We start from the raw sequence: 56823 nt of genomic DNA on the forward strand, positions 1-56823 counted from the left end.
GTGGGGGCGAAGCGGGTGGGGGAGTGACTGTGGGGGCGAAGCGGGTGGGGGAGTGACTGTGGGGGCGAAGCGGGTGGGGGAGTGACTGTGGGGGCGAAGCGGGTGGGGGAGTGACTGTGGGGGCAACTGCGCGAATCAGTCTGAATTTTTGAGCAATTCGAGCGCCGCGTCCCGGCCGGCGCCGAAGGGGTCGGTGCCGATACCGATCCCGTCTGCGACGAGGGCACCTTCGTGAAGCAGCATGATTGCCTCGACGAGACGTTCGTCGGCTAGTCCGTCCGTCGCCAGAATGCGCCGGAAAAGGTCTGACATCTCCCGCTTTTGTTCGGCGATGACAGCGAACACCGGATGTGAGTGATCGCTGAACTCGGCGTGCGCGTTGATCATGCTGCACCCTTTGCCTCCGCTCGCCTTGGACCAGGAGGCGGAAGCGTCGAATACCGCACTCAACTGTTCGGCGCGGCTAGCTCCGGCTGATGCGAGCTTCTCGTCGCGAAAGATTCGCCACCGCCGATCTCGAGCCCTCAGGTATTCAACGACGAGACCGTCTTTCGAGCCGAACCGTTCGTACAAAGTCTTCTTCGTGACCCCGGCGTCCAGTGCGACGGTATCCACGCCTACGGCATGAATCCCCTTTTCGTAGAACAGCTTCGACGCAGACTCCAGAATGCGACGCGCTTTCGGAGTCAATTCGGGTGTGGATTCCTCTGCCATGGACAAAAGTATACCGATCTGTATAGTCGGGCTCATGAGTAAACAGATCGGTATACCTCGGATCGTGACCTCGAGATCTGCCGTGACGGCTACCTTGTCGGTCCTGTTCGTCGCGTGCTGGAGTTCGGGATTCATCGGGGCCAAACTCGGCGCTGGCAGTGCCGAGGTCCCCACGCTGCTGATGTGGCGTTTTCTCCCGCTCGCGGTGGTACTGCTCCCGATTGTCTGGTTCTCCGCCCGGCGCCAGAACACGATGCCGACACCACGGGCTCTCGGCAGGCAGGTGGTGATCGGGATGCTCTCCCAGAGTGGCTACCTGTTGTCGGTGTACTGGGCAGTCGATCTCGGCGTGAACACCGGAACAACCGCACTGATCGACGGTATTCAGCCGCTGGTGGCTGCCGCGCTGCTCGGTCCGGTCCTCGGTGTCGCAGTCCCGCGTATGCAGTGGGTCGGGTTGGCGATCGGAATGGGCGGCGTCGTGATGGTCACGGCAGCCGATGCCGGGGCCGGTACATCGGCGCCGTGGTGGGCGTACGCGATTCCGTTCCTGGGGATGCTCAGCCTGGTTGCATCCACCTTCGTCCAGCAAGGCGCTCCCACGTCCACACCGCCACTGCAGGCTTTGGTCATCCACTGCTCAACCAGCGCAATAGTTTTCACAACTCTGGCGATCGTCTCGGATGCTGCCGTACCGCCGAGTGTCAGCACATTCTGGATCGCGTTGCTCTGGTTGATCGTGTTGTCCACCTTCGGTGGTTACGGGCTGTACTGGCTGTTGCTCCTCCGCATCGGCATTACGTCCGTCAACACCCTGATGTTCTTGATCGCCCCCGTCACCGCGGTCTGGGGCGCACTGATGTTCGGAGAATCCTTCACTCCGTTCACCGCGCTCGGCTTGGCGGTGGGCATCGTCGCCGTCGTCGTGGTCACCCGGGTCGGCAATCGCCCGAAGAAGCAGGACGAGGGCACGGATTCCTGCCCGCCGAGAGCTTCGATCACGTCGCGCTGATGAAGGCCGATCGGGATGTGAACCGCTCGCGGAGCGCGGTGAGTTGCTCTGCGGTGAGCTTCAGTCCGTTGATTGCGTAGTCCTCGACGGTGCCGAAGTGCGTGCGCATTTCGTCGAGAGCTGCGTCGAAATAGCTGTCACGGACTCCGAGGAGGGGTCGTAGCACTTCTGCGTCAACGCCTTTGCTCGCGGCGAAGTCGAGGATCGGTTCTGTCATGGGAGCCAGATCGGTGTTCGTCTCCAGGTAGTCGGCGCGTACATCGGCTTCGTCGGCCCCGAGGAGGAGTAGGAAAGAGGTCGCGGCCCACCCGGTTCGATCCTTGCCGGTGGTGCAGTGGAAAAGTGCTGCCCCGGTGCGTTTTTCGTCGATGAGGTCGAGGTAGAACGTGCGATAGGCGTCGAGAGCGGACGGCAGGCTGACGAAGTTGCGGTTGGCTTCCTCCATCTGTGCGATCCCACGTCCATCGCTGATGGTCTCGGCGTATGCGACCGGGTCCGTCATGAGTAGTCCAGTGGCCGCGGCGTTTTGGGCATTGTCGGCAAGTACGTCGAGCCAGACTGTGCGCGTCGAGTCAGGGAGATTGTCGAGTGCGCCGTCGCGCTCGGCGGCGGTCCTCAGGTCGTATACCGTCCGGACGTCCAAGTCGGCGACCGCGGCAAGGTCGTCGCCGTCGAGTTTCGCCAGAGTCGCCGAACGATAGAGCGCGCCCGCGCGGACGGTGCCGTCCGCAACAGGAATGCCACCGAGGTCCCGGAAGTTCGGAGCGGACTTCAGGAGAACGCGGCGATCGAGCGGGTGAGTTGGCATGGCTGACTCCTTGTGGGTTCCGTTTCCGAACTGATCATTCATGCCTTCTGCACACTGCGCACGAGCTTTTCGGCATTGCGTCTCTTGATCCACTTGTCGATGACGAGAGCCATGAAGATCCACCCGCCCAATGCCGTGATCACCCACACGATGATCGGGGCGAGGATCCAGGACCCGACGCCGCTGATCTCGATACCGTCGGGGACCAGGGTCGCAACCCAGAGCGCGAGCAGTGTGGCGACCAAGCCGACACCACCCGCGAGCGGAGCCGCGTAGTGCAGTGCCACGCTGAGCACGAATGGGCCGAGGATCATGTGTGCGAGGGTGAATACACCGATAGCGGCCAAGAAGCCGTTCACGCTCAGGCTGACCCCGGGAAGAGCAAAATGCACGACGATCAGCGCGATCGCGCCGAGAACACATTGCGAAATGAGCTGAAATAACAGACGCATGGCTTGTACCTCCGTGATCAGGTCGAGTCACCCGAGAGTGGTGTGTGCGTGGGGAACGCTTTGCTGCAGGGCTTCGGGACGAGGCGCCGTCCAGGTGCCGTCGAGCACGGAGGGACGGGGGCGGTACAGGCGCAGTACGTAGTTCCACCCGGGCATGATGGGCAGTGCGTTCGCGACGCCGTCGAGATGGACCCCGAAGCGAATGGTGGTGCTGCCGTCGGAGTCTGGGGTGGCCGTGAGGCTGTTGATGCTGTTGACGCCCAGAGCGTTCTCTTCGAAGTATCCGGCCGCGTTGTACAGCGAGACCGACCAGAACGCATCCACGGGAACATCGTTCAGGCGGAGACGGTATTCCCCGACCGGGAGACGTTCGTCGAAGTTGACGTAGGTGGCCTCGTACTCGGGAAGGCCACCCCAGCCGGATGCGGTACCGAGCAGGTGCCTGATCGGATCGACTTCCGCAGCGGTACCGAATGAATGGTCGTACGTGGTGATGCCACGCGCGAGTGCGAGGAGTGCGTCGCGGGTCTCGGTCTGCGATTGCTCGTCGTAGTCGGGCAACGGGAACTCTCCCGTTCCGCCGCCGTCGATGTTGAGGGCGTCTTGCAACCGGTTCACCTCGGCGACGTCTTCGGGGCTGTTCGGATCGACGAGGATGCGCACGATCAGTGCGGCGTAGTCGGTCCCGACCAATTCACGCGTGAGCAGGTGCTCTCCCGGGTCGCGCAGGATGACGGGACCGAAGTGATCTTGACTGACCACCCACACGGAGATGTAGCGCTTGCCGGTATCGGGCACCGTGATCGTGACGTTCTCGCGCACGTCGATGATCGCGCTGCTGTACAGAGTGTCGCGGTTCTGGCGGATGATCGGCTGGTTGTCGAGTGACCCGAGATCACGAGTGTGGTTCCACGTGCCCAGGCCGACGCCCGCGGCCAGGCGAGCGAACATGAGATCGGATTCTGCCCGATTGAAGTTCAGGACGTTGACGGCGATCGTGGACATAGCGGGTTCCATTCGGTGTCGGGTATGGAAGCGAGAGCGGGAATCCCTCGCCTCTGTCGGGGTGAATCAGCCGAGCAGTCGCGCTTTGGCGGCTTGGAACTCGGCCTCACTCAGCAGGCCTTGTGATTTGAGGTCGCCGAGTTTCTGCAACTCGGTGACGAGATCGACCGGGGCCGCGGGTGCGGGTGTGGGCATCGGGAGTGCGGCATGCTGCTGGGCGAATTCGTACTGCGCCTGCTCGTAGTCGGCCTGAGCTCTCCTTTGCCGGCGGGTGGCCATACCGTCGCTGACGGCGGTCGCGGTACCGGTGACGACCGCGGTGCGGGCGGCGAGGCCCAGTAGTCCGGGGCGGCCTCGTCTCGGGATGTACGGCATGTCAGACCTCCAATTCCGGGATGATCGTGTCCATGAGGGCATTGACGACGGGTGCGGGTATCCGCTCATAACCCAGTAGCACCGCGCCTGACGCCGCGGTGCGGGCGGCGAGCTCACGCTGATAGACCAGCTCGAGCGCGACCAGCAGCGCTGCAGCGCCGGTGGGAATGGCTGCCGCGAGTTCGGTGATGTCCTCATGCCCGAGCAGACCGGACGCGCCGAGCATCTCGACGTTGATCTCGAAGCCGTTCGGCAACTCCTCGACTTCGATGAGGGTGAGTTCACCGTCCTCGGACTTGGAGATGACGATCAGATCGAGCAGCCGCACCAGGCCGGTATCCGTAAGGTCGGTCAAGGCGGAGAGCGCGGCCGGGTCGAGGCTCTGCCCAGGCAGGCCGAGAAGGTAGAAGTCGACGGGGCCGAAACGCGCGGCACTCACGAGAGGACCTTCAGCTTGAGTGCGGCGAACTCGTCCTCGCTGATCGCTCCGGCTTCGAGCAGTGCTGCGGCTGCGGCGATCTCCTCGCTGGGGCTCTTCCCCGCGACCTCGCGGATATACGATTCGGCGGCCTTCTCGGCGTCGCGTGCGGCCTTGTTGCTGCGTTCCGTCATCCCTTCGCCGCGGGCGACGAGATAGACGAGGGCGGTCAGGATCGGTAGGAAGAGCAGGAAGAACACCCAAACGGCCTTCAACCAGCCGTTCAGCTTGTGGTCGCGGAACAGGTCGGCGATGATCGCGAACAGCGCGAAGAGATATCCGATGAAGACGGTCGCCCACAGCATCCAGCCGAGGCTTTCCCAGAAGCTCATGTGTCTTATCCGTTTCGTGTAAGGCCTGCGCACACGGTATTCCGCTGACTCACGCATTTCGGTTGATTCCGGCAATTCTCACCGGTATCGGCGGGCTTCGATCGCGGCCTAATCCGAAGCGGATGAGACCGGATTTCCACGGACATCGAACGTCTCGAGTATCTTCGACACATGATCGAAGCCGTGCGTGACGCACTCGCCTCTGGTGAGGCGGAGCAGGCTCGACGAGTCCTGCGGAAAAACTGGCTTCGTTTGATTCTCGAATCTCACACCAGGGAACTCGAGCAGCTCTGCCTTGCTCATCCCGATCCCCACGATCCGCACATCCTGCTGATACGGGCGTGCTGCCGCGATCTCAGCGGTGATCCGTACGGCGCTGAGTTTCTCCGCGGGCAGGGTCTGCGGGTGGCGTCCGACGATTTTGTCGTCTGCTTCACCGACCTGCTGCTCGCTCCGGACACCTCGACCAAGGCCGTCATCGCCGATCGCGCTCGCCACGCGCTCGCCCAGTGTGAGCCCGAGGATGATTACCCGTCCGCGCTCTTCCTCCTCGGGTGGACCGAGATCAGGCTTCGTCGTGACCTTCCTCGTGCCATCGCGCTACTTCGCTCGGCCGGCGACGAGGCGCAGTTGCAGTCGCGTACGGAGACGTTGCGTCTCGCACAATCCAATTTGGCTTTCGCGCTCACCCACGCAGGGATATTCACCGAAGCCGAACAGATCCTCGACGGCCTTCCTGCTCGAGAGGTGGCGTCCGACTGGGAACGCTTCGAAGGCGGTCTCCCACAGTCGAATCGAGGGTGCATCGCCTACTGGCGTGGTGACTTCGAGGAGGCGATCGCTCAGTTCGACTCGATCATCGAGGAGGGCAGTCCCGGAACCAACTTCGAGGAGCTCGCCCGTCTGTACCTGGTAATGAGCCTGATCGCTCTGAACCGGGAAGACCGGTACCACAACGCCGCTCGTCTGCTGCGAGGCGTGAGCACTGCGGACAAGCACGGCATTCCTTGGGATACGCTGCGGCGCGTCACCACGGCCTGGCTCGCCCACGCTCAAGGACAGGACGAGCAAGCTCGCCGCATCGCAATGCCCACGCTGACCAGAACAGGTGCTGCGGTCGCTCACGCGCTTCTCGCGGAGCTCTACCGAGTCATGGGGGATCCGGAACCGTCGGCTCAAGCGCTTCGCTTGGCAACCTCGGCCGCGCTGCCGCGATATGCGCTGGTGAGCACCCTTGTCACGTCTGCCGCCCTGAGCTCCGTCGCCGGGCGTGGACCGCAGGCGCACGAGCAGTTGGATCGTGCGCTGGCGGAAGCAATCCCCGAGCGGATTCTCGCCCCATTTCTGAGCGGCGATCCGGTAATCGTCGATCTGTTGAACGCGCACGCAACACAGGGGTCGAGACACCAGGAGCTCCTGCGCACGATTCTGGAAAAACGGGGCCAGCTCTCTGCCAAACTCGCCGGAGTCCTGACGGAACGTGAGAAAGAGATCCTCACTTTTCTGCGAACTACGATGACTGCAGACGAGATCGCTGCGCACCTCGGCATCGCCTATCCCACTGTGAAGACTCACATTCGCTCGATCTACCGCAAACTAGGCGTGACCAAACGGCGTGCCGCTGTTCAAGCAGCCGACAACCTAGACCGCGGGATCGGGGGCGATTCCGCGGCGGAGGCTGCGAACCGTCAGGTCCAAGGCTTGTAGGCGCGTCCCGGAACCACGGTTCACGTAGTCCATCGACGTGTAGAGCAGTGACCACAGCAGGTTCTGCACCCAGTCCGAACCCATGTCGGGGTCGATGGAACCGTCGGAGTGTCCGCGCTCGATGGCATCGGTGACTGAGTCGTCGTTCGACGCGGACTCGGCAAACGAATCTTCTTGATACACACCGGGAGTGAAGAACAGGACCGTCAAGAGGTCGGCCAGTTCGAAGTATTCATGGCACAGGCGAACCAGCGCTTCGGCTCCCGTACCCTCGCCGAGTCGAGCTGCTGCTGCTGCCTCTCCGACGGCGCGGGTGGCCTCGGCCGCGACTGCGTCGACCAGGTCTGACCGTTCGGGAAAGTAGCGGTGCAAAGTGGTCCGGCCGACCTTTGCGGCCGAAGCGATCTCGCTGAGGGTCGCAGCAGGCTTGGATGCGAACACCGAAACGGCAGCATCGAGGATGGCCTTCCGTGTGCGCTCGCGGGTCGCGCTTTGTTCTGGTGCGCTGTGGATCGTTGTCACGAATCCGAAGCGTAGCCGTGTCCGGTTTCGGTATCCAGTGTTTCCGAATCGGAATTTCTCTTGCCCTTTATGGAACATTCGTGTTCCATAAATTCATGCTTGAATCCGACGCTTCTCAGCCCGCACCGAAATGGAGCAATCTCCGCGTCCTCTCGGAGTTCGCTCGACCGCATCTGCCGTCGCTCCTTCTCGGATTGGTACTGGCGCTGTGCGGCTCGGCGGCGACGCTGGCAACGCCGATGGTCACCAAGTGGGTTCTCGACACCCTCGATACCGGTGCGTCGCTGAAAGGACCTATCCTCACGCTCGTCGTCCTTCTGATCGTCGGTGCAGTGCTCGGTTGTGCTCAGTGGATCGTTCTCGGAACCGCCGCCGAGAAAGTTGTCTTCGACGCCAGGTCGTCGCTGGTGAGGCGATTCCTCGCTGCGACGGTGCCGGCGCTGCAATCGCGATCCGTGGGTGAATTGGTCACCCGGGTCACGTCTGACACCTTGTTGCTGCGGGAGGCTGCGTCGTCGGCCGCGGTGAATATTCTGAACGCAGCCGCGTTGACCATCGGAACGATTGTTCTGATGGGCGTACTGGATCTGCCGTTGTTGGGCGTCACCATGGTGGCAATCGTGTTCGCCTCCATACTCTTTGCCGTTCTGATGCCTCGGATTTCCGCAGCGGAAGCGCGAACCCAGGAATCGCTCGGTCAGCTCGGCGGCGTTCTCGAGGGTGGCTTGCGTGCGATCCGGACGGTCAAGGTTTCCCTCGCCGAGGATCGCGTCGGGGCTCTGGTGACGAACAATGCGTCCGATGCGAAAAAGCATGCGATCACGGCGGTGCGAGTGTCGGCAACCGCGTGGACTGTCGCGTGGACCGCCATTCAAGGATCGATCATTGCCATCCTGGGCTTCGGTGCCTGGCGAGTCGCCGACGGCGAAATGGCAGTCTCGACGCTCATCGCGTTTTTGCTCTACGCCTTCACCCTGATGGGGCCGGTGTCGGAGCTTGCGCAGAACGTGACCTCCGTTCAGTCGGGAATCGCGGCAGCTATCCGGATTCGCGAGATGCAGTCGTTGCCCACCGAGCAGTACGACGAGGTCGTGGACGTGGTCGCGAAAACGAGCGCTGCCGCGCCGCTGATCGAGTTGCGCGACGTCACCGTGAGCTACCACGGATCGAACCAGCCGGCGTTGCGCGATGTCTCGCTGGTCATTCCGACGCGTGGGCACATGGCCATCGTCGGCCCGTCGGGCGCAGGAAAGACGACCTTGCTCTCGACCGTGCTGCGATTTGTCGAACCGCGATCGGGTGAGGTTCTCCTGCATGGAGTCGGTTACGACGCGCTCGATCACCGCGCTGTGCGCGAGAGTCTCGCATACGTGGAGCAGGAGACACCGGTGGTGCCCGGAACGATTCGGGAGAACGTCGTCTTCAGCCATCCCGATGCGACGGACGAAGAAGTCCAGGCCGTTCTGCGCTTGCTCCGGCTCGACGACGCGATCGAGGCCCTGCCCAACGGACTCGACACCGCTCTGACGGCCACTTCGCTGTCGGGCGGCCAACGTCAGCGGATCGCGATGGCGCGCGCAGTTCTGCGGCCGAGTGCTTTGCTTCTGCTCGACGAAGCCACTGCCCAGGTCGACACGCTCACCGAAGCCGCGATTGTCGACGCGATCAACGAACGTGCGCGCACCGGGGCCGTGGTGACTATCGCTCACCGGCTCTCGACGGTGCGTGACGCCGACTGGATCGTGGTCATGGAAGACGGTCGGATCCGGAACATCGGCAACCATGACGAGCTCATGGACAAGGACGATCTGTACCGCGACATGGTGGTTGCCGGCCGGCTCGATCAGGGCGAGGCAATGCTCGAGGATTGTTGACCCGACGCGTCGGCGTGTGCGAGAGTGCTGATACCGAGCGATCGCTCGGTCGGGATGTTCTTTCGGAGGTGGCTGGTGGCAATCGATCTGACGTACGCGCCCGAGGTGGTGGCGCTGATCGAGAAGACGCGCGACTTCACGCGCAACGTAGTGCTCCCCATCGAAGACGAACACGCCGGTGACATCGCCGTCGCGGGTGGCGATGCCATCCGCATCGAGATGCAGGCGGCAGCAAAAGAAGCCGGTGTCTTCGCCCCGCATGCACCGATCGAGTACGGCGGACACGGACTCAACATGAGTGATCGCGCGCCGGTCTTCGAGGAAGCCGGCTACTCCCTCTTCGGGCCGACGGCGCTCAACATCGCGGCGCCGGACGAGGGCAACGTTCACATGCTGGCCCACGTGGCGAACGAAGCACAGAAGCAGCAGTTCCTCGCGCCGCTCGCAAGCGGGGACATGCGGTCGGCATTCGCCATGACCGAACCCGCGCCCGGAGCGGGATCCGATCCCTCGGCTTTGAACACCCGCGCCGAAAAAGTCCCCGGTGGCTGGAAGATCAACGGTAAGAAATGGTTCATCACCGGCGCCGACGGCGCCGGGTTCTTCATCATCATGGCGCGCACGTCCGGCGAGCCCGGGCAGCGCGGCGGAGCGACCATGTTCCTGGCGCCGACGGACACTCCCGGCCTGGTAGTGGGTCGACACATCGACACCCTCGACAAGGCCATGATCGGTGGGCACTGCGAGGTCACGTTCGAGGATCTCTTCGTACCCGACGAGGCCGTTCTCGGTGAGGTCGATCAAGGTTTCGCCTACGCGCAGGTTCGCCTCGGTCCCGCCCGCATGACGCACGTGATGCGCTGGCTCGGTGCAGCGCGCCGCGGCCACGACGTCGCCGTGGCCAGAGTTGCCGAACGAGAAGGCTTCGGCTCGAAACTCGGTGATCTCGGAATGATCCAGAAGATGGTCGCCGACAACGAGATCGACATCGCAGCCAGCCGCGCACTTCTGGTGCAGGCCTGCTTCGAACTCGATCAGGGCGGGCACGCGAGCAACGCGACGTCCATCGCCAAGACCTACGCTGCCGAGGCGATCTTCCGGATCGTGGACCGCTCCATTCAGATGTGTGGCGGAATGGGCGTGTCCGGCGATCTGCCGCTGGCACGCTTGTCCCGCGAAGTGCGTCCCTTCCGCGTCTACGACGGCCCGTCCGAGGTTCATCGCTGGGCAATTGCGAAACGTGTTGTCGGAGCTGCGAAGCGCGCTGCTCGGGAGGAGTCGAAGTGACGGACTTTCCAGGACTCGATCTCGCGGCGCTCCACAAGTATCTGCAAGCCGCAGGCGTCGAGGTGAGCGGTGAGTTGCGAGCCGAACTGATTTCAGGCGGCAAATCCAATCTCACCTACGGAATCTTCGACGACAACTCGAAGTGGATTCTCCGTCGTCCACCCACGGCCGGCCTCACGCCGTCGGCGCACGACGTTGCGCGTGAGTTCCGAATCACCTCGGCGTTGCAGAACACCGCCGTGCCGGTCGCGCCGACCGTCGTGCTGTGCGAGGACGCCTCGGTGATGGGTGCGTCGTTCACGGTGGTCGAGTTCGTCACCGGTCAAGTGATCCGGACCAAAACCGAGTTGGAAGCTGTTCCGGCAGAGCTGGTCACGCAGTGCACCGACGAGTTGGTGCGTGTTCTCGCTGCCCTGCACGACGTCGACTACAACGCAGTGGGTCTCGGCGAACTCGGCCGACCCGACGGTTACGTAGCCCGCCAGGTGAAGTTGTGGGCCGGTCAATGGTCACGCGTCAAGACCGAGGACTCGGCCGATGTGGACAGGTTGGCGTCGAGCCTCGCGGAATTGATTCCGGCGGAATCGGCTTCGTCGATCGTGCACGGCGACTACCGGATCGACAACACGATTCTCGCGGCGAACGACGTCACCAAGGTTGCCGCAGTGGTGGACTGGGAACTGTCGACGCTGGGAGATCCGCTGGCGGACATCGCGATGATGTGCGTCTATCGGCATCCCGCGCTGGATCTGGTTCTGGGTGAGCCTGCCGCGTGGACGAGCCCGTCGCTACCGTCCGTTGTCGATCTGGCGCAACGGTATTCGTCCGTTTCGGGTCGAGAGCTGGCGCACTGGAACTTCTACATGGCGCTCGGGTTCTTCAAACTCGCAGTCGTGGCGCAGGGCATCGATCACCGATACCGAGCAGGCGCCACCGTCGGTGGGGGATTCGACAAGGCTGGATCTTCTGTGCCGGAACTGATCTCGGCCGGACTCAATGCACTGCAAGGGAAATTCGAATGACTCGATCAGCACTGGTCACCGGCGCCTCCAAGGGAATCGGGCTCGGCATCGCAACACGCTTGGCTTCGCAGGGGTACGGGCTGACCATCACGGCGCGTGATGCCGAACGGCTCGCCGTTGTCGCCGAAGAACTTACGCGCGCCGGATCGCCGGACGTCGTCGTCTCGGCCGGCGACATGGCGGACGAGAACTTCGCCGCAGCACTCGTCGCCACGCACGGCGAGCGGTTCGGCTCCATGCGAGCCCTCGTCCTCAACGCCGGAGTGGGAACCAGTGGGCGAGTGGCTGACTACCCCATGCGACGTTTCGACAAGACCGTTGCCGTCAATCTCCGGACACCGTTCGCACTATTGCAAGCGTCGCTGCCGCTCCTGCGTACAGCGGCGGACGCGGACCTCGCCGGCGGAGCAAAGGTGATCGCTCTCGCCTCGATGGCCGGTGTGTATGCCGAGAGCGGTCTGGCCGTCTACGGAGCCACCAAAGCTGCACTCATTTCGATGGTCGAAGCACTCAACGCCGAGGAATCCGGAAACGGCGTCAGTGCGACGGCCATCGCTCCCGGTTACGTCGATACCGACATGTCGGCGTGGACGCACGATCGGATCACACCGGACACCATGATCAAGGTCGACGACATCGTGGAGTTGGTGGACGGTCTGCTCAAGCTCTCGTCTCGAGCGGTAGTTCCGAAGGTCGTCATGACGCGTGCTGGGACCAACGGCTACTCCGCCTGAAATTTCAATCCAGCTTGGCTTCGCCCCGCTTGCGAAAGAAGTGAAAGCCGGGCACTCCGACGATCGCCTGCCGCAGGTCCTTGACCACTCCGAGGAGTTCGTGGATCTCGGGCGAGACGGAGTCCAAGGTTCCGAGGATGGGCAACACCGCGGCCACCCGGTCGGTGAGCTCCGGTAGTTGGTCGATCAGCTTGATCGCGGCGCTGACCTCTGCCTCGGAAAGGTCGTCGGCGAACCTGGCAGCCAGCGGCGCGAGCTGTAGGGCGATGGGCTCGTAGATCTCGAGGAGTTGTCCCGCGATGTCCGAGGTCTGCTCGACGGCCTCGACCAGCGTCTCAGCGCGAACGGTCACGGCGGCGGCTCCGATGACGACGCGGTCGGCGTTGTCGGCGATCTGGTTGATGCGTGCCACCAACCTCTCGACCGAGAAGAGGAGCGCCTCGAGTCGAGTGGGCAGGGTGACCGCAAAAGCGACCGTGGACAGGGACCAGTGCACCACGTCGCCGACGGAGCGGACGACGGTGGAGCTGCCGGGCAAAACTAGAGCCATCCCTCGATACTGCCTGATGTGACGTCAAAGTACAGGTAAATCTCACATTCACGAGGCCAGCGGCGTCTTCGAGGTGTCGGTGCCGGCGCGGACAATCAATTCACCCGCTGCCTGCCGCACCGCGCAACCTGGAAGGATCGAGACATGACGGCTATCCGTACGCACACTGTGATCGACTCGCCGATCGGAGCGTTGACGCTGGTAGCAGCAGGTGACGACCTCTGCGGTCTGTACATGGCGGAGCATCGCCACAAGCCGGACGAGTCCACGTTCGGTGATCGTTCCTCGGCGGTCTTCGGTGAAGTCGAATCGCAGCTCACCGAGTACTTCGAGGGTGATCGCACGGAGTTCTCCGTGCCGCTGGCGCCCGTGGGTACCGAGTTCCAGAAGCGGGTGTGGGATACCTTGCGAACGATCCCGTACGGCGAAACCTGGACCTACATGGAGCTCGCGCAAACTTTGGGTAACCCGCTTGCGATCCGTGCTGCCGCCGCGGCAAACGGCAAGAATCCGATCAGCATCATCGTTCCCTGTCATCGCGTGGTCGGTAGCGACGGAAGTCTGACCGGTTTCGCCGGCGGCCTCGAACGCAAGCGGTTCCTACTCGACCGCGAGCACGGCGGCGAATCGGATGTCCTCTTCTGATGCGCTCGGCTCACAATTCGGTGATCGGGAACGTCTACCGATCGTGAGACTCAAACCGTTCGAAGACGTCGTGACCGAATACGGTGCAGTGGTCCTCCGTGTCTGCCGCGCGGTGGTCGGTCCCGTCGACGCCGAGGACGCGTGGTCCGAGACGTTCATCGCAGCGATGCGGGCATATCCGGATCTGAATCCGGACGCGAACATCGAAGCCTGGCTGGTGACCATCGCGCACCGCAAGGCAATCGACATCACCCGAGTGCGCGCCCGCGTGGCCGTGCCGACAGACGAGGTTCCGGAGTTGCCGACGCGAATCGGCGTACCCGGAACGTGGGATCACGAACTCTGGGACGCACTCGAACAGCTACCGCTCAAACAACGTGCGGCAGTCGCCTATCACTTTCTGGGTGGGCTGCCGTACGCAGAGATCGCGGACATCCTCGGCAACACCCCGGCGGCCGCCAGACGCGCGGGTGCCGACGGTATCGCCACACTACGAAGAACCTACTTGTCCGCTACCGCTGCGGAAGGGAGTCACTCATGAGTAACGATGTGTTCGAGGCGCTTCCAGCCGTTGACGCCGACGCCATGATCCGCCTACGGGCGCGCCTGGCTGCTCAGGCGTCCGAAGCTGAATTGATCGACGTGGCATATCGAACCGTCGATTCGCCGGTCGGAAAGCTGCTCCTGGCGGCGACCGATGTCGGCCTGGTGCGGGTTGCCTTTGCCGTCGAAGGGCACGACCTCGTTCTGGAACGTTTGGCGGACACCGTCAGCCCCCGTGTGCTTCATTACCCGCGCAGGCTGGACACTGTCGCTCGCGAGTTGGACGAGTACTTTGCCGGTGCGCGTCGAGAATTCGATCTGCGCTTGGACTTCCAACTCGCGAAGGGGTTCCGACGCGAAGTGTTGCGTCATCTCCCCGAGATCGAATACGGCCACACTGCAAGCTATTCGGTGGTCGCAGCAGCGTCGGGAAGCCCGCGTGCGGTGCGTGCCGTCGGGACCGCATGTGCAAAGAATCCGCTGCCGTTGGTGGTCCCGTGTCACCGCGTGGTGCGCAGCGACGGCAGCCTCGGGCAGTACGCCGGCGGCCCCGAACTGAAAGCGATTCTGCTGGATCTGGAAGCCGGCCGGTGAGCGCAGTGACGCTGCGCTTTCAGGCGCCCTATGCAGTCGAACCGCTCACCGGTGCCTTGCGGGCTCACTGCGTCGCAGGCCTCGAGCGTCACGACGACGGTGTTCACACCAGAGTCATACCGTTGCCTTCCGGCCCGGTAGTTGTGTCGGTGTCGTGGACAGACGACGGTGTCGTCGTGGATTCCGATGTGCCAGCGGGGGATTCCGCAGTGCTGGAGGTGATCGTGCGTCGTTGGCTCGACCTCGACGCCGATCACACTGCTGTCGAAGCAGCGTTCGGTAGCGATGAGTTGTTGGCCCCACTCGTTGCCGCCCGTCCAGGATTGCGGGTGCTCGGCTCGGTGGACGGTTTCGAGACCGCAGTGCTCACCGTTCTGGGGCAACAGGTTTCGCTCGCCGCAGCGAGGACGTTCGGTGGTCGTTTTGTCAGCGCATTCGGAGCGCCGGTGGAAGGGGAGTTTCTTGCCTTCCCTGATCCGGACGCGGTTGCAGCGCAATCGCCGGAGGACATACAGAGAGCCGTCGGATTGACCACAATGCGCGCAAGAACAGTGCACACGTTGGCAACTGCGGCAGCGAACGGTCTCGATCTCTCCTGGGATGCGGATCCTGTCCAATTTCGGCGAGAGTTGTTGGCGCTACCGGGAATCGGACCGTGGACCGCTGACTATCTCACTGTTCGAATTCTCGGTGATCGCGACGCCTTCGTGCCCGATGATCTGGTGTTGAAGCGAGCGTTGGGGGTTTCGTCGGGCAAAGAAGCCTCAGCGTTGTCCGAGCGCTGGCGACCCTGGCGAGCGTACGCACTCTTTCATCTGTGGACAAAGGAAGCGTTTCTGTAGTCGGTCAGTCTTTCGCGCGGGCCAGTTCGGACGGCCACCAAATACGTTTCCCGATGTCGTGAGAGAGTGCCGGCACCAGGACGCTGCGCACGATGATCGTATCGAGCAGCACGCCGAAGGCCACGGCAAATCCGATCTCGGCGAGGAAGACCAGTGGCAGGATGCCCAGTACGGCAAATGTTGCGGCCAAGACGATTCCGGCTGACGTGATCACACCGCCCGTCACCGCAAGACCGCGCAGTACACCTGCACGGGTGCCGAATTCTCCGGTCTCCTCCCGGACTCTGGTCATCAGGAAGATGTTGTAGTCGATACCCAGTGCGACGAGGAAGACGAAGGCGAACAGCGGGAACGATTGATCCGCCCCGGCGAACCCGAATACGTGTGTGAAGAAGAATCCGCTCACACCGAGGGTCGCCGCGAAGGAAAGCACCACGGTGACAATGAGAATCACCGGGATAAGCAGAGCGCGGAGCAAAGCGGCCAGAACCAGGAAGATCACCACCAACACGATCGGGATGATCAGGTTTCTGTCGCGGACCGAGGCGGCCTGGACATCAAGGGTGGTGGCCGTGCTGCCCCCGACGAGCGCGTCGGCGCCGGGCACGTCGTGGACGGCAGTCCGCAGTCGCTTGACAGTTTCGAGTGCCTGCGGCGAATCGTAGGAGTCGGCGAGGGTTGCATTGATCATGGTTCGGCCGTCGATCGGTGCAACGGTGAAAGCCGCAGGGGCGCAACCCGCAGCGGCGGCTTGTGCGACGGCAGCGGGGTTGGTCTTGATCAAATCGCTGACCTTTGCGACGTCCACCTGGGTGCAGACGGCGCCGGGATCCTGCGAGATACCTTCGACGCCGCTGGCTGCTTTGATGACGGCGTCGGCCTGGTCGGCGTTTGCGGTGATCACGGCCGGTGCGCCCGCTCCGGGATCGAACTTCGAGTCGTAGAGTTCCTGTCCGACAACGGCGTCGGGACGATTGGTGAAGCTTTCGGTAGACGTCAGGCCATCGGTTTTGAGACTGCCGATCCCGGCCGCGAACAGGATGATCAACAACACTGTGGCGCCGATCCACAGTGGGCGGTCCTTGCTACCGACGGCCTCGGCGATCTTGCCCCACATCCCGTGCGTCGTAAGGTCTGCGGCGTGATCGACCTTGGGCTTGCGCGGCCAGAAGACCCACCGTCCGGTGGCGGCCAGAGCGACCGGCATGAACGTCATCATCACCAGATAGGTGCAGGCGATCCCGATGGCGGCGACGGGTCCGAGGCTCTTGTTGGAGTTGAGTTGAGAGAACGTCAGGCAAAGCAGACCGAGAATCACGGTGACAGCCGAAGCGGTGATGGCCGGCGCAGACTCGCGCCAGGCCTTGATCATCGCGTCGAAGCGGTTGGGATACGTGTGCAGTTCTTCGCGATAGCGAGAGATCAAGAGTAGGGCGTAGTCGGTACCGGCACCGATCACCAACACGAAAAGGATGCCTTGAGATTGTCCGGTCAGAGTGAGTAATTCGGCTTTCGCGAGAAAATAGATCACCATCGACGACAAGCCGATGGCGAGGAGCGCGGAGAACAGCGGGAAGAACCACAACACCGGCGATCGGTACACGACAAGCAGGATGAGGATCACGACCAGGAGTGCCGCGCCAAGGAGCGCTCCGTCCAGACCGGCAAAGGCGTCGATGAACGCAACGAGTAGCCCACCTGGCCCGGCTGGGAGTACCTCGACATCACCAGCTGCTTGTTTTGCTGCGTCGATGACGTTCTGCTCGGTGGTCGCCAGGACATCACCTGCCACGGATGTGTCTCCGTCCTTGGCGACGAGTGGCACGAAGATCGACGCAGTTGTGCCGTCGGCGGAGTACTGAGTGGGCTGCATACCGTCGGCGTCTACTCCGGAGATGCCGGCAATGGCGCCGTAGGCCGAGTTGATTGCAGATTTGTCCGCCTCGGTGAGGGCCGAATCTCTATGGAACAGAACAAATCCAGGGATCGTCTCGACTGCGAGGAAGTTCGCGGATTGGTTGCTGACGATTGTCGATTCGGCGGAACTCGGGAGGTACGAGGCGTTGTCGTTCTTTTGAACCTCGGCGAGTTTGCCCTGGAAAGAACCGCCGAATCCGCCTGCGACGAAGGCAAAGATTGCAAGCGCGATCACGGTGAAGATCGGCACGCGAAGGCGTTTGACCGTTCCGCGCTCGTTCCGTTCTGCATCAGTTGTATCCAGCTTGGTCATGGTTCTCCTCGAACACAGTCGACCAGCACCAACAAAGCAACGTTTTCCAGTAGAACACGCAATACGGGCGTGGTGGAACCACTTGGAGTGGAATTGACGACGCTACGAAGTGCCTTTGCCGTAAGTCTCGCGGGCTGCGACGTCCATAGGAAAACGAACGACTGTGTCGCCGAACAACAATCGAGTTGCCGAAGCCGCGGCGGCCAGCACGTGGGCGGCACCTGACTCGGGGTTTCGGGTATGCACGACCACTTCGTCGTGCTGGAAGAAGACCAACTCGCCGTCCGGATCTTCGGCGAGGCGGCGCCTGAGGTCGGCGAGCAGGCACAACGCCCACTCGGACGCAGTGGCCTGAACGACGAAGTTTCGCGTGAAACGACCGCGGGCATGAGCGTCGCCGTGGGAGTAGAAGTCGGGAGACGGTGGGGGACAGGCCCGGCCGAGCAGTGACTTCACCACCTCGCCGCGCTCACCTGCCTTGGCAGCTTGCTCGACGTACTCGACGGCGACCGGGAATCGCTTCCGCAACAAGACGAGCAGTGCTTTGGCTTCACCCGCCGTCGCCCCGTACAGGACTCCGAGGATTGCGACCTTGGCTTTTGCGCGATCCCCGCCGAAGGCTTCTGCACCGACAAGTGCGTACAGATCGTCGTCGCCGGCGGCGGCCATCATGCGGCGGTCGCCGGACATGGCGGCCAGAATTCGGGGCTCGAGCTGACCGGCGTCGGCGACGACGAACACGTGGCCCGGATCGGCGACGACGCTCGAGCGCATGGTCTTCGGAATCTGGAGGGCCCCGCCGCCTCGACTCGCCCACCTGCCGGACACGACACCACCAGGAACGTAGATCGGACGGAATCGATCTCCCCGCACCCAACTGTCCATCCACTGCCACCCGTTGGTGCTGTACAGCTTGGCGAGTTCGCGATGACGAAGGAGTAGCGGCACAGCCGGATGATCGATCTCCTGCAGAAACCACTTGCGCGTCGACGGAAGTTCGATGCCCTGACGACCGAACGCCTCGGTGATCTCCACCGAAGACGAAGGATTGACGGTGCGCCCGAAGACCTCACTGATCTGTGCGGCAAGTTCCTGCATACGAGCGGGGAGGTCGTATCCCGTCGGCCGCGGCCCCAGCCGTTCTTCGAGGAGTTCGCGATGCTTCTGCGTCGAGAACGGAAGGCCCGTGTGCGTCATCTCGGCGGCGCTGAGAGCGCCGGCCGATTCTGCTGCGATCAACAAGTCCAGTCGAGCGTCCGCGCCGATGGTTGCGCGCTGCTCGGCGAATTCGGTGACGACGGCGAGGGGATCGAGAACGGGTGCAGTGTCGAAGAGTCCGAGTCGATCGTCGTCGAACTCCTCGGCGGGCGGTGACGGTTTGCCGGCGCGCATTCCGAGTATCGCGCGGGTCAGGGAGATGTCGTGGCACCGCTGAACCCGTACGCCTGCCCGCAGTAGAGGTGGGTACACGGTCGCCGTACTCGGCCACACCCACCGCGGGTGCTCGGCTTCCTCGATGGTGCGTACCGCTGCGATCAGGTCGGGGTATTCGACGGGATCGGCGAGCGGCGTTCCAGCGGGATCGGTCCGTAGGACAGTTGCCGTCACAGCTCCCGTGGACGTCGTACTACCGGGGACCAGGACAACTCGCACGACATCAGTGTGACGGCTGGGTCCGACACGCTATCGCTCGGCGTGCTCAGGCCCTGACGAACCGGATGTGTTGACCCGGGCGGGCTTGGCCGAGTCGGTCGATATCTGCGTCCGCGACCACTCCCACCACCGGATAGCCGCCGGTGATGGGGTGATCGGCGAGGAACACGACAGGTTGGCCGCTGGGTGGGACCTGGATCGATCCGAGTGCCACGCCTTCGGTGGGCAGTTCGGTGTCGTCTGTTCTTCGAAGTAGTTCGTCGGCGCCGACGCGATCGACGCGTGCGCCGATTCGGTCCGAGTCGGTCGAGATCGCCCATCGGCCCTGGAGGAGTGTTTCGGGGTTGGTGAATCGATCTGCGCGAGGACCGAACACCACTCGAATGGCGAGAGTCTCGTTTGCCATCGGCGGCACCGGTGCGAGGTCGACGGCTGAGAACGTGGTCGGCGATGGCCCGATCGGGAGAAAAACACCAGGCTCGAGAGGCGCCGGACCGATCCCGGACATCGTGTCGGTGCTGCGCGATCCCAGGATCTCGGGAACCACAATGCCGCCTCGGACGGTCAGATACGTCCGCAGTCCACTCGGTGCGTAGTCCAGGCGGACGGTCTGCCCAGCCCGCAGATCGATCACGCTCGAATGCCCGACCGGAATGCCGTCGCGGTAGGCCTGTGCAGGCGCACCGGTGAACGCGATCGTTGTCGGTTGCTGCGCCCGAAGACTCAGCCCACCCAGGAGGACCTCGACACCGGCTGCGCCCTCGTTGTTGCCGACGAGCCGATTGCCAAGCCTGAGAGATCGACTGTCTGCCGCACCGGAAACCCCGACACCCGAGCGAAGATGACCTATCCGTCCGAGGTCCTGGATCAGGCTCAGCGGCCCGGTGTCGAGTATCTCCAGACCGTTCATCGTTGTTCCTCGTTCACGAAGCGCACGCGTCTGCCGGGCTGAACGGTGGCCGGTGGTGTGGCGTTCAGATCCCACATCACGGCATCGGTGCTCCCGATGATCTGCCAGCCACCCGGTGATGCACGCGGGTAGACCGCGCTGTATCCAGCGGCCAGGGCGACGGAACCGGCAGGCACAGCGGTTCGTGATTGCGTTCGACGCGGAACGTCGAGCCGAGTGTCGCCTGAAGTCAGGTAGGCGAAGCCGGGTGCGAATCCGATGAAGGCGCAACGCCACATTGCCCCGGTGTGGGCCGCAACCACCTCGGATCGGCTCATACCAAGTGACTGTGCGACGTCGTCGAGGTCGGGCCCGTCGTACCTGACGGCGATGGTGAGTGCATCCGTCTCGAAATGCTCGTCTGTGGTCGCGGCAGAATCGGTCTGCTCGAGATCGTTCAAGCGCTTCCGGACGTACGTGAGATCTGCCGCCGGGGTGCACGTGACCAGGACCGTGCGAGCTGCGGGGAGGAAGTCTTCGACCCCGACCGGGGTGTTACGCGTCAGTGCTTCGGTGAACGCTAGAACGCCAGCTTCGGAATCGAAGTCCACGAGCAATGCGCGTTCTCCCGCGGGAAGTATGCGAGTCACCGGGAGGGCTCCCTATCGACTCGAGTCCGCTCCACGTCCGCTCGCATCGCGGCGATGAAACTCGCGATGGTGGCTCGCTCTGTGGCGGTAAAATTGCCGAGGGTGCTCACCGCCCGTGAAATGAGTGGGCCGAAGTAACTCTCGCCCAGAGTGACCGCCGATGGTGTGACCTGCAAGAGCACCCGCCTGCGGTCTGCTGAGTCTCGCTCCCGAGCTACGTGGCCCGCTTTGACCATCCGGTCGACGAGCGCGGTCACCGACGCCGAGTTGATACCCAGCTGTGCGCCGAGCCAGCCTGGTGTCGCCGGTGCGTCCGAGCGCTCGGCATCGAGAAGGCAGATCAACGCGCGCACGTCGGTGGAGTGCATTTTGTACTTGTTCGCAAAGCCGGAAACCGCCACGTTCAAGTCGACGGTAAGTGCGCGAAGCGAGTGGACGATCGCCATCGCTTCGTCTTCTGCATCGCCGACGCTCAAGGATGCCTCCAGCCCTGGTGTGTTGTCTCTTGATTGTCTACTATCTCGATAACCGAGAGAAATGGGGGTGGGGGATGGACTTCAATCGCGCATACGACGCTGTACTGACCAAATGGCCGCAGAAACCGCTGGGTGTGGATCTCGCGGGGCGGTTCGGTAGCACTCACGTGAACGTCTGTGGACCTGCAGACTCGCGGCCGTTGCTCCTTCTGCCCGGGGGAGGTGCCACTTCGACGGTGTGGTTCGACAACGTTGGGGCGCTGTCGAAATCCCGGCGTGTTTTTGCCGTCGACACGCTGGGTGATGCCGGACTCAGCATTCCGAATGGTGATCGGATGAAGTCCGTCGACGATCTGATCGAGTGGATGGACTCGATAGTCGATTGCACCGGGGTCGACACCGTCGATGTGATCGGACATTCCTACGGCGCGATGATTGCGTTGGCCTTTGCGCTGCATCGACCTGATCGTCTCGGCAAACTTGTTCTGCTCGACCCTAATTCGAGTTTCTCCGGCATGAAGGCGGGCTACCTTCTGCGTGCGCTTCCGCTGTTGCTCTCCCCGTCGCGAGCACGCCGACGGCGACTGTTGGAATGGGAGACAGGCGAGTTGAGTATCGACTCCGACTGGCTGTCTCTTGTGGAAGTGGGCACTTCGGATCTACCGCGACCCGATCTCGTAGTGCCTCGACGTCCGTCGACGGAGGCCTTGAGCGCACTGGATGTCGAGTTGCTGGTGGTCCTCGCACAAGACGGACGGGTGCATGATGCGGAAATCGTGTCGAAGTCAGTGCGGGAGAGGGTTCCCGCAGCGCGTGTCGAGGTGCTGAAAGCTTCTTCGCATCACAGCATTCCGATGGTTCCCGCCGATGAAGTCAACCGGGTGCTCGTCGACTTCTTGGAGGGCTAGCGGATCAGGGTGCGACGACGCACCCCGGACCGATCGGTGTCGCCGGATTGACATCGACCGTTGTGACCGGCCCGCCCGCGGACGTCTGGTAGGCCATCAGAGAGTGTTCGCCCGGTGCAGTCGGAGTCCACAGCGTGACGGCGTGGCCGAGTACGACCGGCAAGGTGAAGTAGGGATTGACGGTGTCCCAGATCAGTTCCTGCGGGAACATGGTCGACGCTCGGTTCATGTCGACAATCGAGACGTTCGGCTCGTTCAACGCTGCTGTCCTGGCAACCACCAGATACGTGCAGCCCGCTCCGTACGGCGTCGTCGACCCGCTGCTGAGACCCGGAAGGATCGTGACGTCGACTACGTCCGCGGACGCTGAAGTCGCGGAACAGATGGCTGCACTCGCGCAGAGGGCAGCGGCGATTACGGTAGTTCGAGCGATTCGTGAAAGTGTCATACCAGCAGGTCGGTTTTATCTGGGTGGGTGTTACAGGCAGACTGACCGGATGCGCGCACTTCACGTTCTGCTGGCCGGCTTCGGCTTCCTGCTGGGGTTCCTGATTATTGTTGTCTCCGGCCTGATCGAGTGGGCCTCCTTCGCCTCCCGAACCGATTTCGCCTTCGTCGGTGACTCCGCCGTGTCGGTTGGTGTTTCCAACGAGGCGATCTACACCGCCGTCGCTGCTCCACTGGTGGGTGCGCTGATGGGCTGGCTGTCAGCTGTCATCGCGACGAGGTTCGGGTGGAGCCTCACTCGTGGGAGTGTCACTCTGGCAAGCGAGTGACCAGGCAGCGGACCCGCTTGCTGGTCCGTGGGTTATGAGGAAAGGCCCCGACCTCCATCGAGGTCAGGGCCTTCCTTTGCGCCGAGCTACTTCTGTGTCGAGCTACTTCTGTGTCGAGCTACTTCTTCGAGACGCGGAGCAGCTTCTTGTTGACGAACTCGTCCATTCCCCACGGACCCAGCTCGCGGCCGACTCCGGAGCGCTTGACTCCGCCGAAGGGCAGACCGGGCAACGTCGTTCCGTGCTCGTTGACGAACGCCATTCCCACGTCGAGATCTGCAGCGACCGACCGGGCGGAATCGAGATCGCTGCTCCAGACGGATCCGCTCAGACCGTAGACCGACGAATTGGCAAGTTCCACAGCCTCGCTGGCCGACTTGACCTTGTAGACGACTCCGGCAGGTCCGAACAGTTCTTCGCTGTAGGCCCGCATGTCCGGTGTCACGTCTGCGAGCAATGTCGGTTGAACGTAGGCGCCCGGGCCGTCGATCTTCTTTCCACCGGTCAGCAGCGTGGCACCCTTGGACACAGCGTCGTCGATCTGCTCGATCAGAGTGTCTGCCGCGCCCTGCGAAGAGAGCGGACCCAAGACTGTGGATTCGTCCAACGGGTCACCGGCAGTGACGGATTCGAAGGACGTCGCCAACTTGTCGGTGAAGTCGTCGTAGAAATCTTCGGTGACGATGAAACGCTTGGCCGCGTTGCAGGCCTGGCCGGCATTGGACAGACGTGCCTTGGTTGCGGACTTGACGGTGGCATCCATGTCGTCGGAATCGAGGACGATGAACACGTCTGATCCGCCGAGTTCGAGGACGACCTTCTTGAGATTGCGTCCGGCAGTTTCGGCGACGCTGGTTCCGGCGCGTTCGCTGCCGGTCAGTGACACACCTTGAACTCGGGGATCGGCGATCATGTCCGCGATCTGCTCGTTGGTCGCGAAGACGTTGACGTAGGCGTCGTCCGGCAATCCGGCTTGTCGCAGAATCTCTTCCATCAGCAGCGCCGACTGCGGACAGTTCGATGCGTGCTTGAGAATGATCGTGTTACCGAGCATCAGATTCGGTGCCGCGAAGCGGGCGACCTGGTAGTACGGGAAGTTCCACGGCATGACGCCGATGAGAGCGCCGATCGGTCGCCGGTACACAACCGACTCCTCGGCCCCGGGAACGTCGAGTCGTTCTTCCTCGAGCAGTGCCGGACCGTGGTCTGCATACCACTGATAGATCGCGGCCGAGAGTTGTACTTCGCCCTTGGCCTCGCGGACCGGCTTACCCATCTCCAAGGAGATCATTCGGGCCAGTTCGTCTGCGCGCTCTGTGTACAGTTCGGCGGTCTTGCTCAGGACTGCCGCACGCTGCTGTGGCGCACTGTTGCGCCAGGTCAAGTAGCCGCGATGCGTGTTCGCAAGTGCGGCTTCAACTCCGGCGTCATCCAAAGTATCGAATTCCCTGACGGTTTCACCTGTCGCGGGATTGACTGTTTTGTAATTAGCCATAGTTGTACAACGTGCGGAAGGGGCTCGAAGATTCCCGAAACGCGCAATCACATTGAATCGGCTCAACAGGTTTCGATCAAATCCCGGCTGGGTACCATGTCACGCCACCTTGGGACGATGGGTGCGCTCGTAGCCCTTGCGGTCGTAGAAACGGGTGGTCACGATGCCGAGTACGACGCCGATCAGTAGACCCACCAACGTCATCCAGACGGCATGCAGCAGGCCTGCCTCACCGCGTGCGCCGAAGAACAGGATCGATCGCGTGCCCATGTAGATCTGGTGCATCGGCTCGAATTGCGCCAGCCAGGCATACAACCTGGGGCTGGCTTCGAGGGGGATGGTGCCACCGGACGAGGGCAGCGCGAGAATGACGAACACGAACAGGTTGATCAACATGCCCAACGAGCCGAACGCGGCCATCACCGACATCGCCGTGATGCCCACCGCTGTGATGACCAGCGCGCCGTACTCCCACAATGCAAGCCCGTGAGTGACCGGCATTCCGAGGGCGCGACTGATCCACTGGAACAACGCGGAGACTATGCCGGACAACACGATCATGAATGCCCATTTGACGAGCAGCGTTCGAAACCTGTTGATACCCACAACGTCGTTCTGAACGAAGAGTGGACCGAATTCGGTAGGCGCGTATCCGAGCATGCCGTCCACCAAGGAATTGACCACGGTTGCTCCGGTGAATCCCGCAAGGACCAACAGCAGCGCGAAATAGAATGCCACCAAACCGAATCCGGTTCCGTCGGGAAGCGGATCGTGGGCAACCGTGAGTACGTTCACCGGGTTTTCGAGCAGCAGGCGGCTCGCTCCGGAGATCTGGGTTCCGGTGCCTCCCGCTTCCAACTGCGCGGTGACAAGGGCGGTGAGTTGCTCGCCCATGTTCTTGTTGACCGAGGCGAGGGCTGTGGTTCCGATCGACTGGACCAGCGATGCCGAGACGGAACCGGCGCGAGGATTGGTGTAGATCGTGATGATCGGTTGCTCTACGTCACCGGCGACGACGCTGGCCTCCGCCAGGATGATCGTCCTCTTCGTGAAATCACTGGGAATCACGATCGCGCCGTACAGCGTGCCGGAGTTCAACCGCGATTGGGCTTCGGCGATACCGATCTGCTGCAGGTCGATCTTCTGGTGGTCGATTCCGCTTTCGAGGCCGGCGACGATGTCGTTTCCGAAGTTCTTGCGGTCGGCGGGGTCGCCACCGGGGAGGGTGTCGCCCTCGTCCTGGTTGACCAGGGCGATCGGGAACTGGTCCAGGTGTTTCTTGGGGTCGAGTATCCCGCCCATGTACAACGCTGCCAGCGCAGACATCAAGAGGGTGACCACTATCAATGGTGTCAACCAGAATCGTGGTGTGTGCATGACGGTGCGGGCAGACGGCTCCGTGTTCTTGCTCATCGTCAGTCGACCGGCTTTCGTTCGCGCGGAGTTCCTCGGGCTGAGCGTAAACGCAAAGGTGCGCCGGGGCAGTCTTTCGATCTGCCCGCGGCGCTGGAGACCTGTCCGGTCGGCGACAGGCCGGATTGCCGGCAGTCTCATCCGAAAAGGCTGAGAACGGATCGGTAGGGTATGGCCCGCGGCAACCCTGCCGAGACGATTTCGGAGAAACCGTTGACCAACGTGCTGATAGTTGTCCTGATACTCGTAGTGATCGCTGCAGTCGTGTTTGTGATCCTGCGTGGACGCCAGGGCAAGCCGAATGCTCGCGTCGACCCGCTCGCCGACTATCCCGAGGTGTACGACCCCCACAAGATCGGGGTCGGCGACATCATCACGTACGCGGGTATCGACCATGTTGTTCGAGGGACCATCACGCTCGACGAAGAGGGGTACATCTGGCGTGAGCACCTTCTCGACGGTTCGACCGGTCGTCGTTGGCTGACGGTCGAGGACGACGAGGGCGAATTGGAGATGACTCTCTGGATGCGTCGAGAAGGAACCAACCTGGTCCCGAACGGCGACGTCATTCTCGACGACAAGGTTCACCGCAAGATCGAAAGTGGAACGGCGAAGTTCACGGCCGAGGGTACGACGGGTACGGCCCCTTCCGGCTCGATGGAATACGCGGACTATGCGACCGCCGACAAGACCGGCCTGATTGCATTCGAGAAGTGGGCGCGCGGACAGTCGTGGGAGGTTTCCACGGGACGGGCGGTCACTCGCAGCGAACTCACCGTCATCCACTCGGGCCCCCCGGAATGAGCCTGTATCTACTCGACGTGGAGCCGACCGACGTGGATGCCTCGGCACTGGGGTTGGTACTGGGAGCTCCTGCGCCACCGACCCTCGCCGAGTTGGTGATCGGAACTTCCGACGCGACGCTGACCCTCGGAGTGCTGGGGGCTTCGCACGTGGTGACGGCCTGGGCGTCGGGAAAGAAACTGACCGAACAGGTTTCGTGCGATGCTCTTGCAGTCGGCGGTGAACCACTGCCCGCAGTGGAGTCCACGCAAAACTACCGGTTCGAGTCTTCCTCACTGGTGATGGACCGGGTCGAATTCGACTCGGAAGCTGCGTCGTTGAAAGAGTCCGCCGGCCACGACGGTTGGATCTGCGGATCCTTTCCCGGTGACGACACGGCTTTGACCGCTTTGTATGGCGTGCGAGACCGCCAGGGGTGGAGTTGGCAGAGTTGGCATTTGTACCCGGGGGAGGGGACAGGAGTGATCGTGAAGACACGCAGCAGGTGGCAGCCGTGAGGGAGCGGACGTGGTTGGCTCCGGTGATGCTGGCGGCCGCAATTGTTCTGTCGGCGTGCGGTGGTGGAGCCAAAGACTTCATCGCGGACAACTATTCCAAGACGTCCCAGGATGGCGACGTCGTGTTGTACTCGTCGAAAGATCCAGTGGGCACGACCGTCTCACGGATTGTCGACGCGGACGAACCAGCGGCGCGAAGTGCTGACGGCGGCAACGAATACCTGCGCTACGACGACGACATCGTCACTGTCAGTTCGGCTTCGAGCGGCGGCAGCACCATCAAGGTAGAGGACATCGACGGCACGTATCGCAGCGGCGGATACGCGTACCTGGGACCGGGTTTCAACCCGGGATCCCCGGCGGGTGGAAGCAGCGGCAGCGGCGGTTCGGGTAGTGCCAAATGACGGTAATGCTCAATGAGAAGGAGAACGGCGTGACGAACATCTTTGCATCCACTTCCGTCGAGATCGGGACGGTGGATCCGGCATTGCTCGTCGGTGGCGTTCTCGGCACCCTCGCCTACTTCGTCGTCGGTGCAGCGGTTCTGGCGACGGGATTCCTGGTCCTCGACCTCATGACACCCGGAAATCTCCGCCATCAGGTTTACGTCGACAAGAATCCGAACGCCGCGATTCTGTTGGCCTCCAATCATCTTGCGCTGGCGATCATCGTGGTGACGGCAATCCTGACCAGTTCGGACGGCTTTGCCCAGGGACTCGCCGACTCCGCGGTATACGGACTGTTCGCGATCGTGTTGCAAGCGATCGCGCTGCGATTGATGAACGCATTCCTTCCCGGCAAGCTGGTTGCGCTGGTGCAGGATCCGAAGATGTGTGGCGCCGCGTGGGCTGTGGGTGTGAGCTTGCTGTCCATCGGTTTGGTGAACGCCGCAGCGCTCACCTGATGGTTGCCGCTGATCCCGATGTGACAGTTGACGAGCGTTCGACGATGCTCGGCCCGCGCGCACGCGTCCTTCTCCTTGCGGCTGTTGCGGCGTGCGCTGCGTGTGGCCTGATCTACGAGCTGGCCCTGTTGACACTCAGCGTGAGTCTGACCGGCGGCGGCATCACCCAGACGTCGTTGATCGTCGCGGGATTTGTTGCGGCTCTGGGTATCGGAGCGCTGGCCGCCAAACCTCTGCTGGGACACGCTGCCGTTTCGTTCGTGACGGTCGAGATACTGCTCGGGCTGATCGGCGGATTCAGTGCCGTCACGCTGTACGTGACCTTCACGTTCTTCGGTTCCAGCGCAGCAGTTCTGGTGGCGGCGACCGCGCTGATCGGCATCCTCGTCGGTGCCGAAGTGCCTCTGCTGATGACGCTCTTGCAGTCCGGTCGCAGCGACAACGACGCACAGAGCACCGGAAAGGTACTGGCCAACCTCAATGCCGCCGACTACCTCGGCGCATTGATCGGTGGTCTGCTGTGGCCGTTCGTACTGTTGCCGTGGGCGGGAATGATTCGCGGTGCCGCACTCACCGGCATGATCAATCTCGTGGCTGCGGCAGTGGTCGCGCTGATACTCCTTCGGTGGCAGCTCAGCCTGCGCGCACGATCGATCGCCGTCGTCGCAATGCTGTTGGCAGCAAGTTTGATCGGATGGTTGCTGATCGCAGCGTCGGACATCGAGACCACGTCGAGGCAGCGGCTCTACACCGATCCCGTGGTGGCCGCCGAGCGATCGGTGTACCAGGAAATCGTCGTCACCGAGCGGGGGAACGACGTGCGCCTGTTCCTCGACGGAGACCTGCAGTTCTCCAGTGTCGACGAGCATCGGTACACGGAGTCGCTGGTGTATCCGGCCCTGGTGAACGACCCCCGGCGCGTGCTGATTCTGGGCGGCGGTGACGGCCTCGCTGCACGGGAAGTGCTGCGAATGAACAGCGTCGAGCAGATCGTTCAAGTGGAACTCGATCCGGCAGTCATCGAGTTGGCCAACACGCGTCTTCGTGATCTGAACGAGGGAGCGCTCGAGGATCCACGGGTGGACGTCGTACTCGACGACGCGTTTCGGTGGCTGCGAGAGCGTCCGGAACCGGGTTTCGATGCGGTGATCGTCGACCTCCCGGATCCTGACACCCCCGCACTTGGCCGCTTGTATTCGATGGAGTTCTACGGACTTGCCGCTGCCGCGATGAATCCGGGCGGGCTGATGGTCGTCCAGTCCGGCAGCCCGTACTCGACACCGGATGCGTACTGGAGAACGGTGTCGACGGTATCGGCTGTCGGACTGAGCGTCTCGCCCTATCACGTTTTCGTGCCGAGCTTCGGTGACTGGGGATATGTGCTCGCGCAAAGAGGTTCCACGCCGCCCGAGCTTCGTCTGCCCGCTGATGTGCCGGAACTACGGTTCCTCGACGAGCCGACGCTGGCGTCGGCCTCGGTGTTTCCTCGCGATCGCCCGAGGCGGGAGTTGGAACCCTCGACGCTCGACCGGCCACGCATCGTCGACGATATGCGCAAGGGCTACGAACGCTGAACTCCCGACCGAGTAGCTTGAATCGAGACTCTCGGCCACGACGGAGGTACGGATGACTGTTCGGATCGAGGAGCACGCACCGGGAGTTCGGTTGCTCACGATGAAGCGCAGGAAGCATTCGCAGCTTTTCATGAAGAAGAGGTGATCGAAATGAACGGTGCACAGTCGCTCATCCAAAGCCTGGTCGACTCGGGCGTCGAGGTGTGCTTCGGCAATCCAGGAACGTCCGAGATGCATTTTGTCGCCGCACTCGATTCCGTTCCGCAGATGCGGGCGGTACTCGGCTTGTTCGAGGGCGCCGTGACCGGTGCCGCGGACGGCTACGCACGGATCGCCGGAAAGCCTGCCGCGACGCTGCTCCATCTGGGCCCCGGTATGGCGAACGGACTGGCGAACCTTCACAACGCGCGCCGCGCCCACACACCGATCGTGAACATCGTCGGGGACCACGCGACCTACCACCACGGTTTCGACGCTCCTCTCGAATCGAACATCGATGCGCTGACCGAATGGTTGGAGGGGTGGAGTCGACGTTCCGAATCCACCGCGACCGTCGGTAGCGACGCGGCCGACGCCGTTGCCGCCTCGTTGAATCCGCCCGGACGCATTGCCACACTTGTCCTCCCTGCCGACGTCTCGTGGGGCGAAGGTGGAGTTCTTGCGGGTCCTCGGGACATACCGGGGCGGGCGGAAGTTTCTGCAACACAGATCGACTCGGTGGTGGGCGCGCTCAATGCCGAGGGTCGCGCCACGCTACTGCTGGGCGGCGCAGCCTGTTCCGAAGCTGGGCTGCGCGCCGCTTCCCGAATTGCGGTCGCGACCGGTGCCCAGATTCTGATCGAGACTTTTCCAGCCAGGCTTCAACGAGGTGCGGGGCTACCGTCATTCGAGCGCTTGGGATACTTCGCCGAGCACGCCACCGAACAACTTCGCGGAACAACTCAGCTGGTTCTGGCCGGAGCGGTTTCGCCGGTCTCGTTCTTTGCGTATCCCGGAAAACCGAGCGATCTGGCACCGGAGGGTGCTGCGGTGACAACGCTGGCAAGCGTCGGCGACGATGTTGCCGGTGCACTGGAGGCAGTGGCCGAACTCGTGGCACCGGGAGTCGAACCTGTTTTGCAGGAAGCGAATCGGCCGGCGCTGCCGAGCGGGCCTCTGGACGTTCGAAATTGGGCCGACGTGATCGGCGCCCTGCTGCCAGGCGACGCCATCATCTCCGACGAGGCGGCGACTTCCGGTTGGGCGATCCCGATTGCCCTTGCCGGAGCGCCGCGCCACGACGTGCTCACGCTCACCGGAGGTGCCATCGGCCAGGGCATCCCGGTGGCGACGGGCGCCGCTGTGGCAGCGCCGGAGCGACCGGTGATCAATCTCGAAGCCGACGGAAGCGCGATGTACACCATCACGGCGTTGTGGACGCAGGCGCGAGAGATGTTGAACGTCACGACGATTCTGCTCAACAATCGCGCATACGCCATCCTGCGTGGCGAACTGCAACGAGTCGGCGCAGAAGGTGGCGGCGTCGTCGCACAGTCGATGCTGGATCTGTCATCTCCGAACATGGACTACGTCAAGATCTCCGAGGGGTTGGGAGTGCCCGCGTCGCGGGCGAACACAGCGGAGGAGTTGGCCCAACAGTTTGCCGCAGCGCTGGCGGAACCCGGCCCGCATCTCATCGAGGTCATGCTGCCTCCGACGTCGTGATTTCGACCTCGAATCGATCGTCGATCGTGCATTCAACTGGAGGTTTTCGGTGCTAGCTGCGATCGGTCTGTCTCTTCCGATTGCCCTCGGCCTGCTTTTCGTCTCGATGCCCATGGCGGTGATCGTGCTCGTCATGATCACCGCTGGAGCACATCGAGGGGCGGCATCTTTTCTACTCGGGTGGGTCCTCGGAATCTCGGCAGTCGTCGCGGTGACCATCGTGATCGCGGACTATTCGTTTGCGGAGTCGGAGTCGTCGCGGACTTCCGTGTGGTCGAGCGTCGTACGAATCGTGTTGGGTCTGGTCCTGTTCGGCTTGGCATACAAGCAGTGGCGCGCGCGTCCGCGAAACGGGAGTGAGCCGACAGTTCCGAAGTGGATGAAGAGCGTCGACGGGTTGACTCCGCGGAAGGCGTTCGGGTTGGCGTTCTTGTCCGCGGCGGTCAATCCCAAGAATGCAGCGCTGGCGGTATCCGGTGCGGCCACTATCGCGGTCGCCACGAATGTCGTTGCCCAACAGATTGTTGCCGCGGTGATCTTCACGGTCATCGCGAGCGTCGGCATCGCGTCGCCGATCCTGGTGAAGGTGTTCTCCGGCAAGCGTGCCGACGAGATCCTCGCGTCCGCGAAGGCATGGATGACCGCCAACAACGCGGTGATGATGACGGTCATCCTGACGATCCTCGGTGCGACCGTGCTGGGCGAGGGGCTCAGTGGGCTGCAATAGGTCGCCTACCATTGGCGGGTGACTGATTTCGACGACGACGCTGCCGGTTCCATTGCCTCCGCTGCTTTGGCTGTTCTGCGCGAGCAAGGCCCGCTGAGTCTCGAAGAGTGGGCGACCCATCTCGAGGAGTACGGAACTGCGACCGAGTTGGCCGATGTACTCGAGTACCTGTCCGAACCGATGCTCGGGTACCTGCCCAACGGAAAGTACGTCGCTCTCGACACGGTCCTCGAAGGGCTCGTGTTCACTCACCGGCTCAGCGAAGTCGAAATTGCGTCGGACATCCTTGACGCGAGCCCCGACCTGGAACCGATCTTGGCATTCGGCGACGACGACGGGGCGATCCGGGTGGCCCTGGCGGAAGAAGCAGCCTCCGAACGCGGAGCTGCTCCCTTCCGGAGTCGACGAGTTGTGGTACTTCCGGCCGGAACCCTCGGCGAGTGCGCCGACGGTGATCTCGTCGGCTTGGCTGTCGAAGACGGAACACTTGCGTTTCGTCTGGTCGAGATCGAGGACGAACCCGATCTTGCTCCGGCGCTCGGCGAACTCTTCGAGGAGGACGGAGTCGAGGCCCTGGATTCTGTGTGCTGGCAACTCCTGATCGAGGATCCGTCACTCTTCACGGTTCCTGTTGCGCCGCTGGGTGAGATCTTCGAGGTGGCAGGTTACGAGCACGAGCGTGAGCTACTGGCTCGGCGGGGATTCGACTTCGACGCCTACGACCTGCAGATTCGGACAGCCTTGGTGGCCAGTACCTACGACCTGACCCACGACGAGGCAGTCTCTGCCGTTGCGTTTGTCGATCTGGCGGACCGCGGATACACCGACGCGGTCATCGCCGACTTCGATATCGCGGACTGGGCCCACCGTCATGTGAGCGCTGCTCCGGACTCTTTTGTCTCACTGGCAGATCCGGGTGCTGCAGTGGCCGTGTTCGATCTCGGATTTCGGAATCAGGACCCGGTGACCGACGCAATCCTCGAAGCGCTTGCCTCCGAACTGGCCGAGCGAGGGCCACGGTCGGTGCGGGCGGCGGCTCATTGGCTCGCCGGTAAGGCCGTCGATCGGCTGGGGCGCGTCCTCGAAGCGGAGGCGCACTACGAGAAAGCGCTCCTTGCCGAATCCGGTTGGGGTCCGGCCTTGTTCGAGCTGGCTCAGTTTGCGTCGGACCGCGGCGATGCGACCCGGGCGCTGTCACTGCTCGGGCGGATCGACGGCGGAACCGAAGAGAATCTCTACGCCGTACTGCAGGACTTCGTCCCAGCCGATCACCCGGAACTCGGGCGAAACGACAAGTGTTGGTGCGGTTCCGGCCGCAAGTACAAGGTCTGCCACCTCGGAAAGGCCGATGAATCCGTCAAGGCGGACGGTCGGTGGCTGTACAAGAAGGCATGCCTGTTTGCGTTTGCCTCCGAATTCGTCGACATCGTGACCGGGCTCGACGATCTCGAAAACGAAAATCTCTCCGAGGACGAACTGATCGCGGCCACGATCTTCGACGGATCGGCACTGGACGTCGCTCTGTTCGAGGGTGGAATCTTTGCCGAATTCTTGGCCAGACGCAGCGAACTACTTCCGGAGGCGGAAGTTGTGACAGCCGCACAGTGGCTCGGAATCCGGAGGTCGGTGTACGAGGTGATCGAAACGTCCGACACCGGCGTCGTGCTGCTCGATCGTGGGTCCAAGGAGACCGTCACGGTTGCTCACTCGGTCGAAGGCAAGCCAGGTGATGTGATCAGTGCTCGGGTCCTGACGGCCCCCACTGGAGCGTTTGCGGTGGGTGTTGTGGTCATGGCAATGGAATCGCAGGCTGCGAGGGTGCTCGAGGTTCTCGCTTCCGAAGATCTCGAGGCCGAAGAACTGGTGCGCGAGTTGCGTGGAGGCGCCGATCACTCGACCGATGACCGGTGACGATGTATCGAGTCGACCCCGTTAAAGTTGGATAGGTGAACGAACCGATGGATGCCAATGACTTGATCGCCGAAGCCGCGATGGAGTTGTTGCGTGAGCACGGCCCGCAGACAGCGGCGGACTGGGGCACCCTGTTGGCTGACGCCGGGCACGGTACAGCCGAGGACATGACCGAATTCGTCGAGTACGTCGAGGACCCGTTGCTCGGATACTTGAGTGAGGAGCGGTACGCCGCACTCGACACGTTGTTCGAGCATCGAGTGCTGACCCATCGGCTCACCGAAGCGGAGATCAAGTCCGGCGTTCTCGACGCGAACCCCGATCTGATGATGCTGCGGGTTTTCCTCGATCGTGACGACGACGAAATCCACGGCATCAGCGTCGTGCACCGCGGGACCGACGACGATCTTTTGGCTGATCGTGGGATCGAAGATCCGGAGTTCCCACACGACGAAGGCTTTCTGCTCGACACCGACACCCTTGCCGAGTGCTCGGTAGGTGACTTGATCGGATTGTTCGTCGCTGACCGTGAGCTGACACTCTGCACCATCCCCGAGGTACTGGATCCCGCACCCGGATTCGGCGAGAGTCTGGGGACGGTCCTCGCAGACACCGGTGCTGACACCCTCGATGCCATTGTCTGGCAATTGATGCTCGACGAGCCGTCGCTGTTCCGTCAGCCGACCGCACCGCTGGGCGAGATGCTCGAGGCGGCAGGTTACGTCCGCGACGGTGATTACGTTGCGGTCGACGGATTCGATTTCGAGGCGTACCACCTGGCGAACCGGGCTCGCATGCTCGAGGTTCGGGAGAACCTGCACCCGGAAGAAGCCGCCTCGGTGATTGCCTTCGTCGATGTGGTCATGGCCGCGAAAGTCGAAGCCGTCGAGGATGTCTCGGACTGGGCGCGCAAGCAGATCAAAGAGGATCCGCAGACCTTCGCCGGCATCGCCGAGCCGCCCGCGGCTGCGGCAGCGTTGGAGCTGTTGTCCGAACTCGACGATCATGATTCCGTATTGCATTCTGTTGCAACTGCTCTCGCCGAGAAAGGGTCGCGTCGTGTCAAGCCGGCAGCGCACTGGCTGGCGGGCAAGGCTTCGGATCGTCTCGGCAAGATCCTGGCCGCTGAGGCGTCGTACGAATCAGCGCACGATCTCGATCCCGACTGGACTCCCGCGATCTTCGATCTGGCGCTACTGGCCGCCGATCGAAGCGATGTGACGCGCGCGCTGGCTTTGCTGGGCCGAATCGAGGGTGGCGAGTCCGAGGTTCTGCACGAGGTTCTTCAGCGCTACGCCCCGGCCGAGCACCCCGAACTCGGACGAAATGACAAGTGCTGGTGCGGTTCCGGTCGAAAGTTCAAGGTTTGCCATCTCGGTAAGTCCGAGGTGACGTTCGACGACCGGGCCAGCTGGCTCTACGTCAAGGCTCAGTTGTTCTCGCGCACGCCGGAGTACTTCGACGCCGTGTTCGATCTTGCGCTCATCCGTGCCGAGCAGTTCAACAGCGAAGAAGCGCTGACGCTGGCCGTCGAAGGTGGTTTGGCCGTCGACGCTGCTTTGTTCGACGCCGGCATCTTCGCGGCTTTTGTCGAGCGCCGCGGAGAACTGCTGCCTGCCGACGAACGCGAACTGGCCGATCAGTGGTTGTCGATTCCGCGCTCGGTGTACAAGGTCGCCTCGACGGAGCCGGGACAGTTGGTGACCCTCAGCGACGTCCGCAACGGGCATCTGGTGAAGGTCACGGACGAGTGGGGCTCGCTGAACCTCGAGCCAGGCACACTCGTGTGTGCTCGTGTTCTTCCGGCCGGGTCCACGATGCGCACGTTCGGTGGCATCGAGCCGCTTGCGGTAGAAGACAAGAAGGAGTTGATCCAACTGATCGAGTCGGTGGATACCGAACCGGGTCAGCTGGTGGAGTTCCTCAGTCGCGGCCTTGCCGGTGCGCCTTTCCGGTAGCGTGAACTACCAAAAAGGCGCACGGGGCCGGAGGCCCTAGGGCGTTACCTGAGCCAACATCATCTGCTCGAAACCCTCACCGTACGGCGGGAGCATTCCCCATTCACCGCGTGGGTCATGCTGCGCTGCTTCGAATACCGTTCGCGCGTGACTGAACTCCAGGAAACCCTCACGGCCGTGGTAGTGCCCGATGCCCGAAGCCCCGACGCCGCCGAAGGGTGCGTCGCTCAGCCCGGGGTGAGACATCGCGTCGTTGATGGTGACGCCGCCCGAGACGGTGCGTTCGAGTACGGATTCCTTCTCGTCCAGATCGGTTCCGAAGTAGTACAGCGCCAACGGTTTCGGTCGTGAATTGATGTCGGCGACGACGTTGTCGAGTTGGTCGTACGGCAAGACGACGACGGCCGGCCCGAAGATCTCCTCCTTCATGATCTGCGCGTCGGTCGGAGGGTCGACCACGATTCGCAGTGGGCGACGACGAGTGTCTGCGGAGAGTTCTTCGTCGGGAACGGTGATGATTCGTGCCCCACGTTCTTCGGCGTCCGCGATGTACCCCTCGATGCGTGCGAGGTGACGATCGCTGACTATCGAGACCATGTCTTTGTTGTCGGCAATCGTGGGAAACAGTCCCGTGAACTGGTCGGTGAACGCGTCGATGAATGCTTCCGTGTTCTCGCGCGGAACGTAGATCAGATCGGGAGAGACACAGAGTTGACCGGCGTTGGTGGACTTCGCGATAGCCAAACGCGAAGCAGCAGAGCTGATATCGGCACTGCGGCTCAAGACGCTCGGTGACTTGCCGCCGAGTTCGAGGGTGACCGGCACCAGGTTCTTCGCAGCATTGGCCATGACCAGCTTTCCGACGGTCGTGCTGCCGGTGAAGACGAGGTGGTCGAAAGGCAGCGACGTCAGCAGATCAGCGACTTCCGGGCCGCCGGTCACCACCGCGACCTCCACGGGGTCGAGAGTTCGACGCGCCGCCTCGGCCAGGACGGCCGCAGTATTGGGCACGATCTCCGACGGTTTGAGAACGGCGCGATTTCCTGCTCCGAGGGCGCAGGCGAGCGGGCTCAGGAGAGTGAACAGGGGAGCATTCCAGGTTCCGATGATGCCGATCGAACCCTTCGGCTGGTACGACACGTACGCCGTGGCACCCAACTGGTCCTGCATCGCTCCGGTAGCTCTCGGTGAGCGAATCATCCACTCTTCGAGCGAATCACGAACGTGCTTGAGTGAAACCATCGACCCGAGAACGTCATTCATCACCGAGTAGGCCGGGATTCGGCCGCCGAAGTCTTCGTTGATCGCCTCGGTCAGATCCTTGTGGTTTGCCACCAGGAGATCGACGACGCGTTGAATGCGCTCGCGTCGTGTCTGCGCGGACGGAAGACCAGCGGCTCGAGTTGCTTCCTGCTGAGCGCGCAGAATCTCTTCGAGATCAGTGGTGACGGCGGCATCGGTGCTCATGGGCACTCCTCGTAGTGGCGAAGTATTGACCGGACCGTATCGACGCGGTGCGAGTGGATGCCCTTTTCGTCTCGTTGACCGGGACGGATTCGATTGGTAGAGAGAACACATGTCGCAGACACAGGTAGAAGACACTGCAGTGAAGATTTCCGTCGAGGAATCGGTGGGACTCGGTTTCCTGACGCTCGATCGGCCGGCGCGGCGCAATCCGCTCTCGGCGGAGACCATGCGTGAGGTGACGGCTGCCCTTGTCGAATTGTCTGTAGACGAGCGCGTGCGGGTCGTGATCGTGCGCGCCGAAGGCCCGGTGTTCTCCGCCGGACACGATCTGACGGAGATGATCGGGAGAACCCTCGAGGACGAGCGGGCGATCTTCGACGGCTGTACCGAGATGATGGAGACCGTACAGCGGATTCCGCAGCCGGTGATTGCCGCAGTACAGGGCCCGGCTATCGCGGCGGGCTGCCAACTGGCCGCGTCGTGTGATCTGGTTGTTGCTGCGTCGAATGCTGTCTTCGGCACGCCGGGCGTCAAGATCGGACTGTTCTGCTCGACGCCCATGGTGGCGCTGAGCAGGGCAGTAGGGCGCAAGCGCTCGATGCAGATGTTGCTCACCGGGCAGACGATCGACGCCGACACCGCTGCGGACTGGGGTCTGGTGAACTTCGTCGTCGCGCCCGAAGACCTGGACCGAGAGGTGCGCGAACTGGCCGCCAAGATCACGACGGCCAGCCCCTTGACGGTGAAGATCGGTAAGCAGGCGTTCTATCGCCAGATCGATCTGCCGCAAGCGCAGGCGTACGAGGCGATGGCGGAAACTATGGCAACCAACGCCGTGACCTGCGACGCTCAGGAAGGTATGCAGGCCTTTGTGGACAAGCGAAAGCCCGAATGGCGCAATAAGTAACGATCGCTCTTCCGGTTTAGTTGGACGTCCTATAACCTGAGGCGCATGAGCCTGGATCCACGCACCAACACTGTCGACGGAGTGCTTCGGCGCTCGGCAGCCAAGTACCCCGACCGTGTAGCCGTCGTATTCGAAGATCGCACTCGCACCTACCGCGAACTCGACGACGCGGTGACGCGGGTCGCCGCCCACTTGCTCGGTCTGGGGCTCGAACAAGGCGACCGCGTCGCGGCATACGGAACCAACTCCGACGCCTATGCAATCGGATTTCTTGCCTGTGCACGAGCAGGTTTGGTGCATGTTCCCGTCAATTACGCACTGAAGGGGGAGGAACTCCGGTACCTCGTGGCGCAGTCAGGCGCCCGCGCGGTGTTGGTGGATCCGGCATTGGCGCCGACGCTCGACTCGGTACGCTCCGACCTCGATCTCGATCACGTGATCGCACTGCGGGACGCGGAACTGTCCGTGGTCACGATCGGTGAGGCGGGCGAGGTGCCGGTCTTCGAACCGCGTGCGACGTCGACCGATCTGGCGCAACTCCTGTACACCTCGGGCACCACCTCGAAGCCCAAGGGCGCCATGATGTCTCACGGTGCACTGGTTCACGAGTACGTGTCCTCGGTGATCGCGCTCGGCCTCGACAAGAACGACAACCCGCTGATCTGCATGCCGATGTACCACTCCGCGGGCATGCACGTCTTCATGCTGCCGTACCTGTCCGTCGGCGCGACGGTCAGTCTGATGCAGGCGCCGGACATCCCGGAAATCCTGCGCCGCGTCGAAGCCGAAAAGATCGGATCGCTGTTCCTGGCGCCGACCGTGTGGGTACCGCTGGCCAACCATCCGGACCTCGAGACCCGCGATCTGTCTTCGCTGAAGAAGGCGCAGTACGGCGCCTCGATCATGCCGGTCACCGTGCTCAATCGTCTGCGCGAGCGCTACCCGGACATCGGTTTCTACAACTGCTTCGGTCAGTCCGAAATCGGCCCACTGGCAACAGTTCTCCAGCCCAGCGAGCATGCTGATCGCCCGTCTTCCTGTGGTCGCGCGGTGTTCTTCGTCGAAACCCGCGTCGTCGACGCCGACGGAAACGATGTTGCCGACGGTGAGTCCGGCGAGGTTCTCTACCGCTCACCGCAGCTGTGCAACGGCTACTGGGAGAATCCGGAAGCCACCGCCGAGGCCTTCCGTGACGGCTGGTTCCATTCGGGCGATCTGGTCGTGCGGGACGAAGAAGGGTTCATCACGGTCGTCGACCGGATCAAGGACGTCATCAACACCGGCGGCATCCTGGTGGCGTCACGCGAGGTCGAAGATGCGGTCTACACGCACCCCGCCGTGGCAGAAGTTGCCGTGATCGGTACGCCCGACGAGAAGTGGATCGAGGCCGTCACCGCGATCGTCGTGCTCAAGGACGGCAACGACGCGTTGACGCCCGAGGCGTTGATTGCCCACGTCAAGGAGCGAATCGCTCCGTTCAAGGTGCCCAAGCATGTCCGTTTCGTGGCCGAGCTTCCGCGCAACCAGAGCGGCAAGCTACTGAAGCGGGAACTGCGCACCGTCTGAAGCTTGCTATAGGTTCTGCCTTACCTTCGGTTCGTTTTCAGGTCTTTGACTCCGATTGCCTCACGGTATTGACTTCGGGGGACGGCATGGACTTCGGAAACAGCAAGGTGAGTGGTGGGAATGCAGGTCGACGCAGATGACTTCGCAGATATCTTGGCGACTGCGCGGGAGTTCATCCGTAAGGAAGTAGTTCCGCGTGAGCAGGAGATAGCCGACACCGACGCCATTCCTGAGGACATACGCAAGAAGGCCGCAGCTATCGGGCTCTTCGGTTACGCGATCCCTCAGGAATGGGGTGGGCTCGGACTCGATCTCGCCCAAGACGTCGAACTGGCAATGGAATTCGGCTACACGTCTCTGGCGCTGCGTTCGATGTTCGGTACCAACAACGGAATTGCCGGACAGGTGCTGGTCGGCTTCGGTACCGACGAGCAGAAGGCTCAGTGGCTCGAGCGCATCGCCTCCGGTGATGTCGTGGCTTCCTTTGCTCTCACCGAACCGGGCGCGGGCTCCAACCCGGCCGGCCTTCGGACCAAGGCAGTGCTGGACGGATCCGACTGGGTGATCGACGGCAACAAGCGGTTCATCACCAATGCTCCACTGGCGCAGCTGTTCGTGGTGTTCGCGCGCACACGCCCGGCGGATTCCGATGGTCCGGGAATTGCAGTGTTCCTGGTTCCGGCTGACACGCCAGGTGTCACGGTCGGTCCCAAGGACAAGAAGATGGGTCAGGAAGGTGCTTGGACCTCCGAGGTCACCTTCGACAACGTCCGAGTTCCCGAGTCGGCCCTCGTCGGTGGCGACCAGGACACCGGATACCGCGCAGCGATGACGTCTCTCGCGCGCGGACGAGTCCATATCGCGGCGCTCTCGGTGGGAGCAGCACAGCGAGCGCTCGACGAATCTGTCGCGTTCTCCGTGGTCACGGAACAGGGCGGCACCGCGATCGGCGACTTCCAGCTGGTTCAAGCGATGCTGGCAGACCAGCAAGCCGGTGTGATGGCAGGGCGCGCGATGGTGCGCGAGGTGGCCGCGCGGTATGTCAGCGGTGAGGATCGCCGTCTCGGGCCTTCGGCGGCAAAGCTTTTCTGCACCGAGATGGTGGGCAAGGTCGCAGATCTCGCCGTGCAGATCCACGGGGGCAACGGGTACATGCGCGGTGTTCCGGTCGAACGCATCTACCGTGAAGTTCGCCTGTTGCGCCTGTACGAGGGAACCAGCGAGATCCAGCGTCTGATTCTCGGTGGTGGGCTCGTGGCGCAAGCGAAAAAGCAAAACCAGCGCTGACACATTTTCCAGACGAGCTTTAACCTCACGAACGGAGTGGACATGGGATTGTTGGACGGCAAGGTTGCGGTAGTGACCGGCGGAGCCCAGGGCATCGGGCTCGAAATTGCGCGCACCTTCATCAAGGAAGGCGCGACCGTCGTTCTCGGCGACATCAACGAAACCGTGGGAACGGCTGCGGTCGCCGAACTCGGTGGAGAGTCGGTCGCCCGTTTCGCTTCCTGCGACGTGCGTGACTCCGGACAGGTCGAGGCCATGCTCGATCTGGCCGAAAGCGCTTTCGGTCCAGTCGATGTCATGGTCAACAACGCCGGCATGACGCGCGACGCCACGATGCGGAAGATGACCGAGCAGGACTTCGACGACGTGATCGCCGTTCACCTCAAGGGCGCCTGGAACGGAACACGCGCTGCCGCCGCCCGCATGCGCGAGCGTGAGACGGGCGCGATCGTGAACATCTCGTCCATCTCCGGCAAGGTGGGCATGCTCGGGCAGACCAACTACTCGGCCGCGAAGGCCGGGATCGTCGGTCTGACGAAGGCCGCGGCAAAAGAGGTCGCGTTCAAGAACGTTCGCGTCAACGCCGTTCAGCCCGGACTGGTCCGCACGGCGATGACCGAGGCGATGCCCGAACGGATCTGGAACGAGAAGCTTGCCGAGATTCCGATGGGGCGCGCAGCCGAGCCTTCGGAAGTTGCTTCGGTTGTGCTGTTCCTCGCGAGCGACCTCTCGAGCTACATGACCGGCACGGTTCTCGAGATCACCGGCGGCCGCCACATCTGATCCGTCCTGTTCGAGTGCAAGAATTAAAGGTGTGAGAATTCTGGGTGTAAAACTTCTGGGGTGACTACTGACATGGGACAGCCGAACTCGGATCTTCCGCTCGACGGAATCACCGTAGTTGCACTCGAACAGGCGGTGGCGGCACCGCTCGCCACCAGACATCTCGCGGACATGGGTGCGCGGGTGATCAAGATAGAACGCGTCGGCGAGGGTGACTTCGCGCGTCACTACGACCAGGCGGTTCACGGTCAGGCATCACACTTCGTGTGGCTCAACCGTTCCAAGGAATCGATCGCCGTCGATGTGAAGTCGGAAGCCGGCCGGCAGATCCTTCTCGATCTGGTCGCGCGAGCCGATGTGTTCCTGCAGAACCTGGCTCCCGACGCAGCCGCGAGACTGGGGTTCGGCGCGGAGGAACTGCGCGATAAATACCCACGGCTCATCGTGATCGACATGTCCGGCTACGGCAGTGCCGGCCCGCGGCGCGAGCGCAAGGCCTACGACATGTTGGTCCAAGCCGAGACCGGAATGATCTCCGTGACAGGCACACCGGAGACGGCCACCAAGACCGGCATCCCGGTCTCCGACATCGCGGCAGGAATGTACGCGCTGACTTCGATTCTGAGCGCCCTGTTCCGTAGAGAGCGAACGGGCAAGGGAGCGCTCGTCGAGGTCTCGATGTTCGATTCCACCGTCGAGTGGCTGGGCCATCCGATGTACATGAAAATGTATGCGGACAAGCAGATTCCACGTGTCGGTCTCGGCCATGCCGCGATCGTTCCCTACGATTCGTATCCCACGGCCGACGGCGAAATCCTGATCGGCGTCCAGAACGATCGTGGATGGCGAGCGCTGATGGTGGACGTGTTCGAGCGAGAGGATCTGGTCGATCATCCGCGTTACCGCACCAACATCGTGCGCGTCGAAAACCGTTGCGAGGTAGACGAATTGGTTGGCTCTCTGACGCGTCTGTACTCGACGACAGATCTGGATCAGCGTCTGGCCGCCGCTGGTGTTCCGGCCGCGGCACTCAACGACATGGCCGGTCTGCTGGAACATCCGCAGCTGGAGAAGCGTGCCAGGTGGCGGTCCGTGGGCACCGAGAACGGTCCGATCGATGCCGTGCTGCCTCCGATGACGTATTCGGATGTCGAAATGCGCATGGGTGACGTTCCAGCACTCGGCCAGCAGACGGATTCTCTGCTGGCCGAGTTGGGACTTACGGGCGACCGGATCGCGGAACTTCGCCGCGACGGATCGATCGGTTAACGCTTCTAGCGTCGCAGGTTCTCGAACACCGCGGCAATCCCTTGTCCGCCACCGATACACATGGTCTCGATCCCGTACCGTGCCTGGCGCCGGTCGAGTTCGCGCAGCAGATTGGCGAGGATCCGCCCACCGGTAGCGCCGACAGGATGTCCGAGCGAGATTCCGGAACCGTTGACGTTGAAGCGTTCTTCGATGTCCTGCGCGCTCAATCCCCAGGCTTTGGCGCACGCGAGAACCTGGGCGGCGAAGGCCTCGTTGACTTCGATGAGGTCGATGTCGTCCAGCGACAGATCGACACGGGAGAGAGCCTTCGCCACGGCAGGCACCGGTCCGATGCCCATCCGGTTCGGCTCCACACCGGCCACACCCCAGCTGACCAGTTTCGCGAACGGCCGCAGGCCCAGCCGTTCGGCGTTGGCCGCAGTGGTGACGATGGCCGCGGCTCCGGCGTCGTTCTGGCCGCAGGCGTTTCCGGCGGTGACTGTTGCTTCGGGGTCGACGCGACCTCGAATGGGTCGCAGTGCAGCAAGATCGGACAGTTGTATCCCTCGGCGCGGATGCTCGTCTTGGGTGACGACTGTCTGCTCACCACGGCGTCCGGGCACCGAAACGGGAATGGTCTCGTCGTCGAAATACCCGCTGTCCTGGGCGTGAACGGCCCGTTCGTGCGATCGCACCGCGTATCGGTCCTGCTCGTCGCGGGTGATCGAGTACTCCCGGCGCAAGTTCTCGGCGGTCTCGATCATGCCGCCTTCCACCGGAAAGTTGACTCCGCCGGAGTTCGTGCGCGGTTTGGCCAATCGGTCGTGGAACTCGACGGAAGGGCGCTTTGTGCCCCAACGCATGTCGGTGGAGTAGAACTCGGTTCCGCTCATGCTTTCGGCGCCGCCGGCGATGACCAGATCACTCATTCCGGTCTGTACCTGCATCGCGGCGTAGATGATCGCCTGCAATCCCGAACCGCAACGGCGATCGAGTTGTATTCCGGGAACGGACACGTCCAGACCGGCGTCGAGTGCCGCGATTCGCCCGATGGCCGCGGCCTCTCCGTTGGCGTAACCCTGACCGAAGATGACGTCGTCGACATCGGTGGACGCAATGCCGGTTCGTTCGACGAGGCCACGCACAACAGTGCCGGCGAGAGTGGTGACGGGAACGTCCTTGAAGACTCCGCCGAATCCGCCCACCGGGGTGCGAACGGGTTCACAGATGACTGCGTCGTGCATGGAATGCGCCTGTCTCGAGGAGAGTGGGGAATGCGTCGCGTGAACGGGCCGATCGAAGGGCCCACCGCGACCTGGCCTCTCGAATATCCAGCACACGTGGCGCGGTTGTCAACAGCAGGAACGACCTGTTCGGACATAGTTTCCGCCATACGGTTCGTATGCGAAATCGACTTTGACACATATACCGTTCGGGGATTGAATGGATGCAGCGTCTCTGCCGCACACACGTCGCGGTGGGATGAAAGTTCCTGGAGTCGAATCAATTTCGTCGACCGGGAGGGCACGAAGTACCGACTGACAGGTGGAACAGTGACTCGTTTGGCGCAGACGGCGGGATTGACCGAAACCCAGACCGATATCGTCGGGGCGGTACGCGAGTTCGTCGATCGTGTGGTCATCCCCGCGGCGCAGGAACTCGAACACTCGGATACGTACCCGACCGACATCGTCAAGCAGATGAAGGACATGGGTCTGTTCGGACTGACCATCGACCCCGAGTACGGGGGGTATCGGCGAATCATTGCTCACCTACGCGCTGTGCGTCGAAGAATTGGCCCGTGGATGGATGAGCGTGTCCGGTGTCATCAACACGCATTTCATCGTGGCTCACATGATTTCGGCGCACGGGACGCCGGAACAGAAGGCGAAGTACCTGCCGCGTTTGGCTTCCGGGGAACTCACCGGTGCATTTTCCATGTCGGAGCCTGCCCTCGGTTCCGATGTTGCTGCCATATCGACCAAGGCGAAGCGGACGGACTCCGGCGATTACGTGATCACCGGCCAGAAGATGTGGCTGACCAACGGGGGTTCCTCGACCTTGGTGGCAGTCCTGGTCAAGACGGACGAGGGCGCGGAGAAGCCGCACAACAATCTGACGACGATATTGATCGAGAAACCCGCAGGTTTCGGCGAGGTACTCCCGGGCCTGAACATTCCGGGCAAGCTCGAGAAGATGGGGTACAAGGGAATCGACACCACGGAGATGATCTTCGACGGTTTCGAGATCGGAGCCGAGGAGGTTCTCGGTGGCACCCCTGGCTCGGGATTTCGGCACATGATGGACGGTGTCGAGGTCGGCCGGGTCAACGTCGCCGCGCGTGCCTGCGGAATTGCCCAGCGCGCTTTCGAACTGGCTGTCACCTACGCCAAGCAACGCGAGACTTTCGGCAAGCCGATCGCCGAGCATCAGGCCATCGCGTTCCGGATCGCCGAGATGGGCACCAAAGTCGAAGCGGCACATCTGATGATGGTCAACGCTGCCAGGCTCAAGGACTCGGGTGAGCGCAACGATGTCGCAGCGGGTATGGCGAAGTATCTGGCGAGTGAATTCTGTTCGGAGGTCACCCAGGACAGCTTCCGTATCCACGGCGGATACGGCTATTCCAAGGAATACGAGATCGAGCGGTTGATGCGTGAGGCGCCGTTCCTTCTGATCGGTGAAGGCACCAGCGACATCCAGAAGCAGATCATCAGCAAGGGCCTGCTTCGCACGTACAACTGAGCCGAGAAGCGGCACCGCGAATATGCGCGGTGCCGCTTTGTCGTGTCGGGTCAGCGGGTGAAGGCCAGGGTTGTCACCGGTGACCGGTTGCCGTATGCGTCAACGGCTTCGACGCGGGCTTCGTATGCGGTGCCCGCTGCGGCATCGGGAATCGGAATGTCGAGGCTGTTCGGCCGCGGCATGAAGTAGAAGTCCGAGAGCACCTTCGACGAGACCACCTTCGCTCCGGTGGCTGTGTCCGTGACCTCGACGGCGTAGTGGTGCACCATCTGATCGTCCTTGGCCTGCGCGATCCTCAGTGCGGTCGCACCGTTTTCGCCGGTCGTCACCGAGAGCGGAGTGCTCGAGGTGAACTGCGGCGCGTGCGTGTTCCGTGCGCCCGAGGTGTAGCGGAAGTTGTCCTTGATCTGCTGGTTGGTCGACCCGTCGAGTTCGACCGTCCACCCCGAACCGCTCAGCGTGCCCGCGCTCGAGTACGGCGGCTGCCAGTTGGCTGACCACGCGCCACCGGCGTAGATGTCGTGCTTGTCTGCCGCCATGTTGATTCGGTTGATTTCCGTGCGGTCCTGGTAGACCTCGACGAAGAGCGCTTGGGCAGTGGGTGATTCGAAACGGTTCGCGAGACCGGACTCGGTCACCATCTGGTAGCCGTGATCGATTTCGATGTACGACATCGAGCCGTCGTTGACCGACGTGAAGTCACGCTGATGGATCGACCGGTCGTCGTTGTTGTTCAGATGTGAGTGCCCGGAGAAGAAGATTGCCTGAGGGAAGGCACTCAGGTCTTCGGTCAATCGAGGGTTCGACGCCTGCTGCCCGTCCATGGCTGTGTTGCTTGCCGGCCGGTGTCCCTGGACCAGGATCGGCTTGGTCAGGTTCCCGGACTCCGCGGTGATTTCGGTCAGGCGGGACTTCAGCCAATTGCGTTGCGCTGAATCATTGTTGTAGGTTTCGGTGTTGACCGTGAAGAGATGGACACCATTGACGTCGGATTCGTAGTATCCGCCACCGGAATCCGGGAACCACTCCGCCGGATATCCGGCTCTGATCGCCGCGAGACTTGCATCGTGATTGCCGTTGGAGATCAGGAGTTGTGTGTCGTTCATGCCCTTTCGGGCGAGGTTTGCCTGGAAGATTTCTGCGACGATCTTGTGGTCGGGCCCCTTGCCGTCTCCGTTGTCGTTGATCATGTCCCCGTTGGAGAGGATGGCGTCGGGTTTCGGGAAGATGGAACCGATTGTGTCGAAGAAGCTTTCGTACTTCTTGTCGTTGTTCGCGTGATCGCCGACGTGGACGTCGGACATCACGACGACCTGAGCCAGCGGCTTTTCCGAGGTCTTGATCAGGTAGCCGAACGAGACGGCCGCGCTCGCGTGATCGCCGCGGAAAGCTGCGACAGTGACGTTGGTGTCCTGTGCGATGTGCAGCGGACGTCCCGGCGTGGCAGCTTGGCTGTCGGTGGTGGGTGTCGTTCCGTCCACGGTGTAGCGGACGGTGGCGCCGCGCTCGGCGGTGAAGGTCAGGTCGACGGGGTGCTCGTACCGTCCGCCGGGGACGCTGACGCCGGGCGCTGCGGGCGGCGTGTTGTTCTCGCCCGAAGAGCTGCCCCATTCGAAGGACGAACTGCCCCAGCCGGGTTCGGCGTGGGATTCGGCGGGGGCGATGCCGGGAACGGCGAGAGCCGCTGTCACGGCTGCTATCGCGATGGTCGTACGTCTCACGAGGATTCCTTGTCTTCGACGCGGTGGTTCAGACCTATCCGTAATTGGTCTGGACCAATTACGGTAGGTGGCGCCGGGTAGAAGAAGGTGTGTCCTGAATGTCCGATTAATGAAGCGTGTGTGAACACCCTGCAGTGCTTGGTACCGGTATACCTGTCTGCGTTTATGGCAAAGTCGATGGAGTGGACCTACGTCAGATCGAGTACTTCCTTGCCGTTGCCGGTGGTGAGTCCTTGTCGACGGCTGCGCAGAATCTGTCGGTCACCAAGCCGTCGCTGTCGCAGGGTATTCGTGGCCTCGAGCGCGAACTCGGAGTCGAACTGTTTCACCGTGTCGGTCGCGGTTTGGTGCTGACGGCAGCAGGTCGGGCGTTGGTAGGGCCGGCGAGGCAGATGACTCGCAGCAGCGCGGCCGCGTTCGACGTCGCGATCGGTACGGCCGACGAGCCTCGTGGCCGGCTCGACATCTGCTCCGCGGCACATGGTCTCGAAGGTCCGATCGCACGCATCGTGGCAGACTTTCGTGAGCGGTGGCCTGCTGTGACCGTTCGGGTCGGTGAGTTGCCGCAGGGTGCAACGTCTGAGCAGGTGTTGGCAGACGGCGCGTGCGAGGTGGTCTTCAGCTATTGGCCACCCGACATGTCGGCGCTGTCCACGAAAGTGTTGGGGGTGAACGAGTACTGGCTGGCAGTGCCGTCGGGGGTTCATCCTGACGTCTGGCCGAATGGTGTGAAACCCGCTGCGGGAGAGCCGGTGTCATTGACGGCATTGCCCGATCTCCCCGTGGTGGGTGTGCTCAAACACTCGCGGGCTCGGCTTGCCATCGAGTCGTCTCTGCAGGCCGCCGGGGCCCGGACTCGGATGTCGACGGAGTTGGCGCAGCGGGAGACCGTCGGCGCGTTCGTCTTTGCTGGTTTGGGCATGGCATTCATGGAGCGTTCGTTGGCCGAGAGATCGGTCGCGTCCGGCGCGGAGATATTTCCGGTGGAGCCGCCGATCTCACTGAATTACGGCGTCGAGTTCGATCCGGAGACGCTCTCGCCGTTGGGCAGGCTGTTCGTGGAGGGCTTGTGACGTGGGGAGATGTTCTCGATGTACGCAGACCCGGCCGGAGAGAGCGGGCCGTCGCGGTAGACCAAGATCGTCTGCCGGGTGATCGGTGGGAAAAGCGAGCGAACCTCAGATGCCGGTGAGTCTTGTTCGGCGATCGATCTGGGCAGCAGCGCGGCGCCTACACCTTGCCCGACCATTTCCCGGACAGCAAGGCGATCTGGCACTTCCACGACGACGTCGGTGAGTTCCAGATCGTCGTCGATCGAGTGCCCGCGCCGAACTGCGGATGCCTCGACCACCATTGGCAGGCGCGCGACCACGGTGCGCGGAACCGGATCGGGGAGGTCTGTGGCCAGGCGAATGGGGATCGACAAGACCGTTTCCTGGGTGCTCACGGCAATTTCTCGAAGCCCGTCGGAGACTTCGGTACCCGGGTGGGTCTCGAGAAACCCGAGTTCACACGTACCTGCTCTGACGAGCGCGCGCACGTCCTGTGCGTTGGCGGAGGCGTTCGTGGAGAACCGAATTCCGGGTGCCGTCAGATGGAGGCGTCCGGCGACCTCTGCAACAGGGTCGATGGCGAGATCGGACTGAACTGCTATGGCGAGTTCCCCGGCGCGCAAAGCGGTTACCGCAGCCACCGCGGCCTCGGCCCGAGCAACGTCGGCGAGCAACGTACGGGCAGAATCGGCAACTGCCAGTCCGACCGTGGTGGGAGCCAGACCGCGAGTGGTGCGCTCGAAGAGTGTGGCTCCGAGAGCTCGTTCGAGGTTGCGCACGGCCTGCGAGAGAGACGGTTGCGAGATACGCAGGACGTCCGCGGCGGCAGTGACGCTGCCGTGATCGACGACCGCGACGAGATACTGCGCGCTGCGTATGTCCATGCCGGGTGCCTGCATCTGACGAATTCTCCCAGATGACGGAGCCTTGGCGGCGGTGACTTGCTGCGACCTGCGGACATAGGTCTGAGCTATGGCTCTGTGCGCCTTCTCGTCTTTGTGGCGCAGGCCATAGCGATGGTCGACTGTTCCAGTACCACCGACCGCGGTTCGTGCTCGGTGAGTACCTGGAACACAGGAGCGTGATGTGAGCGAGCTTCACCTACCCAACCGGATACGTCACTCGGCGTCGACACGGCCGTCCGATCCGGCAATCACATGCGGCGACCGAATGTTGACTTGGGCTGAGCTGGATGGCGAGACCAGCACCTTGGCGAGTGCGCTGGCAGAAGTGACCACAACGGGTGCTCGTGTCGGTGCGCTACTGCGTATGGGGCTCGAAGGTGCGGAAACCTTCATCGCATGTGCGAAGGCAGGCGCTGTGTTCATACCGTTGAACTGGCGGCTCAACCCACACGAACTCGTCGACATCGCCGAGGACGCGGAGCTCGACGTCTTGATCGTCGATGACGAGTTCGCCGCGGGGGCGGCGGCGATGTCCGCAGCGTTGCCGGACATCGAGGTCATAACCGTGGGAGCTGCAGGGGTCCTGCCGGATTCGCGAACCTGGGCGGAGTTCGTGGCATCAGGGACCGGTGTCGACCCCGGACACGGGCACGATCCGGACGCAGCAGTTCTGCAGCTGTACACGTCCGGGACAACCGGCCGGCCCAAGGGCGTCGTGGCCACGCACCGGAATCTGTACAACGAGCCCGAGGGGTTCGATGTCTACGAATTCGGTTCGAATGCAGTCGCACTCGATGCACTTCCCCTCTTTCACATCGCCGGTGCCGGCTGGATGAGTACATGCTTGTCGGCCGGAGTGCCTTTGGTGCTGCTCGGAGACATGGCGCCTGCTCGGGTCGCTGATGCCATCGCGACCCACCGCGTCACCCACGCATTTCTGGTGCCTGCAGTCATTCAGACGCTGGTAGATCTGCCGACTCTCGACAGTTTCGATCTGACCAGCCTGGAGGTGGTCGCCTATGGGGCGTCACCGATCACTCCGGCGCTCCTCGCCCACGCGATGACTGTCTTGAACTGCAAATTCGTTCAGCGATACGGGATGACCGAGACGACGGGTTCGGTATCCGTCCTTCGTGCTTACGACCATCATGTGAGCGGGCCGCGTTCGGAGTTGCTTCGCTCTGCGGGCAAGCCGATGATCGGCGTCGAGATCTCGATTCGAGACGTCACCACTGGTGAGGAATTGCCGCCCAATAGTTCCGGTGAGATCGTCGCGCGCAGTAGAAACAACACTCGCGGATACTGGCGACGTGACCGTGAGACCGCCGAATTGTTCACCCACGACGGTTTCCTCCGAACGGGGGACGCCGGCCATCTGGACGACGAGGGGTATCTGTTCGTCACCGATCGACTCAAGGACATGATCATCACCGGCGGAGAGAACGTCTATCCGATCGAGGTGGAATCCATTCTGGCCGAGCACCCCTCGGTCGCCGAGGTCGCGGTGGTCGGGGTTCCCGACAAGCGCTGGGGTGAATCCGTGACCGCAGTGGTCAAACTGGTCGACGGTGCCGACGTGCCGAGCGTCGACGAGTTGATCGCTTTCAGCACAGCGAAGTTGGCGTCGTACAAGAAACCTCGCCAGATCCATTTCGTGGACTCCCTACCTCGCAACGCGAGCGGAAAACTGCTCAAGTCGAGCCTGCGGACCATGCTGAACGCGAGCGGAGAAGCATCATGATCGTGACCGAAGACGTCGGTGTCGCACAACGTGAGGCATGGGCGAACAAAGTCCTTCCACCGGTCGAACAGGTGCGGGACGGATTGTGGTCGATCCCTGTTCCTATGCCGGACAACCCTTTGCGCTACGTACTCGTCTACGCACTCGCGCTCGACGACGGACTTGCCCTCATCGACGTCGGTTGGGATCACGAACAGTCCTGGCAGGCTCTCGTCGACGGCATAGCATCGATCGGATACCACGTTTCCGAAGTGCGCTATGCGGCAATCACGCACCTGCATCCCGATCACTTCGGCCTGGCGCCGCGTCTTCGGCAGGTCAGCGGCGCGACACTTGCGATGCACGTGGCCGACGCGACGCTCCTCGGGTACCACGGGCCCGAACAGACCCGCGACGACATCAGTGGCTGGAACCTGCAGTTGTCCGAACTCGGCGCACCGGCCGAAGTGCTCGACGCGTCTCGGGTCGACCTGGTGCGGTTCGCCGAGCACGAAACCATCGACATTGTTCTGGGAGAAGGGGATTCACTCGACCTACCCGGTTGGAATCTCCGCGCCCAATGGACACCGGGGCACACTCCCGGACATCTCTGTTTCGTGGAAGAGGACAGAGGCTTGTTGTTCAGCGGCGATCACATGCTGCCGAGGATCAGCCCGAACATCTCCACGATTCCCGGTGAACTCGAGAACCCACTTCATCGTTATCTTCTCTCGCTCGAGGCGACGACAACACTGGGCGAGTGCGAAGTGCTTCCGGCACATGAATATCGATTCCGTGGGATCGCCGATCGTGCACGTCAATTGATGGGGCACCACGAGGAGCGATTGGCGGAGATCGTGGCTGCGGTGCAGGATGAGCCTGAATCCACGGCCTGGGAACTCTCACGCACGATCTCCTGGTCTCGCCCGTTCGAACAGATGTCGCCGCGACTACTTCGCTTGGCAGTCCGCGAAACCCATGCTCATCTTGTTGTTTTGGCCAAGCGGGAGATCGTGACACCGTCCGGCGGCACACCCGTGCGCTGGAGCATTCGCGCGCAGTGACCTTTCAAGAATCTCATCACGGAAGTAGGAACCGAACATGAGCGTCGTGCTCACCGACTTCGCCGACGGCGTTGCCGTCATCACCCTCAATCGTCCCGAGGCCAAGAACGCGGTCAATCTCGAACTTGCCGAAGCCTTGGCTGCGGCCATCGACGAGTTCGAGGAACGGGCCGATCTCACCATCGGCATTCTGACCGGATCTGGTGGAACCTTCTGCGCCGGTATGGATCTGAAGGGATTTGCGCGCGGAGAGCGGCCATCGCTACCGGGTCGTGGTTTTGCCGGTCTGACCGAGGCACCGCCGTCGAAGCCGCTGATCGCAGCCGTCGAAGGTTGGGCACTCGCCGGCGGTTGCGAACTGGCCTTGGCGGCCGACTTGATCGTGGCGTCCACGGACGCGAAATTCGGCCTGCCCGAAGTGAAGCGGGGACTTGCCGCGGCCGCCGGCGGACTCCTACGTCTGCCGAAAATTCTTCCGTATCAGTTGGCCATGGAAATCGCGATCACGGGGGATCCACTCAGTGCCACCGTGGCGCATCATCACGGCTTGGTCAATCGGCTCGCCGAACCGGGACACGCGCTGACCGTCGCACGCGAGCTTGCGGCCCGAGTAGCGGCTAACGGTCCACTGGCTGTTCGCGCGACCAAGCAGGTACTGGCAATGTCCGCCAAGTACACCGATCCGGATGCCTTTGTCGCGCAACGCGAATTCATCGATCCGGTCTTCACCTCTCGTGATGCCAAGGAGGGCGCCACGGCATTTGCCGAGAAGCGCTCTCCCGTGTGGAGTGGTTCATGAGTGCCGAGACGATCGAGCGTGCGGCCGTAAGCATCGAACGAGACGGTGCTGTCGCGACGATTGTTCTCTGTCGGCCGCACCGCCGCAACGCTCTCGATCTCGACGCCTGGATCGCTCTACGTGAAGCAGTCCTCGAACTTCAAGAGGACGCGCAGATTCGCTCGGTGATCCTGACCGGCGCGGATGGGACCTTCTGCGCGGGCTCCGATCTGGACAAGCGTGGCTCGTCGCACCCGCTCGATCGCATGCGTGTCATCAACGCAACGGCAATCGCACTGAGTGAGTTTTCCAAACCTCTGGTGGCGAAGGTCGACGGGTTTGCCGTCGGAGCCGGATGGAACATGGCGTTGCTCTGCGACTTCGTCGTGGCGGCCAAGGGTGCGAAGTTCAGCCAGATCTTTGCCAAACGGGGGTTGTCTGTCGACTTCGGTGGTTCGTGGATCCTGCCGAGACTGGTCGGCCTCCAACAAGCCAAGCGACTGGTGATGCTTGCCGAGACGATCGACGCACAGGAAGCCTACGAGCTCGGGTTGGTGACTTATCTGGTCGAACCGGCCGAGCTGGACGAACACACGTCAACACTGGCGCAGCGGCTCGCCGCCGGCCCGCCGGCCGCACTGAGTCAGTCTGCCGCCATGCTCGAACGTCACACCTCCCTCTCGTTGCGGGAGGCCTTGGACAACGAGGCGAGGGCGCAAGCGGTCAATTTTGCGACGGATGCCACCGACGCGGTTCGTGCCTTCGTGGAAAAGCGGGAGCCGATCTTCACCGGAGAGTGGGCCGTACCAGGGGCAACTCGGGTGGAGTGAGCGACGGATCGCTGGTCGTATGATGGATGAGTGGATCTGCACTTCGTCACCTACTTCGTCGCTGTTGTCGACCACGGTGGGATAACGAAGGCCGCTCAGGCTCTCTACATTTCGCAGCCCTCGCTGTCACAGGCAATTCGTACGCTCGAGCGTCGACTCGGCGCCACGCTGTTCGACCGGACGGGCAGGCGGTTGGTTCTTACCGACGCGGGCCGCACGTTCGATCTCGCGGCCAGGAAAATCCTTGCCGACGTCGAGCGCGCGAAGGCGAAAGTGACCGCCGTTCGCGAACTCGAGTTCGGTCGTGTCGACGTCGTCTCGTACTCGGCGTTCTCGATCGATCCGATGGTCGAGTTGGTCCGGCGATTCCGGGCCAACTTCCCGAAGATCGTCGTGCGTGTTCTCGACACGTACGGCCCGGCCGGGGTCGACAATGCGTTGCGGCGAGGGTCGGCCGAGGTCGGCGTCACCGATCTGAGTATCGGGTACGAAGGTTTGGTCACGGCTCCGATTGCCACTCAGGAGTTGGTGCTCGCCACCCATGCGTCGTTGTCCGGCCGACTTGCAACGCCGTTGGCGGATCCGGTTCCGCGAGCGCTCTTGCACAGTTTGCCGCTTGTGGTCGATCTCGGTGATCAATCGAATCAGTTCCGGGGCTTGCTCAGCGAAGGCGCCGAGAACGTAGTCGTGGACTGTGTCCACCCTGTGACCACGTGGGAACTGGTTCGCCGCGGAATCGGCGCCACTGTAGTGCCGAGAAGGGTTGCACAACAGCAGATGACAGACGTCTGCGCCTTCTCCTTCGATCCGCCGCTGACACGCGACGTCGGTATCGTCTATCGCTCGGGCGAGCAATCCCCGGCGGCCGCTGCATTCATCGCGACGGCTGCGGAAATGGCCACCTCCGCCGTTCCGTCCACGGAAGAGGAGTGAACTGTGGAGTTCCGGCAGATGGAGTACTTCCTCGCAGTGGTCGAGAACAAGGGGATCAACGGCGCCGCAGCGGCTCTCGGCGTTGCTCAGCCGACCGTGTCACAAGCGTTGCGCGGGCTCGAACGTGAACTGGGAGTAAGGCTGTTCCATCGCATCGGGCGCGGCATGGTGCTCAGTGCTGCCGGTCGCAGTCTGGTCGGCCCGAGTCGACAGGTTTTGCGAGACGTAGCTGCGGCGGCTGAACAGTTGACGGCATCCGATGGCGCCATCGTCGGTCGCCTCGACATCATGGCTTTCCCTGCACTGACCTCGGGGACGATCGTCGATCTGATTGCGGAGTTCTGTCGACGGTATCCGCAAGCACGAGTCAGATTCTCGGAACTCGAGCGTGAGGACAATCTGGAAAGTCTCATCCGGGACGGCCACTGCGAATTCGCGGTGGCTCATCTGCCGCTCGAGGCGGGCGAAGGGCTCGAAATCGTCGAATTGGGGGAGCAGGAATACCGCCTGGTCTACCCGGCTGGAACAGAACTACCCGAGGGGCCGGTACGCCTTTCGGAAATGCCGGACATTCCCATGGTATTCGTTCCTCGCGGGGCAGCGATGGGTGACGCGATCGAAGATTCGATCCGAAAGGCCGGTACCAGAACGGAACTCGCGGTGGTGACCGAGCAACGGGAGTCGCGGCTCCCGATGGTCATCGCCGGACTCGGCGGTTCGTTGGTCGAGCGCTCGGTGGCGAAATCGATGCCTGGTCAGGTGGTGGAACGGGCCTGCGAGCCGAGATTCCTGCGTGCGTACGGTCTCGCCTTCGACCCCTCGACGTTGTCGCCGGTGGGACAGGTATTCGTGAACCTGATCCACGAGTACCTGTCCGACGAACGCCGGTCACAGCACTAGAGTCGGCAGATACGTTCTCGCGCGGCAGAGTACTCGGCGGCGAGACGTTCTACTACTGCATGCGTCGGAAGGACTGCGTCGATCGCTCCGATGCCCTGTCCGGCGCCCCAGATGTCACGCCAGGCCTTGGTATCGGTGTCGTTGGTCGCGAAACTCATTGCGGATGGATCGGATTCGGCCAGGTTGTCGGGGTCCAAGCCGGCGGCAACGATGCTGCCCCGCAGGTAGTTTCCGTGTACTCCGGTGAACAGGTTGGAATAGACGATGTCGGAGGCCCCTGAATCCACGATCATCTCCTTGTGCGCAGGATCCGCGTTAGCCTCTTCGGTTGCGATGAAAGCTGATCCGACGTATGCCAAATCGGCCCCGGCCGCGAGCGCAGCGAGAATCGAATCACCATGAGCGATGGCACCTGACAACAGCAGTGGACCGGCGAACCACTCACGAATCTCCCGAATCAGGGCAAACGGCGACTGCCTACCGGCATGGCCACCGGCCCCGGCAGCTACCGCGATCAGTCCGTCGGCGCCCTTCTCGATCGCCTTGCGTGCAAAGCGATTGTCGATGACGTCATGGAGAACGATTCCGCCGTATGCGTGGACTGCGTCGTTGATGTCGGTGCGAGCGCCGAGGGACGTGATGACGATCGGAACCTCGAACTCGGCGATGGTCGCCAGATCCTCTTCCAGGCGGTTGTTGGACCGGTGGACGATGAGGTTGACGGCAAATGGCGCCGACGGATTCTCCGGGTGCTCACGATCATGTTCCTCACGAGCCACGGTGATCAGTTTGAGCCAATCCCGAAGTGCCGACTGCGGACGAGCATTCAGTGCCGGGAAGGACCCGATG

Annotated in this window: 55 protein-coding genes and 1 pseudogene (1 of these 56 cut by a window edge); 34 read left to right on the forward strand and 22 right to left on the reverse strand. The window is 62.6% G+C overall.

Annotated features, from left to right (window positions below; all coding sequences use genetic code 11):
- Window positions 1-135 precede the first annotated feature (135 nt).
- Window positions 136-714: a TetR/AcrR family transcriptional regulator gene (locus tag V3587_RS00995; protein WP_007729643.1), complete on the reverse strand. Its 579-nt coding sequence runs from the start codon at window positions 712-714 to the stop codon at window positions 136-138.
- 34 nt (window positions 715-748) lie between these two features.
- On the opposite strand from V3587_RS00995, the gene V3587_RS01000 reads away from it, so the two are divergent.
- Window positions 749-1726 (forward strand): DMT family transporter, encoded by a 978-nt coding sequence (locus tag V3587_RS01000; RefSeq protein ID WP_283376023.1) that lies wholly within the window; start codon window positions 749-751, stop codon window positions 1724-1726.
- Here the strand turns inward: V3587_RS01000 and V3587_RS01005 are convergent.
- The 6 genes from V3587_RS01005 to V3587_RS01030 form a co-directional block, all read right to left on the reverse strand.
- Window positions 1713-2534: a tyrosine-protein phosphatase gene (locus tag V3587_RS01005; protein WP_235867873.1), complete on the reverse strand. Its 822-nt coding sequence runs from the start codon at window positions 2532-2534 to the stop codon at window positions 1713-1715. The genes V3587_RS01000 and V3587_RS01005 overlap by 14 nt on opposite strands.
- A 38-nt stretch (window positions 2535-2572) precedes the next feature.
- Window positions 2573-2986, reverse strand: a complete 414-nt coding sequence (locus V3587_RS01010) for a phage holin family protein (protein ID WP_020970904.1) — start codon at window positions 2984-2986, stop codon at window positions 2573-2575.
- A gap of 27 nt (window positions 2987-3013) precedes the next feature.
- Window positions 3014-3991, reverse strand: a complete 978-nt coding sequence (locus V3587_RS01015) for a DUF1214 domain-containing protein (RefSeq protein ID WP_193594906.1) — start codon at window positions 3989-3991, stop codon at window positions 3014-3016.
- A 66-nt stretch (window positions 3992-4057) separates the two neighbouring features.
- A complete protein-coding gene (locus V3587_RS01020; protein WP_030537230.1) occupies window positions 4058-4366 on the reverse strand; it encodes an SHOCT domain-containing protein in 309 nt (102 codons plus the stop codon).
- 1 nt (window position 4367) lies between these two features.
- On the reverse strand, window positions 4368-4805 hold the full coding sequence (locus tag V3587_RS01025; RefSeq protein ID WP_030537229.1) for a DUF6325 family protein: 438 nt from the start codon (window positions 4803-4805) through the stop codon (window positions 4368-4370).
- Complete coding sequence (locus tag V3587_RS01030) at window positions 4802-5176, reverse strand: PLDc N-terminal domain-containing protein (RefSeq protein WP_007729621.1); 375 nt, start codon at window positions 5174-5176, stop codon at window positions 4802-4804. The genes V3587_RS01025 and V3587_RS01030 overlap by 4 nt, the downstream gene beginning before the upstream one ends.
- A gap of 171 nt (window positions 5177-5347) precedes the next feature.
- Between V3587_RS01030 and V3587_RS01035 the strand changes: the two genes are divergently transcribed.
- Entirely contained in the window at window positions 5348-6883 is a 1536-nt protein-coding gene (locus V3587_RS01035; protein ID WP_283376024.1) for a helix-turn-helix transcriptional regulator, read from the forward strand.
- Here the strand turns inward: V3587_RS01035 and V3587_RS01040 are convergent.
- On the reverse strand, window positions 6818-7405 hold the full coding sequence (locus tag V3587_RS01040; protein WP_030537226.1) for a TetR/AcrR family transcriptional regulator: 588 nt from the start codon (window positions 7403-7405) through the stop codon (window positions 6818-6820). The two genes, V3587_RS01035 and V3587_RS01040, sit on opposite strands and share 66 nt — an antisense overlap.
- A 95-nt stretch (window positions 7406-7500) precedes the next feature.
- On the opposite strand from V3587_RS01040, the gene V3587_RS01045 reads away from it, so the two are divergent.
- From V3587_RS01045 to V3587_RS01060, 4 genes are all read left to right on the forward strand, one after another.
- A complete protein-coding gene (locus V3587_RS01045) occupies window positions 7501-9279 on the forward strand; it encodes an ABC transporter ATP-binding protein (RefSeq protein WP_230359110.1) in 1779 nt (592 codons plus the stop codon).
- A gap of 75 nt (window positions 9280-9354) precedes the next feature.
- A complete protein-coding gene (locus V3587_RS01050) occupies window positions 9355-10566 on the forward strand; it encodes an acyl-CoA dehydrogenase family protein (protein ID WP_208690211.1) in 1212 nt (403 codons plus the stop codon).
- On the forward strand, window positions 10563-11588 hold the full coding sequence (locus tag V3587_RS01055; protein WP_283376025.1) for a phosphotransferase family protein: 1026 nt from the start codon (window positions 10563-10565) through the stop codon (window positions 11586-11588). Before V3587_RS01050 ends, V3587_RS01055 begins: the two co-directional genes overlap by 4 nt.
- Window positions 11585-12322: an SDR family NAD(P)-dependent oxidoreductase gene (locus V3587_RS01060; protein ID WP_283376026.1), complete on the forward strand. Its 738-nt coding sequence runs from the start codon at window positions 11585-11587 to the stop codon at window positions 12320-12322. Before V3587_RS01055 ends, V3587_RS01060 begins: the two co-directional genes overlap by 4 nt.
- Before the next feature lie 4 nt (window positions 12323-12326).
- Here V3587_RS01060 and V3587_RS01065 read toward each other — a convergent pair whose 3' ends face one another.
- A complete protein-coding gene (locus V3587_RS01065) occupies window positions 12327-12872 on the reverse strand; it encodes a hypothetical protein (RefSeq protein ID WP_007729604.1) in 546 nt (181 codons plus the stop codon).
- Window positions 12873-13016: 144 nt separating this feature from the next.
- Between V3587_RS01065 and V3587_RS01070 the strand changes: the two genes are divergently transcribed.
- From V3587_RS01070 to V3587_RS01085, 4 genes are read left to right on the forward strand one after another with little or no spacing between them, the layout of a single operon-like run.
- On the forward strand, window positions 13017-13517 hold the full coding sequence (locus V3587_RS01070; RefSeq protein WP_003940613.1) for a methylated-DNA--[protein]-cysteine S-methyltransferase: 501 nt from the start codon (window positions 13017-13019) through the stop codon (window positions 13515-13517).
- Complete coding sequence (locus tag V3587_RS01075; RefSeq protein WP_020909250.1) at window positions 13504-14058, forward strand: RNA polymerase sigma factor; 555 nt, start codon at window positions 13504-13506, stop codon at window positions 14056-14058. Before V3587_RS01070 ends, V3587_RS01075 begins: the two co-directional genes overlap by 14 nt.
- Window positions 14055-14654, forward strand: a complete 600-nt coding sequence (locus tag V3587_RS01080) for a methylated-DNA--[protein]-cysteine S-methyltransferase (RefSeq protein WP_007729599.1) — start codon at window positions 14055-14057, stop codon at window positions 14652-14654. Before V3587_RS01075 ends, V3587_RS01080 begins: the two co-directional genes overlap by 4 nt.
- Window positions 14651-15496, forward strand: a complete 846-nt coding sequence (locus tag V3587_RS01085; protein WP_283376027.1) for a DNA-3-methyladenine glycosylase family protein — start codon at window positions 14651-14653, stop codon at window positions 15494-15496. Before V3587_RS01080 ends, V3587_RS01085 begins: the two co-directional genes overlap by 4 nt.
- Window positions 15497-15500: 4 nt before the next feature.
- On the opposite strand, the gene V3587_RS01090 is transcribed toward V3587_RS01085, so the two are convergent.
- The 5 genes from V3587_RS01090 to V3587_RS01110 all read right to left on the reverse strand — a co-directional run bounded on the left by V3587_RS01090 (window position 15501) and on the right by V3587_RS01110 (window position 21394).
- Entirely contained in the window at window positions 15501-17726 is a 2226-nt protein-coding gene (locus tag V3587_RS01090; RefSeq protein ID WP_064074236.1) for an MMPL family transporter, read from the reverse strand.
- 102 nt (window positions 17727-17828) lie between these two features.
- Window positions 17829-19379, reverse strand: coding sequence for a bifunctional 3'-5' exonuclease/DNA polymerase (locus V3587_RS01095; protein WP_064074237.1), 1551 nt, complete (start codon window positions 19377-19379; stop codon window positions 17829-17831).
- A 46-nt stretch (window positions 19380-19425) separates the two neighbouring features.
- Window positions 19426-20289, reverse strand: a complete 864-nt coding sequence (locus V3587_RS01100; protein ID WP_042448604.1) for a biotin-dependent carboxyltransferase family protein — start codon at window positions 20287-20289, stop codon at window positions 19426-19428.
- Complete coding sequence (locus tag V3587_RS01105) at window positions 20286-20918, reverse strand: 5-oxoprolinase subunit B family protein (RefSeq protein WP_003940006.1); 633 nt, start codon at window positions 20916-20918, stop codon at window positions 20286-20288. Before V3587_RS01105 ends, V3587_RS01100 begins: the two co-directional genes overlap by 4 nt.
- Window positions 20915-21394: a MarR family winged helix-turn-helix transcriptional regulator gene (locus V3587_RS01110; protein ID WP_054188402.1), complete on the reverse strand. Its 480-nt coding sequence runs from the start codon at window positions 21392-21394 to the stop codon at window positions 20915-20917. Before V3587_RS01110 ends, V3587_RS01105 begins: the two co-directional genes overlap by 4 nt.
- Window positions 21395-21468: 74 nt before the next feature.
- On the opposite strand from V3587_RS01110, the gene V3587_RS01115 reads away from it, so the two are divergent.
- On the forward strand, window positions 21469-22302 hold the full coding sequence (locus V3587_RS01115) for an alpha/beta fold hydrolase (RefSeq protein WP_283376028.1): 834 nt from the start codon (window positions 21469-21471) through the stop codon (window positions 22300-22302).
- A 4-nt stretch (window positions 22303-22306) separates the two neighbouring features.
- Here V3587_RS01115 and V3587_RS01120 read toward each other — a convergent pair whose 3' ends face one another.
- A complete protein-coding gene (locus V3587_RS01120) occupies window positions 22307-22750 on the reverse strand; it encodes a hypothetical protein (RefSeq protein ID WP_217017889.1) in 444 nt (147 codons plus the stop codon).
- Between the two features lie 49 nt (window positions 22751-22799).
- Here V3587_RS01120 and V3587_RS01125 point away from each other — a divergent pair, with 49 nt between their 5' ends.
- Window positions 22800-23078, forward strand: coding sequence for a hypothetical protein (locus tag V3587_RS01125; protein WP_054188399.1), 279 nt, complete (start codon window positions 22800-22802; stop codon window positions 23076-23078).
- 118 nt (window positions 23079-23196) lie between these two features.
- On the opposite strand, the gene V3587_RS01130 is transcribed toward V3587_RS01125, so the two are convergent.
- Entirely contained in the window at window positions 23197-24573 is a 1377-nt protein-coding gene (locus V3587_RS01130; protein WP_065351444.1) for an NAD-dependent succinate-semialdehyde dehydrogenase, read from the reverse strand.
- Between the two features lie 99 nt (window positions 24574-24672).
- Window positions 24673-25986 (reverse strand): YhgE/Pip domain-containing protein, encoded by a 1314-nt coding sequence (locus V3587_RS01135; RefSeq protein WP_007729572.1) that lies wholly within the window; start codon window positions 25984-25986, stop codon window positions 24673-24675.
- A 171-nt stretch (window positions 25987-26157) separates the two neighbouring features.
- On the opposite strand from V3587_RS01135, the gene V3587_RS01140 reads away from it, so the two are divergent.
- From V3587_RS01140 to V3587_RS01180, 9 genes are all read left to right on the forward strand, one after another.
- Window positions 26158-26790, forward strand: a complete 633-nt coding sequence (locus V3587_RS01140) for a DUF4178 domain-containing protein (RefSeq protein ID WP_283376029.1) — start codon at window positions 26158-26160, stop codon at window positions 26788-26790.
- Entirely contained in the window at window positions 26787-27287 is a 501-nt protein-coding gene (locus V3587_RS01145; RefSeq protein WP_064687754.1) for a DUF2617 family protein, read from the forward strand. Before V3587_RS01140 ends, V3587_RS01145 begins: the two co-directional genes overlap by 4 nt.
- A gap of 26 nt (window positions 27288-27313) precedes the next feature.
- Window positions 27314-27691 carry a DUF4247 domain-containing protein gene (locus V3587_RS01150; protein WP_052027902.1) on the forward strand — a complete coding sequence of 126 codons (378 nt, stop codon included), beginning with the start codon at window positions 27314-27316 and terminating at the stop codon, window positions 27689-27691.
- A complete protein-coding gene (locus V3587_RS01155; RefSeq protein WP_042448576.1) occupies window positions 27688-28191 on the forward strand; it encodes a DUF350 domain-containing protein in 504 nt (167 codons plus the stop codon). The genes V3587_RS01150 and V3587_RS01155 overlap by 4 nt, the downstream gene beginning before the upstream one ends.
- Window positions 28191-29765, forward strand: coding sequence for a polyamine aminopropyltransferase (locus V3587_RS01160; RefSeq protein ID WP_064074246.1), 1575 nt, complete (start codon window positions 28191-28193; stop codon window positions 29763-29765). Before V3587_RS01155 ends, V3587_RS01160 begins: the two co-directional genes overlap by 1 nt.
- Window positions 29766-29915: 150 nt before the next feature.
- The gene (locus V3587_RS01165; RefSeq protein ID WP_064688125.1) at window positions 29916-31469 is read left to right on the forward strand and encodes an acetolactate synthase large subunit; all 1554 of its coding nucleotides are present in this window, start codon (window positions 29916-29918) and stop codon (window positions 31467-31469) included.
- Between the two features lie 49 nt (window positions 31470-31518).
- Window positions 31519-32196: a GAP family protein gene (locus V3587_RS01170; RefSeq protein ID WP_192712196.1), complete on the forward strand. Its 678-nt coding sequence runs from the start codon at window positions 31519-31521 to the stop codon at window positions 32194-32196.
- A gap of 18 nt (window positions 32197-32214) precedes the next feature.
- Window positions 32215-34107 (forward strand): SEC-C domain-containing protein, encoded by a 1893-nt coding sequence (locus tag V3587_RS01175; RefSeq protein WP_192712197.1) that lies wholly within the window; start codon window positions 32215-32217, stop codon window positions 34105-34107.
- 35 nt (window positions 34108-34142) lie between these two features.
- The gene (locus tag V3587_RS01180; protein WP_283376030.1) at window positions 34143-36065 is read left to right on the forward strand and encodes an SEC-C domain-containing protein; all 1923 of its coding nucleotides are present in this window, start codon (window positions 34143-34145) and stop codon (window positions 36063-36065) included.
- Window positions 36066-36101: 36 nt separating this feature from the next.
- Here the strand turns inward: V3587_RS01180 and V3587_RS01185 are convergent, their stop codons facing one another.
- Window positions 36102-37532 carry a coniferyl aldehyde dehydrogenase gene (locus V3587_RS01185; protein WP_007729546.1) on the reverse strand — a complete coding sequence of 477 codons (1431 nt, stop codon included), beginning with the start codon at window positions 37530-37532 and terminating at the stop codon, window positions 36102-36104.
- Between the two features lie 109 nt (window positions 37533-37641).
- On the opposite strand from V3587_RS01185, the gene V3587_RS01190 reads away from it, so the two are divergent.
- The 5 genes from V3587_RS01190 to V3587_RS01210 all read left to right on the forward strand — a co-directional run bounded on the left by V3587_RS01190 (window position 37642) and on the right by V3587_RS01210 (window position 43344).
- Entirely contained in the window at window positions 37642-38439 is a 798-nt protein-coding gene (locus V3587_RS01190) for an enoyl-CoA hydratase (RefSeq protein WP_003939812.1), read from the forward strand.
- A gap of 45 nt (window positions 38440-38484) precedes the next feature.
- Complete coding sequence (locus tag V3587_RS01195; protein ID WP_283376031.1) at window positions 38485-40005, forward strand: acyl-CoA synthetase; 1521 nt, start codon at window positions 38485-38487, stop codon at window positions 40003-40005.
- A gap of 120 nt (window positions 40006-40125) precedes the next feature.
- Window positions 40126-41292, forward strand: a complete 1167-nt coding sequence (locus V3587_RS01200) for an acyl-CoA dehydrogenase family protein (protein ID WP_042923971.1) — start codon at window positions 40126-40128, stop codon at window positions 41290-41292.
- A 42-nt stretch (window positions 41293-41334) separates the two neighbouring features.
- Entirely contained in the window at window positions 41335-42075 is a 741-nt protein-coding gene (gene fabG, locus V3587_RS01205) for a 3-oxoacyl-ACP reductase FabG (protein ID WP_003940214.1), read from the forward strand.
- A gap of 72 nt (window positions 42076-42147) precedes the next feature.
- Window positions 42148-43344: a CaiB/BaiF CoA transferase family protein gene (locus V3587_RS01210; protein WP_073513355.1), complete on the forward strand. Its 1197-nt coding sequence runs from the start codon at window positions 42148-42150 to the stop codon at window positions 43342-43344.
- A 5-nt stretch (window positions 43345-43349) separates the two neighbouring features.
- On the opposite strand, the gene V3587_RS01215 is transcribed toward V3587_RS01210, so the two are convergent.
- Window positions 43350-44570 (reverse strand): acetyl-CoA C-acetyltransferase, encoded by a 1221-nt coding sequence (locus tag V3587_RS01215; RefSeq protein ID WP_007729531.1) that lies wholly within the window; start codon window positions 44568-44570, stop codon window positions 43350-43352.
- 309 nt (window positions 44571-44879) lie between these two features.
- On the opposite strand from V3587_RS01215, the pseudogene V3587_RS01220 reads away from it, so the two are divergent.
- A pseudogene (locus V3587_RS01220) lies at window positions 44880-46071 on the forward strand (acyl-CoA dehydrogenase family protein).
- Window positions 46072-46121: 50 nt separating this feature from the next.
- Here V3587_RS01220 and V3587_RS01225 read toward each other — a convergent pair.
- Window positions 46122-47792 (reverse strand): chitobiase/beta-hexosaminidase C-terminal domain-containing protein, encoded by a 1671-nt coding sequence (locus V3587_RS01225; RefSeq protein ID WP_283376032.1) that lies wholly within the window; start codon window positions 47790-47792, stop codon window positions 46122-46124.
- A 182-nt stretch (window positions 47793-47974) separates the two neighbouring features.
- Here V3587_RS01225 and V3587_RS01230 point away from each other — a divergent pair, with 182 nt between their 5' ends.
- Complete coding sequence (locus V3587_RS01230; RefSeq protein WP_007729523.1) at window positions 47975-48865, forward strand: LysR family transcriptional regulator; 891 nt, start codon at window positions 47975-47977, stop codon at window positions 48863-48865.
- On the opposite strand, the gene V3587_RS01235 is transcribed toward V3587_RS01230, so the two are convergent.
- Entirely contained in the window at window positions 48799-49743 is a 945-nt protein-coding gene (locus V3587_RS01235; RefSeq protein ID WP_054188394.1) for a LysR family transcriptional regulator, read from the reverse strand. The genes V3587_RS01230 and V3587_RS01235 overlap by 67 nt on opposite strands.
- Before the next feature lie 187 nt (window positions 49744-49930).
- Between V3587_RS01235 and V3587_RS01240 the strand changes: the two genes are divergently transcribed.
- The 6 genes from V3587_RS01240 to V3587_RS01265 are packed head-to-tail and all read left to right on the forward strand — an operon-like array spanning window position 49931 to window position 55974.
- A complete protein-coding gene (locus tag V3587_RS01240; protein ID WP_283376033.1) occupies window positions 49931-51490 on the forward strand; it encodes a long-chain-fatty-acid--CoA ligase in 1560 nt (519 codons plus the stop codon).
- On the forward strand, window positions 51487-52533 hold the full coding sequence (locus V3587_RS01245; RefSeq protein ID WP_030537195.1) for an MBL fold metallo-hydrolase: 1047 nt from the start codon (window positions 51487-51489) through the stop codon (window positions 52531-52533). The genes V3587_RS01240 and V3587_RS01245 overlap by 4 nt, the downstream gene beginning before the upstream one ends.
- Before the next feature lie 37 nt (window positions 52534-52570).
- Window positions 52571-53332 (forward strand): crotonase/enoyl-CoA hydratase family protein, encoded by a 762-nt coding sequence (locus V3587_RS01250; RefSeq protein ID WP_065351440.1) that lies wholly within the window; start codon window positions 52571-52573, stop codon window positions 53330-53332.
- Window positions 53329-54141 carry an enoyl-CoA hydratase/isomerase family protein gene (locus V3587_RS01255; RefSeq protein WP_283376034.1) on the forward strand — a complete coding sequence of 271 codons (813 nt, stop codon included), beginning with the start codon at window positions 53329-53331 and terminating at the stop codon, window positions 54139-54141. The genes V3587_RS01250 and V3587_RS01255 overlap by 4 nt, the downstream gene beginning before the upstream one ends.
- A gap of 30 nt (window positions 54142-54171) precedes the next feature.
- On the forward strand, window positions 54172-55074 hold the full coding sequence (locus tag V3587_RS01260) for a LysR family transcriptional regulator (protein ID WP_283376035.1): 903 nt from the start codon (window positions 54172-54174) through the stop codon (window positions 55072-55074).
- Between the two features lie 3 nt (window positions 55075-55077).
- Window positions 55078-55974 carry a LysR family transcriptional regulator gene (locus V3587_RS01265; protein WP_003939949.1) on the forward strand — a complete coding sequence of 299 codons (897 nt, stop codon included), beginning with the start codon at window positions 55078-55080 and terminating at the stop codon, window positions 55972-55974.
- On the opposite strand, the gene V3587_RS01270 is transcribed toward V3587_RS01265, so the two are convergent.
- Window positions 55971-56823 carry the 3' portion of an NAD(P)H-dependent flavin oxidoreductase gene (locus tag V3587_RS01270; RefSeq protein ID WP_411742220.1) on the reverse strand. It continues 53 nt past the right edge of the window, so 853 of the gene's 906 nt are visible here — the last part of the coding sequence; its start codon lies beyond the right edge, outside the window; its stop codon occupies window positions 55971-55973. The genes V3587_RS01265 and V3587_RS01270 overlap by 4 nt on opposite strands.

Source organism: Rhodococcus sp. IEGM 1306 (assembly GCF_036541985.1).
GTDB lineage: Bacteria > Actinomycetota > Actinomycetes > Mycobacteriales > Mycobacteriaceae > Rhodococcus_F > Rhodococcus_F qingshengii.

What these genes read in the sequence shown, in the direction of transcription:
- V3587_RS00995 (WP_007729643.1), bottom strand. Translation starts at nt 714, where the DNA reads ATGGCAGAGGAATCCACACCCGAATTGACTCCGAAAGCGCGTCGCATT.
- V3587_RS01000 (WP_283376023.1), top strand. Translation starts at nt 749, where the DNA reads ATGAGTAAACAGATCGGTATACCTCGGATCGTGACCTCGAGATCTGCC.
- V3587_RS01005 (WP_235867873.1), bottom strand. Translation starts at nt 2,534, where the DNA reads ATGCCAACTCACCCGCTCGATCGCCGCGTTCTCCTGAAGTCCGCTCCG.
- V3587_RS01010 (WP_020970904.1), bottom strand. Translation starts at nt 2,986, where the DNA reads ATGCGTCTGTTATTTCAGCTCATTTCGCAATGTGTTCTCGGCGCGATC.
- V3587_RS01015 (WP_193594906.1), bottom strand. Translation starts at nt 3,991, where the DNA reads ATGTCCACGATCGCCGTCAACGTCCTGAACTTCAATCGGGCAGAATCC.
- V3587_RS01020 (WP_030537230.1), bottom strand. Translation starts at nt 4,366, where the DNA reads ATGCCGTACATCCCGAGACGAGGCCGCCCCGGACTACTGGGCCTCGCC.
- V3587_RS01030 (WP_007729621.1), bottom strand. Translation starts at nt 5,176, where the DNA reads ATGAGCTTCTGGGAAAGCCTCGGCTGGATGCTGTGGGCGACCGTCTTC.
- V3587_RS01035 (WP_283376024.1), top strand. Translation starts at nt 5,348, where the DNA reads ATGATCGAAGCCGTGCGTGACGCACTCGCCTCTGGTGAGGCGGAGCAG.
- V3587_RS01045 (WP_230359110.1), top strand. Translation starts at nt 7,501, where the DNA reads ATGCTTGAATCCGACGCTTCTCAGCCCGCACCGAAATGGAGCAATCTC.
- V3587_RS01060 (WP_283376026.1), top strand. Translation starts at nt 11,585, where the DNA reads ATGACTCGATCAGCACTGGTCACCGGCGCCTCCAAGGGAATCGGGCTC.
- V3587_RS01065 (WP_007729604.1), bottom strand. Translation starts at nt 12,872, where the DNA reads ATGGCTCTAGTTTTGCCCGGCAGCTCCACCGTCGTCCGCTCCGTCGGC.
- V3587_RS01070 (WP_003940613.1), top strand. Translation starts at nt 13,017, where the DNA reads ATGACGGCTATCCGTACGCACACTGTGATCGACTCGCCGATCGGAGCG.
- V3587_RS01075 (WP_020909250.1), top strand. Translation starts at nt 13,504, where the DNA reads ATGTCCTCTTCTGATGCGCTCGGCTCACAATTCGGTGATCGGGAACGT.
- V3587_RS01080 (WP_007729599.1), top strand. Translation starts at nt 14,055, where the DNA reads ATGAGTAACGATGTGTTCGAGGCGCTTCCAGCCGTTGACGCCGACGCC.
- V3587_RS01090 (WP_064074236.1), bottom strand. Translation starts at nt 17,726, where the DNA reads ATGACCAAGCTGGATACAACTGATGCAGAACGGAACGAGCGCGGAACG.
- V3587_RS01100 (WP_042448604.1), bottom strand. Translation starts at nt 20,289, where the DNA reads ATGAACGGTCTGGAGATACTCGACACCGGGCCGCTGAGCCTGATCCAG.
- V3587_RS01115 (WP_283376028.1), top strand. Translation starts at nt 21,469, where the DNA reads ATGGACTTCAATCGCGCATACGACGCTGTACTGACCAAATGGCCGCAG.
- V3587_RS01120 (WP_217017889.1), bottom strand. Translation starts at nt 22,750, where the DNA reads ATGACACTTTCACGAATCGCTCGAACTACCGTAATCGCCGCTGCCCTC.
- V3587_RS01125 (WP_054188399.1), top strand. Translation starts at nt 22,800, where the DNA reads ATGCGCGCACTTCACGTTCTGCTGGCCGGCTTCGGCTTCCTGCTGGGG.
- V3587_RS01130 (WP_065351444.1), bottom strand. Translation starts at nt 24,573, where the DNA reads ATGGCTAATTACAAAACAGTCAATCCCGCGACAGGTGAAACCGTCAGG.
- V3587_RS01135 (WP_007729572.1), bottom strand. Translation starts at nt 25,986, where the DNA reads ATGAGCAAGAACACGGAGCCGTCTGCCCGCACCGTCATGCACACACCA.
- V3587_RS01140 (WP_283376029.1), top strand. Translation starts at nt 26,158, where the DNA reads ATGGCCCGCGGCAACCCTGCCGAGACGATTTCGGAGAAACCGTTGACC.
- V3587_RS01145 (WP_064687754.1), top strand. Translation starts at nt 26,787, where the DNA reads ATGAGCCTGTATCTACTCGACGTGGAGCCGACCGACGTGGATGCCTCG.
- V3587_RS01150 (WP_052027902.1), top strand. Translation starts at nt 27,314, where the DNA reads ATGCTGGCGGCCGCAATTGTTCTGTCGGCGTGCGGTGGTGGAGCCAAA.
- V3587_RS01155 (WP_042448576.1), top strand. Translation starts at nt 27,688, where the DNA reads ATGACGGTAATGCTCAATGAGAAGGAGAACGGCGTGACGAACATCTTT.
- V3587_RS01160 (WP_064074246.1), top strand. Translation starts at nt 28,191, where the DNA reads ATGGTTGCCGCTGATCCCGATGTGACAGTTGACGAGCGTTCGACGATG.
- V3587_RS01165 (WP_064688125.1), top strand. Translation starts at nt 29,916, where the DNA reads ATGAACGGTGCACAGTCGCTCATCCAAAGCCTGGTCGACTCGGGCGTC.
- V3587_RS01185 (WP_007729546.1), bottom strand. Translation starts at nt 37,532, where the DNA reads ATGAGCACCGATGCCGCCGTCACCACTGATCTCGAAGAGATTCTGCGC.
- V3587_RS01190 (WP_003939812.1), top strand. Translation starts at nt 37,642, where the DNA reads ATGTCGCAGACACAGGTAGAAGACACTGCAGTGAAGATTTCCGTCGAG.
- V3587_RS01195 (WP_283376031.1), top strand. Translation starts at nt 38,485, where the DNA reads ATGAGCCTGGATCCACGCACCAACACTGTCGACGGAGTGCTTCGGCGC.
- V3587_RS01200 (WP_042923971.1), top strand. Translation starts at nt 40,126, where the DNA reads ATGCAGGTCGACGCAGATGACTTCGCAGATATCTTGGCGACTGCGCGG.
- fabG (WP_003940214.1), top strand. Translation starts at nt 41,335, where the DNA reads ATGGGATTGTTGGACGGCAAGGTTGCGGTAGTGACCGGCGGAGCCCAG.
- V3587_RS01210 (WP_073513355.1), top strand. Translation starts at nt 42,148, where the DNA reads ATGGGACAGCCGAACTCGGATCTTCCGCTCGACGGAATCACCGTAGTT.
- V3587_RS01215 (WP_007729531.1), bottom strand. Translation starts at nt 44,570, where the DNA reads ATGCACGACGCAGTCATCTGTGAACCCGTTCGCACCCCGGTGGGCGGA.
- V3587_RS01235 (WP_054188394.1), bottom strand. Translation starts at nt 49,743, where the DNA reads ATGCAGGCACCCGGCATGGACATACGCAGCGCGCAGTATCTCGTCGCG.
- V3587_RS01245 (WP_030537195.1), top strand. Translation starts at nt 51,487, where the DNA reads ATGATCGTGACCGAAGACGTCGGTGTCGCACAACGTGAGGCATGGGCG.
- V3587_RS01250 (WP_065351440.1), top strand. Translation starts at nt 52,571, where the DNA reads ATGAGCGTCGTGCTCACCGACTTCGCCGACGGCGTTGCCGTCATCACC.
- V3587_RS01255 (WP_283376034.1), top strand. Translation starts at nt 53,329, where the DNA reads ATGAGTGCCGAGACGATCGAGCGTGCGGCCGTAAGCATCGAACGAGAC.